This window comes from Flavobacterium sp. WC2509 (assembly GCF_052683105.1).
The window spans coordinates 3,171,930-3,229,600 of record NZ_JBQZFG010000001.1 but is presented as its reverse complement, the minus strand read 5'-3'; the positions used below and the strand labels follow the sequence as shown (position 1 = coordinate 3,229,600).

The 57,671-nt window shown below is 33.8% G+C and carries 48 protein-coding genes and 4 tRNA genes (2 of these 52 cut by a window edge); 12 read left to right on the top strand and 40 right to left on the bottom strand.

All coding sequences use genetic code 11. From position 1 onward, the window contains the following. The 3 genes in view from ACUN3A_RS13485 to scpA are tightly spaced (at most 32 nt apart) and all read left to right on the top strand, a layout consistent with a single transcriptional unit that may run on beyond the window. Nucleotides 1–68, top strand: the end of a protein-coding gene (locus tag ACUN3A_RS13485; protein ID WP_445551797.1) for a hypothetical protein. The gene continues 169 nt to the left of window position 1, outside the view; only the last 68 of its 237 coding nucleotides appear in the window; its start codon lies off the left edge, out of view; its stop codon occupies nt 66–68. Further along, nucleotides 58–354, top strand: coding sequence for a type II toxin-antitoxin system RelE/ParE family toxin (locus tag ACUN3A_RS13480; RefSeq protein ID WP_445551796.1), 297 nt, complete (start codon nt 58–60; stop codon nt 352–354). Before ACUN3A_RS13485 ends, ACUN3A_RS13480 begins: the two co-directional genes overlap by 11 nt. Before the next feature lie 32 nt (nt 355–386). Further along, nucleotides 387–2,513 (top strand): methylmalonyl-CoA mutase, encoded by a 2,127-nt coding sequence (gene scpA / locus ACUN3A_RS13475; RefSeq protein ID WP_445551795.1) that lies wholly within the window; start codon nt 387–389, stop codon nt 2,511–2,513. Nucleotides 2,514–2,606: 93 nt separating this feature from the next. Here the strand turns inward: scpA and ACUN3A_RS13470 are convergent, their stop codons facing one another. The 5 genes from ACUN3A_RS13470 to dapF form a co-directional block, all read right to left on the bottom strand. After that, entirely contained in the window at nt 2,607–3,242 is a 636-nt protein-coding gene (locus ACUN3A_RS13470) for a peptidoglycan-binding protein LysM (RefSeq protein WP_445551794.1), read from the bottom strand. 677 nt (nt 3,243–3,919) lie between these two features. Beyond that, a complete protein-coding gene (gene mltG / locus ACUN3A_RS13465; protein ID WP_445551793.1) occupies nt 3,920–4,960 on the bottom strand; it encodes an endolytic transglycosylase MltG in 1,041 nt (346 codons plus the stop codon). An 11-nt stretch (nt 4,961–4,971) separates the two neighbouring features. Further along, on the bottom strand, nt 4,972–5,532 hold the full coding sequence (locus tag ACUN3A_RS13460; RefSeq protein ID WP_445551792.1) for a GNAT family N-acetyltransferase: 561 nt from the start codon (nt 5,530–5,532) through the stop codon (nt 4,972–4,974). A 6-nt stretch (nt 5,533–5,538) separates the two neighbouring features. After that, nucleotides 5,539–6,063, bottom strand: coding sequence for an ORF6N domain-containing protein (locus ACUN3A_RS13455; RefSeq protein ID WP_445551791.1), 525 nt, complete (start codon nt 6,061–6,063; stop codon nt 5,539–5,541). Nucleotides 6,064–6,135: 72 nt separating this feature from the next. Continuing rightward, nucleotides 6,136–6,918, bottom strand: a complete 783-nt coding sequence (dapF, locus tag ACUN3A_RS13450; RefSeq protein WP_445551790.1) for a diaminopimelate epimerase — start codon at nt 6,916–6,918, stop codon at nt 6,136–6,138. Between the two features lie 260 nt (nt 6,919–7,178). Between dapF and ACUN3A_RS13445 the strand changes: the two genes are divergently transcribed. The 3 genes from ACUN3A_RS13445 (at nt 7,179) to ACUN3A_RS13435 (ending at nt 10,963) form a co-directional block, all read left to right on the top strand. Then, the gene (locus ACUN3A_RS13445; protein ID WP_445551789.1) at nt 7,179–8,579 is read left to right on the top strand and encodes a trypsin-like peptidase domain-containing protein; all 1,401 of its coding nucleotides are present in this window, start codon (nt 7,179–7,181) and stop codon (nt 8,577–8,579) included. 186 nt (nt 8,580–8,765) lie between these two features. Further along, nucleotides 8,766–10,214, top strand: a complete 1,449-nt coding sequence (locus ACUN3A_RS13440; RefSeq protein WP_445551788.1) for a glyceraldehyde-3-phosphate dehydrogenase — start codon at nt 8,766–8,768, stop codon at nt 10,212–10,214. Nucleotides 10,215–10,489: 275 nt separating this feature from the next. Continuing rightward, on the top strand, nt 10,490–10,963 hold the full coding sequence (locus ACUN3A_RS13435; protein WP_445551787.1) for a hypothetical protein: 474 nt from the start codon (nt 10,490–10,492) through the stop codon (nt 10,961–10,963). Nucleotides 10,964–11,074: 111 nt separating this feature from the next. On the opposite strand, the gene ACUN3A_RS13430 is transcribed toward ACUN3A_RS13435, so the two are convergent. Next, a complete protein-coding gene (locus ACUN3A_RS13430; protein ID WP_445551786.1) occupies nt 11,075–11,533 on the bottom strand; it encodes an Lrp/AsnC family transcriptional regulator in 459 nt (152 codons plus the stop codon). Between the two features lie 211 nt (nt 11,534–11,744). Between ACUN3A_RS13430 and ald the strand changes: the two genes are divergently transcribed. Further along, nucleotides 11,745–12,869: an alanine dehydrogenase gene (gene ald / locus ACUN3A_RS13425; RefSeq protein ID WP_445551785.1), complete on the top strand. Its 1,125-nt coding sequence runs from the start codon at nt 11,745–11,747 to the stop codon at nt 12,867–12,869. Nucleotides 12,870–12,996: 127 nt separating this feature from the next. Here ald and ACUN3A_RS13420 read toward each other — a convergent pair whose 3' ends face one another. Both ACUN3A_RS13420 and ACUN3A_RS13415 read right to left on the bottom strand, forming a co-directional pair. After that, complete coding sequence (locus tag ACUN3A_RS13420; protein WP_445551784.1) at nt 12,997–13,131, bottom strand: hypothetical protein; 135 nt, start codon at nt 13,129–13,131, stop codon at nt 12,997–12,999. A 117-nt stretch (nt 13,132–13,248) separates the two neighbouring features. Beyond that, complete coding sequence (locus tag ACUN3A_RS13415; RefSeq protein WP_445551783.1) at nt 13,249–14,655, bottom strand: APC family permease; 1,407 nt, start codon at nt 14,653–14,655, stop codon at nt 13,249–13,251. Between the two features lie 407 nt (nt 14,656–15,062). Between ACUN3A_RS13415 and ACUN3A_RS13410 the strand changes: the two genes are divergently transcribed. Further along, the gene (locus ACUN3A_RS13410; protein ID WP_445551782.1) at nt 15,063–16,487 is read left to right on the top strand and encodes a sensor histidine kinase; all 1,425 of its coding nucleotides are present in this window, start codon (nt 15,063–15,065) and stop codon (nt 16,485–16,487) included. Nucleotides 16,488–16,561: 74 nt separating this feature from the next. Here ACUN3A_RS13410 and ACUN3A_RS13405 read toward each other — a convergent pair whose 3' ends face one another. From ACUN3A_RS13405 to ACUN3A_RS13385, 5 genes are all read right to left on the bottom strand, one after another. Further along, nucleotides 16,562–18,034 carry a LysM peptidoglycan-binding domain-containing protein gene (locus ACUN3A_RS13405; RefSeq protein ID WP_445551781.1) on the bottom strand — a complete coding sequence of 491 codons (1,473 nt, stop codon included), beginning with the start codon at nt 18,032–18,034 and terminating at the stop codon, nt 16,562–16,564. Between the two features lie 502 nt (nt 18,035–18,536). Next, nucleotides 18,537–20,804, bottom strand: coding sequence for an aconitate hydratase (locus ACUN3A_RS13400; RefSeq protein WP_445551780.1), 2,268 nt, complete (start codon nt 20,802–20,804; stop codon nt 18,537–18,539). Between the two features lie 122 nt (nt 20,805–20,926). Beyond that, nucleotides 20,927–23,698 carry a bifunctional aconitate hydratase 2/2-methylisocitrate dehydratase gene (locus ACUN3A_RS13395; RefSeq protein WP_445551779.1) on the bottom strand — a complete coding sequence of 924 codons (2,772 nt, stop codon included), beginning with the start codon at nt 23,696–23,698 and terminating at the stop codon, nt 20,927–20,929. 333 nt (nt 23,699–24,031) lie between these two features. Then, nucleotides 24,032–24,985: an AAA family ATPase gene (locus tag ACUN3A_RS13390; protein ID WP_445551778.1), complete on the bottom strand. Its 954-nt coding sequence runs from the start codon at nt 24,983–24,985 to the stop codon at nt 24,032–24,034. A gap of 78 nt (nt 24,986–25,063) precedes the next feature. Continuing rightward, on the bottom strand, nt 25,064–26,494 hold the full coding sequence (locus tag ACUN3A_RS13385; protein ID WP_445551777.1) for a peptidylprolyl isomerase: 1,431 nt from the start codon (nt 26,492–26,494) through the stop codon (nt 25,064–25,066). Between the two features lie 546 nt (nt 26,495–27,040). On the opposite strand from ACUN3A_RS13385, the gene ACUN3A_RS13380 reads away from it, so the two are divergent. Then, nucleotides 27,041–28,630 (top strand): peptide chain release factor 3, encoded by a 1,590-nt coding sequence (locus ACUN3A_RS13380; RefSeq protein WP_445551776.1) that lies wholly within the window; start codon nt 27,041–27,043, stop codon nt 28,628–28,630. Nucleotides 28,631–28,718: 88 nt separating this feature from the next. On the opposite strand, the gene ACUN3A_RS13375 is transcribed toward ACUN3A_RS13380, so the two are convergent. From ACUN3A_RS13375 to ACUN3A_RS13280, 20 genes are all read right to left on the bottom strand, one after another. Continuing rightward, on the bottom strand, nt 28,719–29,081 hold the full coding sequence (locus ACUN3A_RS13375; protein WP_445551775.1) for a hypothetical protein: 363 nt from the start codon (nt 29,079–29,081) through the stop codon (nt 28,719–28,721). A 202-nt stretch (nt 29,082–29,283) separates the two neighbouring features. Beyond that, a complete protein-coding gene (locus tag ACUN3A_RS13370; protein WP_445551774.1) occupies nt 29,284–29,595 on the bottom strand; it encodes a DUF3467 domain-containing protein in 312 nt (103 codons plus the stop codon). 63 nt (nt 29,596–29,658) lie between these two features. After that, nucleotides 29,659–33,969 carry a DNA-directed RNA polymerase subunit beta' gene (gene rpoC, locus ACUN3A_RS13365; RefSeq protein ID WP_445551773.1) on the bottom strand — a complete coding sequence of 1,437 codons (4,311 nt, stop codon included), beginning with the start codon at nt 33,967–33,969 and terminating at the stop codon, nt 29,659–29,661. A 229-nt stretch (nt 33,970–34,198) separates the two neighbouring features. Beyond that, nucleotides 34,199–38,011 (bottom strand): DNA-directed RNA polymerase subunit beta, encoded by a 3,813-nt coding sequence (rpoB, locus tag ACUN3A_RS13360; RefSeq protein WP_445551772.1) that lies wholly within the window; start codon nt 38,009–38,011, stop codon nt 34,199–34,201. Nucleotides 38,012–38,267: 256 nt separating this feature from the next. Next, nucleotides 38,268–38,636 (bottom strand): 50S ribosomal protein L7/L12, encoded by a 369-nt coding sequence (rplL, locus tag ACUN3A_RS13355; RefSeq protein ID WP_445551771.1) that lies wholly within the window; start codon nt 38,634–38,636, stop codon nt 38,268–38,270. A 94-nt stretch (nt 38,637–38,730) separates the two neighbouring features. Beyond that, nucleotides 38,731–39,231, bottom strand: coding sequence for a 50S ribosomal protein L10 (gene rplJ / locus ACUN3A_RS13350; protein ID WP_445551770.1), 501 nt, complete (start codon nt 39,229–39,231; stop codon nt 38,731–38,733). A gap of 22 nt (nt 39,232–39,253) precedes the next feature. Continuing rightward, a complete protein-coding gene (gene rplA, locus ACUN3A_RS13345; RefSeq protein WP_007807440.1) occupies nt 39,254–39,943 on the bottom strand; it encodes a 50S ribosomal protein L1 in 690 nt (229 codons plus the stop codon). Nucleotides 39,944–39,956: 13 nt separating this feature from the next. Further along, nucleotides 39,957–40,394, bottom strand: coding sequence for a 50S ribosomal protein L11 (rplK, locus tag ACUN3A_RS13340; protein WP_035639405.1), 438 nt, complete (start codon nt 40,392–40,394; stop codon nt 39,957–39,959). 66 nt (nt 40,395–40,460) lie between these two features. Continuing rightward, entirely contained in the window at nt 40,461–41,012 is a 552-nt protein-coding gene (gene nusG, locus ACUN3A_RS13335) for a transcription termination/antitermination protein NusG (RefSeq protein WP_077370832.1), read from the bottom strand. A 9-nt stretch (nt 41,013–41,021) separates the two neighbouring features. Beyond that, a complete protein-coding gene (secE, locus tag ACUN3A_RS13330) occupies nt 41,022–41,219 on the bottom strand; it encodes a preprotein translocase subunit SecE (RefSeq protein ID WP_100431801.1) in 198 nt (65 codons plus the stop codon). 18 nt (nt 41,220–41,237) lie between these two features. After that, nucleotides 41,238–41,308, bottom strand: a tRNA-Trp gene (locus tag ACUN3A_RS13325). A gap of 55 nt (nt 41,309–41,363) precedes the next feature. Next, entirely contained in the window at nt 41,364–42,551 is a 1,188-nt protein-coding gene (gene tuf / locus ACUN3A_RS13320) for an elongation factor Tu (protein WP_445551769.1), read from the bottom strand. A gap of 54 nt (nt 42,552–42,605) precedes the next feature. Then, nucleotides 42,606–42,677, bottom strand: a tRNA-Thr gene (locus ACUN3A_RS13315). A gap of 61 nt (nt 42,678–42,738) precedes the next feature. Next, nucleotides 42,739–42,819: transfer RNA gene (locus ACUN3A_RS13310), tRNA-Tyr, on the bottom strand. A gap of 51 nt (nt 42,820–42,870) precedes the next feature. Then, a tRNA-Thr gene (locus tag ACUN3A_RS13305) sits at nt 42,871–42,944 on the bottom strand. Nucleotides 42,945–43,035: 91 nt separating this feature from the next. Next, on the bottom strand, nt 43,036–43,338 hold the full coding sequence (hpf, locus tag ACUN3A_RS13300) for a ribosome hibernation-promoting factor, HPF/YfiA family (RefSeq protein ID WP_445551768.1): 303 nt from the start codon (nt 43,336–43,338) through the stop codon (nt 43,036–43,038). Nucleotides 43,339–43,372: 34 nt separating this feature from the next. Then, on the bottom strand, nt 43,373–44,272 hold the full coding sequence (locus ACUN3A_RS13295; RefSeq protein WP_445551767.1) for a tyrosine-type recombinase/integrase: 900 nt from the start codon (nt 44,270–44,272) through the stop codon (nt 43,373–43,375). Nucleotides 44,273–44,346: 74 nt separating this feature from the next. Then, nucleotides 44,347–44,544, bottom strand: coding sequence for a 30S ribosomal protein S21 (rpsU, locus tag ACUN3A_RS13290; RefSeq protein WP_100431805.1), 198 nt, complete (start codon nt 44,542–44,544; stop codon nt 44,347–44,349). Nucleotides 44,545–44,799: 255 nt separating this feature from the next. Next, nucleotides 44,800–45,939: an acyl-CoA dehydrogenase family protein gene (locus ACUN3A_RS13285; protein ID WP_445551766.1), complete on the bottom strand. Its 1,140-nt coding sequence runs from the start codon at nt 45,937–45,939 to the stop codon at nt 44,800–44,802. Nucleotides 45,940–45,956: 17 nt separating this feature from the next. Continuing rightward, a complete protein-coding gene (locus ACUN3A_RS13280) occupies nt 45,957–46,703 on the bottom strand; it encodes a ComEA family DNA-binding protein (protein WP_445551765.1) in 747 nt (248 codons plus the stop codon). A 409-nt stretch (nt 46,704–47,112) separates the two neighbouring features. Between ACUN3A_RS13280 and ACUN3A_RS13275 the strand changes: the two genes are divergently transcribed. After that, a complete protein-coding gene (locus ACUN3A_RS13275) occupies nt 47,113–48,591 on the top strand; it encodes an amino acid permease (protein WP_445551764.1) in 1,479 nt (492 codons plus the stop codon). Nucleotides 48,592–48,665: 74 nt separating this feature from the next. Here ACUN3A_RS13275 and ACUN3A_RS13270 read toward each other — a convergent pair whose 3' ends face one another. The 4 genes from ACUN3A_RS13270 to ACUN3A_RS13255 form a co-directional block, all read right to left on the bottom strand. Beyond that, nucleotides 48,666–48,893, bottom strand: coding sequence for a PspC domain-containing protein (locus ACUN3A_RS13270; RefSeq protein ID WP_445551763.1), 228 nt, complete (start codon nt 48,891–48,893; stop codon nt 48,666–48,668). A gap of 51 nt (nt 48,894–48,944) precedes the next feature. Continuing rightward, nucleotides 48,945–50,216, bottom strand: coding sequence for a DUF2851 family protein (locus ACUN3A_RS13265; protein WP_445551762.1), 1,272 nt, complete (start codon nt 50,214–50,216; stop codon nt 48,945–48,947). 117 nt (nt 50,217–50,333) lie between these two features. After that, a complete protein-coding gene (locus tag ACUN3A_RS13260; RefSeq protein WP_445551761.1) occupies nt 50,334–50,816 on the bottom strand; it encodes a 3'-5' exonuclease in 483 nt (160 codons plus the stop codon). 66 nt (nt 50,817–50,882) lie between these two features. Beyond that, the gene (locus tag ACUN3A_RS13255; RefSeq protein ID WP_445551760.1) at nt 50,883–52,841 is read right to left on the bottom strand and encodes a putative porin; all 1,959 of its coding nucleotides are present in this window, start codon (nt 52,839–52,841) and stop codon (nt 50,883–50,885) included. 349 nt (nt 52,842–53,190) lie between these two features. On the opposite strand from ACUN3A_RS13255, the gene ACUN3A_RS13250 reads away from it, so the two are divergent. After that, complete coding sequence (locus tag ACUN3A_RS13250) at nt 53,191–53,850, top strand: ribonuclease HII (protein WP_445552840.1); 660 nt, start codon at nt 53,191–53,193, stop codon at nt 53,848–53,850. A 26-nt stretch (nt 53,851–53,876) separates the two neighbouring features. Here the strand turns inward: ACUN3A_RS13250 and lipB are convergent, their stop codons facing one another. Together lipB and ACUN3A_RS13240 are read right to left on the bottom strand one after the other, a co-directional pair. Then, entirely contained in the window at nt 53,877–54,578 is a 702-nt protein-coding gene (gene lipB / locus ACUN3A_RS13245; RefSeq protein WP_445552839.1) for a lipoyl(octanoyl) transferase LipB, read from the bottom strand. A 6-nt stretch (nt 54,579–54,584) separates the two neighbouring features. Beyond that, nucleotides 54,585–55,343, bottom strand: a complete 759-nt coding sequence (locus ACUN3A_RS13240) for a hypothetical protein (RefSeq protein ID WP_445551759.1) — start codon at nt 55,341–55,343, stop codon at nt 54,585–54,587. Between the two features lie 253 nt (nt 55,344–55,596). On the opposite strand from ACUN3A_RS13240, the gene lysS reads away from it, so the two are divergent. Then, a complete protein-coding gene (gene lysS / locus ACUN3A_RS13235) occupies nt 55,597–57,300 on the top strand; it encodes a lysine--tRNA ligase (RefSeq protein WP_445551758.1) in 1,704 nt (567 codons plus the stop codon). Nucleotides 57,301–57,352: 52 nt separating this feature from the next. Here lysS and ACUN3A_RS13230 read toward each other — a convergent pair whose 3' ends face one another. Next, nucleotides 57,353–57,671, bottom strand: the 3' portion of a protein-coding gene (locus ACUN3A_RS13230) for an RloB family protein (protein WP_445551757.1). Its footprint extends 287 nt past the window's final position; 319 of the gene's 606 nt are visible here — the last part of the coding sequence; the start codon falls outside the window, past its right edge — the gene reads right to left on this strand; its stop codon occupies nt 57,353–57,355.

The following is a 57,671-nucleotide window of genomic DNA, read 5'->3' as shown; positions in this document are numbered from 1 at the left end:
ATCTAAAAGACCCATCAATTGCACAAGACTTTTCTGAAGCCATGAAAGAAATTGAAGATGAATTATAATCTAAAAATTCTTGAAGCTTCTAAGCAAGACATAAAAGAAATTGCACTTTGGTATAAAAATAAACAAAGTGAATCTGGAAAAAAATTTACTAATGCTGTAAAAAAAGAGGTAAGTATTATACATAAAAATCCACTTTTATATCAAATTCGGTATGATGATGTTAGAATTGCATTTACAGAAAAATTTCCCTATTCAATCCATTTTTCAATTTATCAAACTACAATTGTTATAAAGGCAGTTTATCATACTTCCAGAAATTCTAAAATCTGGATTAATCGAGATTAATTCTAGTAATGAATTTCTATTACTTTAATAAAATGAAAAGAAAAGATTTACAGCATATAACACTTAAAAAAGATTTTCAGTCTGCAGTCTGCAGTCTGCAGTCTGAGAACTTTCTAACAGCCGAGGGAATTGAACTTCACAAAAAGTACACGGAAAAAGATATAGAAACGCTCGAGCATCTTGACTTTGCAGCTGGCTTTGCACCTAACTTACGTGGTCCTTATGCGACTATGTATGTACGCAAACCCTGGACAATTCGCCAATATGCAGGCTTCTCTACAGCTCAAGATAGCAATGCTTTTTACAAACGAAATCTTGCCGCAGGACAAAAAGGACTTTCCATTGCTTTTGATTTACCCACACACAGAGGTTATGATTCAGACCACGAACGTGTAGCTGGCGATGTTGGAAAAGCGGGAGTAGCCATCGATACTGTTGAAGACATGAAAGTATTATTCGACCAGATTCCACTCGATGAAATGTCGGTTTCTATGACTATGAATGGTGCTGTTTTACCAATTATGGCTTTTTATATTGTGGCTGCCGAAGAACAAGGTATCAAACCTGAACAACTTTCAGGAACCATTCAAAATGATATTTTGAAAGAATATATGGTACGTAACACCTATATCTACCCTCCTACTCCTTCTATGAAAATCATTGCTGATATATTTGAATATACGAGCAAAAAAATGCCAAAATTCAATTCTATTTCTATCTCTGGCTATCACATGCAAGAAGCTGGAGCAACTGCCGATATTGAATTAGCATACACACTTGCAGATGGATTAGAATACATTAGAACAGGATTGTCAACTGGTATGAAAATAGATGATTTTGCTCCTCACCTCTCTTTTTTCTGGGCAATTGGCATGAACCATTTTATGGAAATTGCAAAAATGAGGGCTGCCAGAATGATTTGGGCAAAACTGCTCAAACAATTCAATCCTAAAGATGAAAAAACATTAGCACTTAGGGCTCATTGTCAAACATCAGGCTGGAGTTTAACAGAACAAGACCCATTCAACAATGTAACTCGAACCTGCATAGAAGCTACTGCAGCCATTTTTGGAGGAACACAATCTTTACATACCAATGCACTCGACGAAGCAATTGCATTACCAACAGACTTCTCGGCACGAATTGCCCGAAATACGCAAATCTATTTACAAGAAGAAACCAAAATCACCAAAACAGTAGATCCTTGGGCGGGAAGTTATTATGTAGAAAGCCTGACTAATGAAATTGTAGAAAAAGCTTGGAAACTGATTGAAGAAGTGGAAGAATTAGGCGGAATGACCAAAGCGATTGAAACTGGTATTCCAAAAATCCGAATTGAAGAAGCTGCAGCCCGCAAACAAGCTCGAATAGATAGTGGACAAGATATTATTGTTGGCGTCAACAAATACCGATTAGAAAAAGAAGATCCATTACAAATTCTAGATGTAGATAACCAAATGGTTCGGCAACAACAGCTAGAACAATTAGATCATATAAAAGCAACCAGAAATTCAAGCAACGTCAAAGTATCTCTTCAAAAATTAACCAATTCTGCTCAAACGGGCGAAGGGAATTTATTAGAAATTGCTGTCGAAGCTGCTAGAAATCGTTGCACATTGGGAGAAATTAGCAATGCTTTAGAGCAAATTTTCGGAAGGTATAAAGCACAAATTAAATCTTTTAGCGGAGTTTATAGCAAAGAAATGAAAGATGACAAAAGCTTTGAAAAAGCAAAACAACTAGCAGACGACTTTGCCAAGCAAGAAGGCCGTCGTCCAAGAATAATGATTGCCAAAATGGGGCAAGATGGTCATGATCGTGGTGCCAAAGTAGTTGCCACAGGCTATGCCGATATCGGTTTTGATGTTGATATTGGATCCTTATTTCAAACTCCAGCCGAAGCGGCGAAACAAGCTGTGGAAAACGATGTGCATATCCTTGGTGTATCTTCACTTGCCGCTGGACACAAAACATTAGTTCCACAAGTAATCGAAGAGCTAAAAAAATACGGCAGAGAAGACATTATGGTAATCGTAGGCGGAGTAATACCCACACAAGATTATCAATTTTTATTTGATGCTGGTGCTGTAGCCATTTTTGGCCCTGGAACTAAAATTAGTGAAGCCGCCATCAAAATATTAGAAATTTTAATCGATTAAAATTTACTAACGGAAAATAGGTTTAATTAAAAAAAAGCGTCCATTTGAAATAATTTCAAATGGACGCTTTATAATTTAAAAGTTAAACATCGTTTAATCAACGCTTGCGGTACTATTGGCTTGAATAAAAGAAGTATCATAACCTCCAAATTTCACCAAATAACTCCCCAAAGAAGTACCATAAATATCCCTAAAAGAACGCTTCCCTTTGTATCTGAAATACTTTTTAACGGTACCAGGACCAGCTAAATGTGCCGCCGCCAAAATTCCAGATTCGGTGATTCGGATTCCGTTCAAAACGGTTCCTTCGTACTTTTGGATGATATGTCTCAGCATCCATTTGTTTTGAGATAAAAGAGCTATAAAAGCTTTTTCTTGCATTTTTGGACTATTTAGAAAAGCTAAACTATCATGAATACCGATAGTTTTTAAAGTTTCAACACCAAATTGGTATTTTCCTAAATAACCAAGAGAATTAATTTTTCTGTATTTACCTTGCGACTCAAGAAAGCCTATGGCTTCTTTATAACCAATAAAGAAAGTTCCAGTATAGGGAATTTCAGAATTGGTATAATCAGTCTCATTTAATGATGGTAGTAAGTAGGATGTATCATCTGTTTCGTGAATTAGAAACCATGGGGTTGATTCTAATTTTGATGGTTTAAAACCTGAGCTTAAAAAAGCTACTACTACAATTAAACTTGCGTAAAAATACCATTTTTTTATCATAAATAAGTTTTCTTCAAAACGCTGTCCCGTTAAGAAATTTCTATGCCCAAAGATACGACTTAAAAAATAAAGCTGAAAATCAAGGCTTTAAACTTATCAACTTTTTAAATAATACCTAGTTAAGGCACTAACTGCGTGGAAGTTCTCATTTTGAAATAAAAATAAAAAAAACGAAAAATCACTAAATTTTGAACCCAAAAAGATATACTTATTCTTATTAAAAAAAAGACAAAACGTCTCAAAAAAGCATAATTAGACCTAAATGATTACATTTTCTTCAATTTACTATAACGTTTGAGATGAAAAAATAGGAATTCTTAATCTATCTATTTAATTTTTGGGCATGACCACAAGGGTCGGGCTGTCCATTATATCTTTTCTTTTCCAAAAAAAGGAAAAGAAAAGGATGCCATTTCCATCCCTCATGCAAATCTGGTTTCATAATAGCTTTTTGTGTAAAAATTTAGATTAGTTTTTTACAATTTCAGTCTGCAATTCCGCTATTAAAGTCATTGCGAGGAACGAAGCAAACACACTAACAAATTTAACCCAAACAATTGATGCTGTAAATGAGATTGCTTCGTTCCTCACAATGACATACAAAACCAAAAAAAGCTTCAAAACTGTCCTAAAACACCCTTGAAGCTTTTTTTAAATTTCAACAACGACTCTATAAACTATCGCTGTACGCCTTGACTATTAATCCAATCCGAATATTTTTTAGCATTTACATTGTGTTCTGCCAAAGTCGCTGCAAATTCATGATATCCAAAACGATCTACACTGGCGCAGAAATAGATAAAATTATGCTTTTCAGGATTTAAAACAGCTTCAAGAGCCGTAATATCTGGCATTGCTATCGGACCTGGAGGAAGACCAATATTTACATACGTATTATAAGGGTGTTTCATAATCAAATCATTATAAAAAACTCTTTTTATCACTTGATTAAAATCATTAGACTTCTTTTTCATTGCAAAAATAACCGTTGGGTCAGCTTGCAAAGGCATTCCTAATCCCAATCGATTCAAATAAACACCTGCAATTCTTGGTCTTTCATCTTTTTTAACCGACTCTTTATGTACTATCGAAGCCAAAATAGTAGCTTGAATAGGTGTTAAACCTTGTGCTGCTGCTTTAGTTATTCTTTCTTTGTTCCAAAAATTATGGTATTCTTTAATCATTTTATCGCGAAACTTCACCGCCGAAGTATTCCAATAAATATCATACGTATTCGGAATAAACATTACCAACACATTTTCTTCAGTAAAACCATTTTCTTTCAAAAAAATAGAATCCTTAAATGTATTTAAAAGTTCCAAACTATCTGGCTCGATTTGAGAACCAACACGCCCTGCTAAATTCTCTATACGTTCTTGGTTATTAAAAGCTAAACTAACAGGATCATTGAACTTCATCGCTTTGACTAACTCATAACTGTTCATTCCACTTTTCAACAAAAAACGACCCGCTTTTACGTTTTCAGGATAACTTGTTTTTCCAGCAACCAATTCAAAGCGATCCATATTTTTTACATAAGGAGCAATTATTTGCTTTGCTTGCTCATAATTTGAGTTTGTAGGTACATAAACGTACACCTCTTTTTCTGTAAACTTGGTGTTACCACTAAAAATTTGATACATCAAAACAAACCCGTACACTATCAAAACTGATATTAATACAACAGATACTAATGATACTATTTTCTTTAGATTCAAAATATAAAAATTTAAAATTGCTGCGCCAGTTCGCTGTCGCTCGTGTGATTATTTATTAATTGAAAAACGGCTTCATCCTTGTAAACTCCATTGACCAAAGTCCAATCTTTTTTTACGCCGATTTTTTGAAAACCAAATTTAGTAAAAAGAGCAATACTAGCTTCATTTTCACAACCAATATTTGCATACAATTGATGCAAATTAAGATTATAAAAAGAATAATGAATCAATAACTCTAAAGCTTCTGAACCAATCTTCTGATTCCTATTCTCATCCTCCTGAATTACAATACCTACGCCTGCTCTATTGTTTTTTGGATCAAAATCAAATAGATCAATTAATCCCAAAGCTGGAAAATCCTGATCCTGACAAATCGCTAATCGCAATTGTTTAGCTTCGTAAATATCCTGATGGGCATTTTCTAAATATTGTTTTACTAAAAACCGACTATAAGGTGTTTGCGTATTACTCACTTCCCAAATACGCTGATCATTTTCGATAGCATAAATAAACTCCAAATCACTGGGTTCAAGTGCTCGAATGTATATGTTGTCGCCTTTTAATGTTTTCATTAAGAATTAATCATTTTTATATCCAATTTTTTTTCTTGGCTCATTATTTTCTTTTTTATCAATAAGCTCATCAAGATAATTGAAAACTAACTCAATGTTTTTAGAATGATTAGAGAGTTTCTTTTTAATCTCCTCTATTTCAAGCTTCATACTCAAACTATCAGTAAGCATTTCTCTTATTCTGGTAAAAACCCTAATAATTTGTATGTTCACTTTAATTGCCGTTGCACTATTAAGCACGCTTGACAACATTGCAACGCCTTGCTCAGTAAATGCCATTGGTAAATATCTTGTACCTCCCCAATTTGAGGTGCCAAATTGGCTCCTCAAATTATCAAACTCTTGTTGATTTAGTTCGAACATAAAATCTTCTGGAAATCGTTCCATATTTCTACGAACTTGCCTTTTTAGCTGTTTGGTTTCAACAGCATACAGTTCCGCTAAATCTTTATCAAACATTACTTTCTGATCTCTTATTAAGTAAATTTTACTGCTAATAATATCGTCAGGAATGGTAATTTCATTATTCATAACATCTATTTACGTGTAGAAATATTTTTTTTGCATCTTAAAAAAACCTAGGAACCTCTGCTTCATTTTTTCTTAAACCTCTATAGTTCCTTTAAATACAAATTCTGCAGGGCCTTTCAAGAAAACATTAGTAAAACCATTTTCATTTTTATCAAATGAAACCACTAATTTTCCTCCTTCAACATTAACATTAATAGCAGTTGCATTTGTTTCGCCAGTAGCATTCATAGCGATGGCAACCGCAGTAGCTCCAGTACCACAAGCCAAAGTTTCATCTTCTACTCCTCTTTCATAAGTACGAAGTGCAAAAGTAGTTTCATCTATTTTTTTCACAAAATTGATATTACTTCCTACTGCACCATATAATTCACCATAGCGAATTGCCGCACCATTCTCTTTCACATTGTAGTGCTCTAAATCTTCCACAATTTGTACATGATGTGGTGAACCTGTATTCAAGAACGAATAATCCTCCTTAATATCGATTGTAGGGACATCAATCATTTGCAACGAAACCAACCCATTATCTTCAAATGATGCGTGATGCAAACCATCTGTTGCGATAAAAGTTGTTGCATTTTCTATAACGTCTAAATCTTTGGCAAAAGCCACTAAACAACGACCTCCATTACCACACATTGAACTTTGATTCCCATCGGAGTTGTAATACACCATTTTAAAATCGGTATCCGTGTCGTTTTCTAACAAAATAAGTCCGTCTCCTCCTATTCCAAAACGTCTGTCACACAAATGAGCGATCAATTGTATATTGTCTTTTGGAAAAAAGCCTGAACGATTGTCAATCATAACAAAATCGTTCCCAGCACCTTGATATTTATAAAATTCTAATTGCATTTTTATTTCAATTTTAGCACTACAAAAGTACAAACTATTAATGAATTGTTAATCATTGTTAAAGAGCGTTAAACCATATTGTTCGAAAAAAAAAATCTACTAAATTCGTAATGAAATAACTAATAATATTGAGAAACTGAGTTTCTGAGTTGCTAAGACACTAAGCCTTTATTTTATAAAAGAAAGAACGAAATAGCTACTCATTTATTTTAAGTATTACCAACATTACTATTTACAACCAATTAAAAACAAAAAGCAAAATGAAACAAATTTCAAAATTATTCTTGGTATCCTTGTTAAGTGGCGCAACAACCCTTGGCGCATACAAATTATTATTTGACAACAATGGTTACTTTTCTTCAAACAAAAATGGAATTACAACACTTGCTCCTGAGTCTTACGCAAGGCAAACGAGTTTAGGTGCCGAAAATGTGGACTTTACAACTGCGGCAGACAAAACCATTCATACGGTTGTACACGTAAAAAACGTTTCGGTAAGAACAATTTCTAATCCTATAATGGAATATTTTTACGGTTATGGCGGACAGCAACAGCAAGAGCAAGTTGGAACTGGTTCGGGCGTTATTATTTCGGAAGATGGTTATATCGTTACGAACAATCACGTTGTGAAAGACGCATCGGATATTGAAATCACATTGAATAACAAAAAAACATACAAAGCAAAACTCATCGGGACCGATTCTAAAATGGATATTGCTTTGCTAAAAATTGATGCCGATGAAAAACTGCCGTATTCCACATTTGCCAATTCTGATTCGGTTAAAGTGGGAGAATGGGTATTGGCAGTTGGAAATCCGTACAATTTAACTTCAACAGTAACTGCAGGAATTGTTTCGGCAAAAGCCAGAAATCTGGATACGCGAGGCATACAATCTTTCATACAAACAGATGCAGCCGTAAATCCAGGAAATAGCGGAGGCGCATTGGTAAATACTCGTGGAGAATTAATCGGAATCAATACTATGATTTCGTCAATGACAGGCTCATATGTAGGATACTCTTTTGCAATACCTTCAAATAACGCCCGAAAAATAATTGAGGACATCATGGAGTTTGGCAATGTACAAAGAGGAATTCTAGGAGTTGAAGGTGGTGAACTAAACGGAACTGCATCCAAAGAATTGGGCATTATGCAAACTCAAGGTTTTTACATTAACAAAGTAGCTAAAAACTCTGGTGCCGAAAGAGCAAAACTGCAAAAAGGTGACATTATCATCAAATTAGACAATCAGGATATTGCTACTTTTGCGGATCTTTCAGGTTATGTAAACACAAAAAGACCAAATGACAAGATACAAGTAACCATTATTAGAGAAGGCAAAAATATTATTGTACCAGTTATATTGAGTAAAAACGAATCTTTCGCTACAGAATTTAAAGGAATCGAACTGGAAAATATTGATGTTGCCGACAAAAAGAAATTCAAATTGGATTATGGCGTTAAAATTAAATCTATTACCAACGAAAACTTAGCGCAATACACCAATGAATTAGTTGGAAATATCATTTTGAGTATTGATAATGTGAAAGCTACCAATATTGAAACCATTTCTAAAATTTTGAATAATAAAGATGAAAAACAAAGTATCCGTATTGAAATGATTAATAAAAACGGAGAAGTGATGCGAATCATTATCTAAAAAGTTAAAACACTAAATCTAAAGCCAGTTTACAAAATGTAAGCTGGCTTTTTTTATTTCAAAAAAAAGTTAAAAAAAGTTACGAAATCGATTGAAATAAGTAATTTTGCGTTGATTTTTAAAAATACGTAACAAATATTGTATTTTTTGTTATTAAAAATTTTACCTAACATTACAAATTTCAGCATGACGAAAATGGATTTATACGAAAAAGAGGTTTCGTTACAAGCCGACAGAAGACGCTCAGGTGTCGAATTAATAAAAATAATTAGCGATTTATGGTATGACAAATCCATCGAATTGGTTTTGTTCCGAAATCAATTAATAGATCGAAATGTAAGCGAGGTCATCAACTTACATGAATACGCAGCAAAATTTGTTGAAAAACCCATTTCAGTTTCTGATTCTGTAGAAATTGCCAATGTTATTCTTACTTTAGATTTGCCACCATCCAAATTAGACATTGGTAAACTAACGTATGAATACCGCTTGGAAGATGAAAAACACCCAGATGTAAGGCATTTTGTTTTAGAGAAATTAAAAAAAGCCAAATCATCGAAAGAAATTAAACCAAAAGATGTTGTTCTTTATGGGTTCGGCCGAATCGGACGTTTATTGGCAAGAGAGCTAATGTCTAAAACTGGCAAAGGAGATCAAATGCGATTGAGAGCCATTGTCACAAGAGACAAAAATGATGCAGTAAGTTTAGAGAAAAGAGCTTCTTTACTGCGCTACGATTCCATTCACGGAGATTTTCAAGGATCAGTTGTTGCCGATGTTGACAACAATGCATTAATCATCAATGGCACTACTGTTCATATCATTACTGCCAATACTCCTGAAGAAATTGATTATACTAACTTCGGGATAAACAAAGCCCTCGTAATTGATAACACAGGTGCTTTTACCACCAAAGAAGCTTTGAGCCGTCATTTAGTTTCAAAAGGTGTTGCTAAAGTTTTGCTTACTGCTCCAGGAAAAGGAGTTCCAAATATCGTTCATGGAGTGAACCAAAACGAATACAATCCAGACGAAACCGACATTTTCTCCGCTGCTTCTTGCACCACCAATGCTATTACTCCAATCCTAAAAGCGATTGAAGATACTTTGGGCGTTGTAAAAGGACATTTAGAAACTATTCATGCGTATACTAATGACCAAAATTTGGTCGATAACATGCACAAAAAATACCGTCGTGGCAGAGCAGCAGCTCTCAACATGGTCATCACCGAAACGGGTGCCGGAACAGCAGTAGCCAAAGCATTACCCTCATTGGAAGGAAAATTAACTTCAAATGCTATCCGTGTTCCTGTTCCAAATGGTTCATTAGTTGTACTGAATCTTGAAGTAAAAACGGAAACTTCGGTAGAAGCTATCAACGACATCATTAAAAAATACGCTTTGGAAGGCGAATTAGTAGAGCAAATTAAATATTCATTAAATAACGAACTGGTTTCATCTGATATAGTTGGAACCTCAGCACCTTCTATATATGACAGCAACGCGACTATCGTTTCTAAAGACGGGAAAAATATTGTATTATATATTTGGTACGACAACGAATATGGCTACAGTCACCAAGTCATTCGACTTGCAAAATACATTGCCAAAGTAAGGCGCTTTACATATTACTAGCCAAATCTTTTACAGGTTGGAAAATATTTTTTTAGTTTTAATTTTAGTTTTAGTTATTTAGAAATAAAATTCCCTCCAGCCTGTATGTATTAAAACCGACTCGTTCTTGTGAACTTGTCGGTTTTTTCGATTTAAGAAACATCTTTAAATTATTCATTTCCAATGTTAAGTTTTTAGTTTCGTTAAAAACTTAACATTGCTCTACTGTTTTAATACTTTACATTTGCTTAACATTCAGTTAATGTTAAAAACAACTAATCAATCACAATTTTAAAATGGAAGAAAATAAACAACCCGATTCTATTATTTTAGAAAACGAACCAACAACCACTGATGTATCAAAACCAGTTATAAAAAAAGCTCCTACCGTACGAAAACCTAAAATTGTGACCGAAATAGTTCCTGCTATTATTACTGCTGACACAAAAGGAGTAGAAAGCGAAATACCGAGTACTACCGAAACAAATACAGTAGAAGTTACACTTGATACTACAGAAAACTCATCTGAAGAGAAAACAAAAAAGTTAGATAAAAAGAACATTAAAAAATTAAAGAAAATGAGCGAAAAAATCAAAGAGAAAGAAAAAGCGAAAAAAGCAAAAGACAAGCAAAAAGAGAAAGAAAAAAAAGCTAGAAAAAAGAAAAAAGAGAAAGCTAAAAAAGAAAAAGCCAAAAAGAAACTAAAAGAAAAAAAGGCTAAGAAAAAAGCTGTTGCTGCTGCTAAAAAGAAGAAATCAAAGAAAAAATAATTTCTATAAAATCGGAACTAATAATTCCGATTTTTTTTTGCTATAATTTTAACTACAGAGGAAAAACCACACCTTAGAAGATTTGCATAAATCTTTTTTCAATTTACTTTTTTAAATCGGCAAAACCGTTGTACTCTTCACTTCCGAGATAATAAAAAAACTATTAATCAAAGATACTTCGGGCAAAACCGATAATTTCTTTTGATGAAAATGATGATAACTTTCCATATCCTGAAGTACGATTTTAAGCATGTAATCAAAGTTTCCCGATACAAAATTACATTCTACAACTTCGGGCAAATTCAAAATAGCTTGATTAAAACTATCTGAAATATCAAAAGTTTGCTTCACTAAAGTCACCTGACAATAAACTGTAAGGTTCTTACCAAGCTTTTTCTTATTCAAAATAGAAACATACCGCTCAATAATACCTTCTTTTTCAAGACGTTTTACCCGATCATGAACAGGGGTTAGCGAGAGATTGATACTATTCGAAATATCTTTTAAAGTCAAATGAGCATCTTCTTGCAGAAGGCGTAATATTTTCTTGTCAATTTCATCTAAAATCATAACAAAAATGGAGTTAAAACAATTAAAAAATAACAAAACAATCCGATTAATTTTCTTTTTGGAAACAAAAACCAAACCAAATAAAGAATAATTTTATACTAAATTACTAATTAAAAATAAAATTTTCTTATTTTAATTTACAATGAATGAAAATTTTCTTTATCTGTTAAATTTGTATCAGATATTATATCAACCTTTAAATACTATAGTTATGATAATCGGTATACCAAAAGAAATCAAGAATAACGAAAATCGTGTTGCTCTAACTCCAGCAGGTGTTGCTGAAATGAAAAATAACGGTCATACTATTTATGTACAGAAAACCGCCGGCGAAGGAAGTGGTTTTCCTGATGCAGAATATACTGAAGCAGGTGCTATAATCTTAGCAACTATTGAAGAAGTATATAGTATTGCAGATATGATTATCAAAGTAAAAGAGCCAATCGCTTCAGAATATCCTCTTATCAAAAAAGATCAATTACTTTTCACATACTTTCACTTTGCATCATCAGAACCATTAACTCATGCTATGATTGAGCGTCAAGCAGTATGTTTGGCATACGAAACTGTTGAAAAAACAGACCGTAGCTTACCATTATTAGTTCCAATGTCTGAAGTAGCAGGTCGTATGTCAATTCAAGAAGGTGCTAAATATTTAGAAAAACCATTAAAAGGAAGAGGAATTCTTCTAGGTGGTGTTCCAGGTGTTCCTCCTGCAAAAGTAGTAGTACTTGGCGGTGGAATCGTAGGTACTCAAGCTGCAAAAATGGCTGCAGGTTTAGGAGCTCAGGTAACTATCATGGATGTGAGTTTACCACGTTTACGTCAATTGGATGATATTATGCCAGCCAATGTAAACACTATCATGTCTAACAATTACAACATCAAAAAAGCAATAGTAGATGCTGATTTGGTAGTTGGCGCAGTATTAATCCCAGGAGCAAAAGCACCTCACTTAATTACTCGTGATATGCTAAAATTAATGCGTCCTGGTTCAGTACTTGTTGACGTAGCAGTTGACCAAGGAGGCTGTATCGAAACTTGTACCCCAACCACTCACGAAAACCCAACTTTCATCATAGATGACATTGTACATTACTGTGTGGCTAATATGCCAGGAGCAGTTCCATATACATCAACACTAGCACTTACCAATGCAACTTTACCTTATGCAGTACAATTAGCTAACAAAGGATGGAAAAAGGCTTGTGCTGAAAACCAAGAATTAAATAAAGGATTAAATATTGCTAACGGAAAAATCCTTTACAAGGGTGTAGCCGAAGCTTGGAATCTACCCTTTAATGAAGACCTAATATTAGAAAACACTGTTTCCTAATATTATATAAGTGCTTACTACACTAGAAAAACCCGTTTTGTTCTCAAAACGGGTTTTCTGTTTTAAAAATGATAGGAGAACCTATCAAAAGAATACGAGCTCCTATTAAAATCATAAGAGAACCTACCTAAACTATAGGAGCTCCTATTAAAGTCATAGGACCTCCTACCAAAATCATAGGAGATCCTATCAAAAACATATGACCTCCTACCAAAACCATAGGAGATCCTATCAAAACAATACGAGCTCCTATCAAAACCATAGGAGCTCGTATCTATATCATAGGAATTCTTTCTACAAAAAAATCCGCCTCGTGAATCGAGACGGATTTTTACTTAATTCTTTTACAACTGCTCACTAAAAACTGAACACTGAGAACTTACTCTTTTGGTTTCGTCAAATAATAAATCGGAATTCCAATCAACATTATAAAAACACCCCAGCCACAAGTACTTGGTTTTGTGTATAAAAGAGCAACACCAATAGCAATGGCAATAAGAATATAAAGTGCTGGCAAAAAAGGATAACCAAAAGCCTTATACGGTCTTTCGGCATCTGGCATTTTCTTACGAAGAATAAAAATTCCGTAAATAGTAAGGATATAAAATATCAAAACTATAATTACAACAAAATCTAACAAATCACCATATTTTCCAGTCAAACATAAAGCCGAGGTCCAAAAACACTGAGCCCACAATGCCCAAGCCGGTACACTTGCCTTATTCAAATGAGAAGCTTTTTTAAAGAACAAACCATCTTGTGCCATCGTATAATAAACCCTTGCCCCAGACATAATCAAACCATTATTGCAGGCAAAAGTAGAAATCATAATCATCAAGGCGATAATTACTGTTCCAATATTTCCAAAAATATTTTGTGATGCCACAACAGCCACTCTATCCGATTCTGCTGTAGCAATATCCTGCAAAGGAACTACCGCCAAATACATCACATTGGTCAAAATATAAATACAACTTACAATCAAAGTTCCCAAAAACAAACTCAATCCTACATTACGTTTTGGATTTTTGATTTCGCCAGCAATAAAAGTTACACCTTCCCAAGCTACGCTCGAAAACAACGAACCCACCAATGCCGCAGACATTGCCGAAATTAAAGCTACTCCACTAATCGGTAGCCAAGAACCCGTTTCAACATTCAATGATTGAGAAGTCCAAGCATTTGCCCAGTTGGCATCCCAAACATCAGATTTGGCAGCCACGAACCCGAAAACAATCAATCCAAAAATCGACGCAATTTTAATAACCGTCAAGACCGTTTGTAAAATCTTGCTATTCTTTACACCACGACTATTAATATAACTCAATAAAATAATGGTGATTATCGAAACTATTTGGGCTGCACTAACTTTAAAATCGCCCAGTTCATAAATAATATTTTTTTCGCTCACAACGGGATATAAATAGGCCGCAAATTTAGAGAAAGCTACACCCACCGCAGCAATTGTACCAGTTTGTATTACGGCAAAAAAGCTCCAACCGTATAAAAAACCAATCAATTTTCCGTAAGCTTCTTTTATGTAAACATATTGTCCGCCTGCTTTAGGAAACATCGAGCTCAACTCACCATAACTCACGGCGGCAATCACAGTAATAAATCCGGTAAGTACCCACATCGCAATCAACCAGCCGGCAGAACCCAATTGGCGCACCATATCCGAGCTTACAATAAATATTCCAGAACCAATCATAGATCCCACTACAAGCATGGTTCCGTCTAGTAATCCGAGTTCTCTTTTAAATTCTCCTGGGTTGTTATTTTCCATTATTTTGAGGTTATTTTTTTGGTTGGCTAAAGGTATACTTTTTTTTTAAAATTCGACAAAATACACAATTGCATTAATGATTTCTTATAAAATTTCCCAATTGTTTATTTATTTATAGAAATTCAACAACCTTAACACCATACCGATTTATAACAAATTAACAGAAAATCAAACACTTATATTTCTATCAAATGAAATTGCTTAGAAATCATTTACATTTTATAAAACTCTGCCTTTTTTTTATAAATTTGAATAGTGCTTTTTAAAAGACATTTAAATTATAGGTCCCCATTAACAATCGATTATTTTGTAAAAAGCAATCAATCCTAAATTTGTTACAGTACCAATAATGATGACAAATGCTTATTAAACAAAGGAGTCAAATCATTAACCTACAAATTAAATAAATGTCGAAGATCAAAAATTTAAAAAATTTACATTTTTCCAATGTATTTATTTTACTGCTAATTGTATTAGTTTCTTGTGCCTTACTAATTTGTATCAATATTTTTACCCTCAAAATTTCATCTGCAAATAGATCGTATGTAAATGGTGAATCACATTATTCAAAAGGTCAAAAAGATGCAACCCGACATCTTATGACTTATTTATATACTAAAAATCCAACGCAATGGAGATTGTATGAAGAAGAAATAAAAGTCCCACAAGCAGATGCTACAGTTAGAAAAATGCTTTTAAAAGCAGAGGTCAATGAAATTCTTCGCAAAGCATTTATTACAGGCAGAAATCATAAGGAAGATGTGGATGATATGATTTGGTTATTTCTTAATTTCAAAAACGTCTCTTATTTTGCAAAAGCTATACACGAATGGGGAGTAGGTGATACATTAGTTTCTAAGCTATCCCTAATAGGAAAACAAATAAATTTTAAAATAAAAAACAACCAATTAACGTTAGCGAATCAGCGACAATTTCTTCAGGAAATTAGTATTATCAGCGACAAACTTACTCTTAACGAACGTAACTTTTCGACTACATTGGGCGAAGGAACTCGCAAAATAAAAGGCACACTTGTCATTATTAATATCTTTTTAATTATGATTATTGTCTTAAGTGTCTGCCTTTATTATTCTATAATGGTTAAAAGATTAATTGCTTCTAAAAAAGAAATTGAAATTAAAAACGAAGATTTATTATTAGCAAACCACGAACTTGACCGTTTTGTTTATAGTGCATCGCATGATTTAAGATCCCCGATAACTTCATTAAGAGGTCTTATTGAAATCACTCAATCAGAAAATGATGTAACTCAAATTAGAGAATATTTAGCCTTAATGAGCCAAAGTCTTGTTAGACAGGATCAATTTCTTAGAGATATTATAGATTATTCTAAAAATAAAAGAAAAGAAATAATCATAGATCCCGTAAGTCTCAAAGAATTATTTGACGAAGCAATATCCCAATTAAAGCATCTGGAAAACGCCAACCGAATCACAATCACAAAAGAAATTTTAGTCGATGAAATTCAAAGTGATGGTTTGCGCCTAAAAATTATTATTTCTAATTTATTATCTAATGCAATAAAGTATGCCGATCCTAGCAAAGAAGAAATGTTTATTTCTATTAAAACATATAGTACAGATGGCTTTTATAAAATTGAAATATCCGATAATGGAATTGGAATTAAAGATGAATTCATAGAGCATATTTTTGAAATGTACTTTGGAACTAACAAAAATAAAGGATCAGGATTAGGGCTGTATATTGTAAAAGAAGCAGTCGAAAACATTAATGGCACTATTGAGGTTTCTTCAAAAAACAATATTGGAAGTACGTTTACTTTAAAATTCCCAAACTCAAATAGTATTTAAACTTCTATTAACTAATGACAGCGATACAGATTTGTATATAGATTGAGAAATTTCAAAACAATTCTATTATCGAATTATTTCAAAACACGATTAACTTGTGCAAAGTTGCGATGATAATACGCCTCTTTTGTAGATGAAATAATCACTCCGGAATGTGTTGATGAATGAATAAATTTTATTTCATCCTCTCCTACTTCGATAACCATTCCTACATGATTGATTCGGCTTCTGCCATTTGTTCTAAAAAAAATCAAATCACCTTTTTGAGCATTTTCATTATCAATTTTTTCTCCTATTGAAGATTGTTCAATTGATGACCTTGGTAATTTTATATCAAATGCACCAAAAGTAGAATACATTAAACCTGAACAATCAAACCCAGCAGTTGTAATTCCTCCGGATCTATATCTAGTTCCAATTTTATCTGAAGCTTCACGGATCAATCTATCAATCAAATCTTGGCTCGCAATTGGAAACTGTGTTGTTATACTATCTTGCTTTTTTTCAGCTTCGGCTACTACAACTTCTTCTTTCTTTACCGGATTTTCAGTAGAGGTATTAGAAGTACCCGGAACTTGAATAATCAATTTTGTACCAACCTCTAATTTGTTTTGAATAGAAGGGTTTAGTTTTTCTAAAAAAGCTACAGTGATGCCATATTTTTTGGCAATTCCATATTTTGTTTCTTTAGGTAAAACCAAATGGGTAATTTCGGAAGTTTGATTTTCAGAATCTGCTTTAATTTCTTTTGTTGAATTTTCAGTAACAACTGGAACAACCGATTTGTTTTCAGCAACTGGAGTTTCCTTCTTTTTCAAAACTTCTTCATTAACTACTGATTTAGTTTCAGCAGCTGTAACTGTATTTGCATTTGAATTTGAATTTTCGCTACCTGCAACAGCTTCACTGACTATTAATTTTCCATTACTAGGAATTGTGATTAGCTGTCCAACACTCAAGCCTTTTTTTCCAATATTTGGATTCGCATTTTGCAATTCTTTTAAAGTAACCCCATATAGTTTGGCAATAGCATACAAAGATTCTTTAGCCTTTACTTCATGCGTTACTTGTTTGGGTGCTTCTACAGTTTCTTGTGGCTTAGCATTTGATAAAGTGGCGATTTCCTTTTTGGTTAATCCTGATGGAATAATAATCGTTTGACCTATTTTCAAGCCTTCTGATTCCAGTTTTGGATTCGCTTTATAAAGTAACTCTGTAGTAGTTTTGAATTGTTTTGTAATTCCGTACAGCGTTTCCTTAGGTGACACTTCGTGATTAACTTCGATTGTTTGTTCTGACACTAAACTTTCGGAAATATTTTCTTTTTTTGATTCAGAATTAGGAATTAATAAAACCTGATTGAGATGTAAAGTTTTTTTAGCATTAGGATTCAGCTTATAAATAGCCTCTATCGAAACATTGTATTTTTGAGCAATACTAGAAATTGTTTCTCCTTTTACTATACTGTGTTTGGTTGTATTATCTTGCGAAAAAACACTAATACTACACAATAAAAATGTCAAAACAATAACTCTAAAATATCTCATTCTTTTTTTATTTTCATCCTAATATTAACAATACTAACGTATTAATGGATGAATTATTATTTTTATTATATTTTTTCTTCAAAAAACCATATTTTTTTCAAGAATTACAAATATAAGTTTTTAAGTAAATTCGAAAGTTAAAGCATTACTAAATTTTCAAAAAAAGTTATAATTACATTTTCATTAAAAGTAATATTATTGTTTTTCAGGTTTTTAACAATAACAGCATACTCACTTTCCAACAACATTAATTCAAATATGATTTCATGAATACTGAATATCCTAGCCCTGATGGGAATAAAAAGCCTTGTAAAGTAGACTTGTATTTTTTCTTGATATAAAAGAGCGACCAACGGAAGCTCCTTTTATATGTTAGAAAAAAACAAGGATACGAACAAGCTTGAAATGACAGCAGGATTAGCTCCCGATTATTATGGCAAATATGTCTAAACAAAAAACTCCCAAGTTACCTTGAGAGTTTGATATATAAATTTTTAAAAGCTTATGCATTAGCTTCAGCTGCAATCAAGTTCAATGCAGAACCAGCAACGAACCAACCAATTTGACTCGCATTATAAGTATGGTTGGCCAAGATGATATCTTTGCTTCCATCAGCGTGAACGAATTCTATACTTAATGGTTTTCCTGGAGCAAAATCAACTAAATCTGTAAAGTTGATAGTGTCATCTTCTTGGATTTTGTCATAATCAACTTCATTGGCAAATGTCAATCCTAACAATCCTTGTTTTTTAAGATTTGTTTCGTGGATACGGGCAAATGATTTAACTAACACTGCTTTTACACCTAAGAAGCGCGGCTCCATAGCGGCATGCTCGCGAGAAGATCCTTCACCATAATTGTGATCTCCAATAACTACTGAAGGTATACCAGCCGCTTTGTAGGCACGCGCTACACCAGGAACTGCATCAAACTCGCCTGTCAATTGGTTTTTAACAGAATTTGCTTTTTGATTGAATGCATTGATTGCACCAATCAACATATTATTTGAAATATTATCCAAATGTCCACGGTAGCGTAGCCAAGGTCCAGCCATAGAGATGTGGTCTGTAGTACATTTTCCGAAAGCTTTAATCAATAATTTAGCCCCCGTAATATTTTTTCCATCCCAAGGTTCGAAAGGCGCTAACAACTGCAAACGGTCTGAAGTTTCGCTTACTACAATCTTAACGTTTGATCCGTCTTCGGCCGGCGCTTGAAAACCTGCGTCTTCAACAGCAAAACCTCTTTTTGGCAATTCGTCACCAAATGGAGTAGTTAATTTTACCGCTTCACCATTATCATTAATTAAAGTATCAGTCAATGGATTAAAATCCAATCTTCCTGAAATAGCCAATGCGGCCACCATTTCCGGAGAAGTTACGAAAGCGTGCGTATTTGGGTTCCCGTCTGCTCGCTTAGAGAAGTTACGGTTGAAAGAATGTACGATAGTGTTTTTCTCTTCTTTATCTGCACCTGCTCTATCCCATTGCCCAATACATGGTCCGCAGGCATTGGTAAACACTTTAGTTCCCATTTTTTCAAAAGTAGCGATGATTCCATCTCTTTCGATAGTGTAACGGATTTGTTCCGATCCTGGATTGATTCCGAATTCTGCTTTTGGGGTAATTCCGTGTTCTACTGCTTGGTTTACAATTGAAGCGGCACGCGCCATATCTTCATAAGAAGAGTTAGTGCAAGAACCGATTAATCCCCATTCTATTTTAATTGGCCATCCATTTGCGGCAGCTTCTGCTTTCATTTTTGAAACCGGAGTTCCGCGGTCTGGCGTGAAAGGCCCGTTGATATGCGGCTCTAATTCTGATAAGTTGATTTCGATGAGCTGGTCAAAATATTTTTCTGGATCTGCATATACTTCTGGATCTGCAGTCAAGTAAGAAGCTACTTTATCGGCGGCATCCACTACATCCTGACGATCTGTAGCCGTTAAATACCTGCGCATAGAATCATCATAACCAAATGTAGATGTTGTAGCGCCAATTTCGGCACCCATATTACAGATAGTTCCTTTTCCTGTGCAAGACATTGAAGTAGCACCTTCGCCGAAATATTCTACAATAGCGCCAGTTCCGCCTTTTACGGTAAGTATATCGGCTACTTTTAGGATAACATCTTTTGGAGCAGTCCAACCCGATAATTTTCCAGTCAGTTTTACTCCTATTAATTTAGGGAATTTCAATTCCCAAGACATTCCAGACATTACGTCCACAGCATCAGCACCACCAACACCGATAGCTAACATTCCCAACCCGCCTGCATTTACAGTATGTGAATCGGTACCGATCATCATTCCACCGGGGAAAGCATAGTTCTCTAAAACGATTTGGTGAATAATTCCTGATCCCGGTTTCCAGAAACCAATTCCATATTTATCAGATACAGAAGAAAGGAAATCAAAAACTTCTTTTGACTGTTTATTAGCAACTGCTAAATCTGATTCAGCACCGTTTTTAGCTAAAATTAGGTGATCACAATGAACGGTAGTTGGAACCGCAACTGTTTTCTTTCCAGCATGCATAAATTGCAACAAAGCCATTTGAGCCGTTGCATCTTGGCAAGCAACTCTGTCCGGAGCAAAATCAACATAATCAACTCCTCTTCCGTAAGCTTGCTTAGCAGTTCCATCCCAAAGATGGCTGTATAAAATTTTCTCCGTTAAAGTAAGCGGACGACCAACTATTTCACGTGCTGCATCAACACGAGTTTTCATGTTGTCATACACTTTTTTAATCATTTCAATATCAAAAGCCATAATGTTTTAGGTTTTTTGTCATTAATAATTTAAACACTACAAGATACAAAAAAATAGAGTATAAAAAAAAGCCTGAATCATAAGACTCAGGCTTTTAAACTATAATTAACTAATTATGTGAATTATTTAACTAATAACTTATGAGAAGGCGCAAACTTAGTTAAGTTGATTCCTTCTACTGCAGTTTTATATTCTTCTATTGTTGGAGTTCTACCAAGGATTGTAGATAATACCACAACTGGTGTAGAAGAAAGTAATGATTCTCCTTTTTTACCATCAGTATCTTCAACAACTCTTCCTTGGAAAAGACGAGTAGATGTTGCCATTACTGTATCTCCTTTGGCAGCTTTTTCTTGGTTACCCATACAAAGATTACAACCTGGACGCTCTAAATACAACATGTTTTCATATGAAGTACGTGCTGCAGCTTTAGGAACGTTATCATCAAATTCGAAACCAGAGTATTTTTGTAAAATTTCCCAGTCACCTTCTGCTTTTAATTCATCAACAATATTATAAGTAGGAGGAGCAACAACTAGTGGTGCTTTAAACTCTACTTTACCTTCTTGCTCATCAATATTCTTAAGCATGTGAGCTAGAATTTTCATATCTCCCTTGTGAACCATACAAGATCCGATAAATCCAAGATCTACTTGTTTAACCCCACCATAGAAAGATAAAGGTCTGATTGTATCGTGAGTATATCTTTTAGAAACATCAGCATTATTAACATCTGGATCTGCAATCATTGGCTCAGCAATCACATCAAGATCTACAACAACTTCTGCATAATACTTAGCGTTTGCATCTGGTCTTAAAGCTGGTTTTTCACCTGAAATAATCTCAGCGATTCTCTTATCAGCAATAGCAATCAATCCTTTAAGAACTTCATTTTTGTTATCCATTCCTTTGTCGATCATGATCTGAATTCTACCTTTCGCCATCTCAAGAGATTCGATCAAAGTATAATCTTCAGAAATACAGATAGAAGCTTTTGCTTTCATTTCTGCAGTCCAGTCCGTAAACGTAAACGCTTGATCCGCATTAAGAGTTCCTAAATGAACCTCAATAATTCTTCCTTGGAATACATTCTCTCCACCAAATGTTTTAAGCATTTGAGCTTGTGTAGCATGAACCACATCACGGAAATCCATATATCCTTTCATGTCTCCTTTGAAAGTTACTTTCACAGATTCCGGGATTGGCATTGAAGCTTCACCAGTAGCTAATGCAAGAGCAACAGTTCCTGAGTCAGCACCAAAAGCAACACCTTTAGACATTCTTGTATGAGAGTCACCACCGATGATGATAGCCCACTCATTTACAGTAATATCATTAAGTACTTTGTGAATTACATCCGTCATTGAATGATAAACGCCTTTCGGGTCACGAGCTGTGATCAATCCGAAGTCGTTCATAAATTTCATCAATCTCGGAATATTTGCTTTAGACTTATTATCCCAAACTGAAGCAGTGTGACAACCTGATTGGTAAGCACCATCAACAATTGGAGAAATCACAGTAGCAGCCATAGACTCTAATTCCTGAGAAGTCATCAAACCAGTTGTATCTTGCGAACCAACAATATTTACGGTAACACGAACATCTGATCCAGCGTGTAAAATTTTACCTGGAGTTGTTCCAACTGCGTTTTTATTAAATATTTTTTCTACAGCTGTAAGACCTTGTCCTTCAATAGAAACCTCTTTTGACGGAGCATATACAGGTACAATAGCAATACCAAGTGTCTTTGAAGCAAATGTTTGTAATTTTTTTCCAAACACAATAGCGTAAGATCCACCAGCTTTTATAAATTCAATTTTCTGAGGTGTAAATGCCTTAGAAATATCAATTAATTCTTTATCCCCGTTGTAAAGTTTTTTTGTTTTTGTGTTGATTGTAAGAACAGTTCCAGTAGCAACAGAATAAACTTCTTCTAGAATAGGATCACCACTTTCATTACGAACAGGGTTACCATCTGCATCTAATTTTTTTACCCAGTTTTTAAGGTCTAAACCAATACCACCAGTAACATCAACAGTTGTCAAGAAAATTGGAGAAATCCCATTTGTTCCTGCAACGATTGGAGCAATATTAATAAATGGAACATATGGACTTGCTTGTTTACCACTCCAAAGCGCCACGTTGTTTACACCTGACATTCTTGAAGAACCAACACCCATAGTACCTTTTTCAGCGATTAACATCACGCTCTTATCAGGATTCGCTGTAGCTAATGCTTTGATTTCAGCTTGTGCTTCAGGAGAAATTAAACATTTTCCATGCAATTCACGATCTGAACGAGAGTGCGCTTGGTTTCCTGGAGAAAGTAAATCAGTTGAAATATCTCCTTCACCAGCAATAAAAGTAACTACCTTAATTTCTTCTGCTATTTCAGGTAATTTAGTAAAGAACTCAGCCTTAGCATAGCTCTCTAAGATATCCTTAGCAATTTCATTACCGTTTTTGAAAGCCTCAGCTAAACGATCTGTATCTGCCTCATAAAGATAAACTTGTGTTTTCAAAACTTCAGCAGCTTGCTTAGCAATAGCAGCCTCATTTCCTAAAGCTAAATCAAGTAATACTTTTATAGAAGTCCCACCTTTCATGTGTGACAATAATTCTAAAGCAAAAGCAGGCGTAATTTCAGCAACTACTGATTGACCTAGAACGATTTCTTTTAAAAAATTAGCTTTAACATTAGCGGCAGGAGTAGTTCCTGGTACAACATTATAAATAAAGAATTTAAGAGAATCTTCTCGATATGCGTTATCTAAATCTTTAATTTGTGCGATGATTTCGCTTAACAATTCAGCGCCATCAATAGGTTTAGGATGAAGCCCCTGACCTTTACGTTCTTCGATTTCCTTAAGATAATCATTATAAATGTTCATAATAGATTTTTTTCAGCGTTAAAGGCAGATTTTCTTGATTATTTCAAAATCAAATGCCATAATAAGTTAGTGATTTTTTTTGTCCTGCAAATTTAATAATTAAAGATGAGAATTTAAAGAAATTTAATAGAAGTACAATTTCTAAAAAATATTATTGCAAAATAAAAGATTTCACTACGTTAAAATAAGAAATAAACATAATTGATCTAATAAATTTAGAAATTTCGCAATTTGATTTTTTGTTTTAACAAAAATAAAAACTATTGTTAAAACAAAAAGTGTTAGATTCCTATTAGAATATAACACTTTTCAATAATTTCTTATTTTTTTCTTTTAAACAAGCTTTCCAATTATCATTTCCTCAGAAATTCCTTCAGCATCCGCCTTGTAGTTTTTAATGATTCTATGACGTAATATTCCAACTGCAACCGCTTTTACATCTTCTATATCTGGGGAAAATTTCCCGTAAAATGCAGCATGTGCTTTTGCAGCCAAAATTAAATTCTGTGAAGCTCTAGGTCCTGCCCCCCAATCCAGATAGTTTTTTACAAATTCATTAGAAAGCGCATTATCAGGACGTGTTTTACTTACCAATGTTACTGCATATTCAACAACATTGTCAGCAACCGGAATACGGCGAATTAAATGTTGAAAATCGATAATTTCCTGAGCTGTAAATAATGCGTTTATAGTCACATTTGAATCAGCGGTTGTTTGTTTCACAACCTGAACTTCTTCTTCAAATGAAGGATACTCCAATTTTATAGCAAACATAAATCGATCTAATTGCGCTTCAGGCAAAGGATAAGTTCCTTCTTGCTCAATAGGATTCTGCGTAGCTAATACAAAATAAGGTAAGCTCAATTTATGATTTACTCCAGCAATTGTAACCGAACGTTCCTGCATCGCTTCTAATAATGCCGCTTGTGTTTTTGGAGGAGTTCTATTGATTTCATCAGCTAAGATAATATTCGAAAAAATAGGCCCTTTTATAAATTTGAATTGCCTGTTCTCATCTAATATTTCACTCCCTAATATATCCGAAGGCATCAAATCAGGCGTAAATTGAATTCTTTTAAAATCCAACCCTAAAGCTTGTGCCAAAGTATTTACCAATAAAGTCTTTGCAAGCCCAGGAACTCCCACCAATAAAGCATGGCCTCCTGAAAAAATACAAAGTAAAATCTGATCGACAACAGCTTCTTGACCTACAATAATTTTAGATATTTCTTTCTTTAATTCATTACGTTTTTGAACTAAATTTTGAATAGCTGTTACATCCGACATTTTAATATTTTTTTTAATTAAAAAAGAGTTAGTAATATGAAAACATAAAACTAACTCTTTTTATTTATTTAATGAAAATTATTTTTTAATCCAGTTATTAGCAAAAGGACAATCTTTATATTCATCAACAATCTTTATATAAGTATCCTTTATCTTAACATCAAACCACTTTGCAATCGCTTTGATTTGTTTTTCTTTCAAAGCCAAATCTTTAATTTTAATATAATCCTTAGCATAATCCGCAGTATGCGAATCGATTCTATTTGTCACTACCATTATTTTATAATCTTTCTTACCCTCCTTATCTTCAAGAGACGGCAAAGAAATCTCATTATCTTTCAAATTAGAAACTATTGAATAGATAGAAGGATCCATATTCGTTAGTTCAAAATGTGTATCCTGAGTTTTGGGATTCACCAAAGCACCACCATTAGCCCTTGTTTCTTTTTCATCCGACATTGTTCTAGCTGCCTCAGCAAAAGTAATTTCCTTATCTAGTATCTTTTTTCTAATTAAAGTAATTTTTTCTTTAGCTTCTTTTAATGATTCCTGAGTAACTGCTGGCGAAATTAATATATGTCTCAATTCAATTTCCTGTCCTTTTATTTTCTCTACATAAATAATATGAAAACCAAAAGTAGTTTCAAAAGGTTCTGAAATCTCACCTTCAGCAAGACTAAAAGCTACATCTTTAAACTCTTTTACGAAAGGCGTTTTTCGAGTCATTTTATAATAACCTCCATTTTTACTCGAACCAGGATCTTCAGAATACAAAACGGCCTTAGTCGCAAAACTCGAACCCGCCAAACACTCTGTTCTAAAACCATTCAATTTATCAATGACTTTTTGCTTATCTGCATCGGTAACTTTTGGTTTTATAACGATTTGAGCCACTTCTAATTCGGCACCAAAAACAGGTAAATCTGCAGCAGGTATTTTTTTAAAGAAATCACGAACTTCTTCTGGTGTAATTTCGACTTTCTCAACAATCTTTTTAGTCATTTCACCTGTAAGTTTCTGCTCTTTTAACACATCAAAGAAATAGGTTCTAAATTCTTCTTCTGAATCTTTTTGATAATATTTCACCAATTTATCCATTGTCCCAATTTGTTGCAACATATAATTCAGCCTTTCATCCATCATCCCTTTTACTTCGGCATCACTAACTATAATACTATCTTGCACCGCTTGGTGAGCATATAATTTATCCTCCAATAATTTCCCCAAAACCTGACATCTTGTTACATCTTTCGCAGATCCTCCTTGACTTGTAATTTCTAAAAATCCTTTATCAATATCTGAATCCAATATGATATAATCTCCAACGGTTGCAACAACACCATCAACTTTGAGCTTTTTAGTAGAAGAAACTGGTTCCTTCGCAACTGTAACAACACTATCTTTTATAATTTCTTGAGCATTTACAAAAGTTAACGAAAAAAGCAAAAGAAAAAAAGGCAACATAACTTTATTAGTCATGAATTTTATTTGTGCAATTTTTAAAGGCATTTTTTATTTTTTATATTATTATTATTTCAAAAAGTCTGTTTCAAAAAACGCATCCTATTTAAAAACAAGCTTTTAAAACAAATAAACTATCGAATTAAAACTCCAAAGAATTAAAACGCAATAAATCAGCAAAATACTTACATTTAACTGAACTTATAACCAACAAAAATAACAATTCGAATGCATTAAACAAGTTTCCCAAGTACTATTAACAAAAAATTATTAAGTTGTACTAACAATAATTAGTTAACATTATAAAGAACTATAAATTACCCACAAAAAAACATTAAAAGTCTTATAGAACTATTCATCCACACTACAATTTTAGTCCAATTATCCATTTTTTAAGCAGATAGAAGCCTTGTTTATTACTTCATCATTACTTTTATAAAAACAAAGACAAAAAACAGGACTTCAATTAAAGCTAAAAGCAAAAATAACACTCCAATTTTATCATCTACAATTGCAATTGAACTCAGGTTATGAGCATATTTTTTTTTAATCGCATTTATAAATAGTACTTTTGCAAACTATTGAAATAAAAATATGAGTTTTTTAGAAGAAATACAGAGAAGACGTACGTTTGGGATTATCTCACATCCTGATGCTGGAAAAACAACACTAACAGAAAAATTACTTCTTTTTGGAGGAGCAATTCAAGAAGCTGGTGCTGTAAAAAGTAATAAAATAAAAAAAGGAGCCACGAGTGATTTCATGGAAATCGAGCGTCAGAGAGGGATTTCAGTATCCACATCTGTTTTAGCTTTTAATTATGAAGGGAAAAAGATAAACATTCTCGACACTCCGGGACATAAGGATTTTGCTGAAGACACTTTTAGAACTTTAACTGCTGTTGATAGTGTAATTGTTGTAATTGACGTTGCTAAAGGAGTCGAAGAGCAAACTGAAAAATTAGTTTCAGTATGTAGAATGCGTAAAATCCCAATCATTGTTTTTATCAACAAATTAGATAGAGAAGGTAAAGATGCTTTTGACTTGATGGATGAAGTGGAACAAAAACTGGGATTAACAGTTACTCCCCTTAGTTTTCCTATCGGAATGGGATATGATTTTCAAGGAATTTACAATCTTTGGGAACAAAACATCAACTTATTCAGTGGTGATAGTCGCAAAAATATTGAAGAAACAATCGCTTTCTCTGATGTTCAAAATCCTGAATTAGAAAAAATAATCGGTCAAAAACCTGCAGATCGTCTACGCGAAGAATTAGAATTAATAGACGAAGTGTATCCTAAATTTGATCGTCAAGATTATTTGGACGGTAAATTGCAACCTGTATTTTTCGGATCCGCTTTAAATAATTTTGGAGTTAGAGAATTATTAGATTGCTTTGTAAGCATTGCACCATCTCCAAGACCAAAGGATTCAGAAACCAGATTAGTTGATCCAAAAGAAGAAAAAATGTCTGGATTTGTGTTTAAAATTCACGCTAATATGGATCCAAAACACAGAGATAGATTGGCTTTTATAAAAATCGTTTCTGGTACATTTGAAAGAAACAAACCCTATTACCATGTTCGCCAGAAAAAGAACTTGAAATTCTCAAGTCCAAATGCCTTTTTTGCCGAAAAGAAAGAGATTGTCGACATTTCATATCCTGGTGATATCGTTGGATTGCATGATACTGGAAATTTCAAAATTGGTGATACTTTAACTGAAGGAGAAATCATGAGTTTCAAAGGAATACCAAGTTTCTCTCCAGAACACTTTAGATATATCAATAATGCAGATCCAATGAAAGCCAAACAGCTAGACAAAGGTGTAGATCAGTTGATGGATGAAGGTGTTGCCCAATTATTTACCTTAGAAATGAATAATCGAAAAGTAATTGGAACAGTTGGAGCACTACAATACGAAGTTATTCAATACCGATTGGAACATGAATATGGTGCAAAATGTACTTATGAAAATTTCCCTGTACATAAAGCTTGTTGGGTAAAACCTGATGATGCTAAAAACGAAGAATTCAAAGAATTTAAGCGTATTAAACAGAAATTTTTAGCACATGACAAGTACGGTCAATTAGTATTCCTTGCTGATTCTGATTTTACAATTCAAATGACTCAAAATAAATATCAAAGTGTAAAATTATTTTTCACCTCTGAGTTTGATTAAAGGTTAAAAAACTAAAACAAAAAAAACGCCAATTTAAAAAAATTGGCGTTTTTTATATATACAAATTAAATTCAACCTTAAATACTTGCTAGCAAGATTTAATATTTAGTGCTTTTTTCAAAAGCGTTTTTACCATCAAATGATTTGGTTCTCTGCCCGAAGTCATGAAACTTTTCTTAGAATACATACCGTCATTAGAAAAGCTTTGTCCCACATCTTCTTTCGTTCCCATAAACCACAATATAAAATTCACATTTGAATTTATAACAGAACTGGATACTTTTACCGGATTTTCAATCACAATATTATTATGATTTGTTAATACCTCCTCAGTTGAAATTTGTAAACTTTCCTTTTGTCCAAAAACTGTAGTACTCGAAAAAAAAGTAATCAAAACCACAATAAATAAAAAACTTCTATTATTTTGAAACGCATTAAAAATTTTGCTCATCCGAATTATTTTCCAATATGTTATGTTACATATTCAGGGCGCGAAAGTAAATGAATAGTTAAGTGAGAAAAAAAATAGTCGTTTAAGTACATATAAAGTCGTTTAAGTACACAAACCAATATGACGCGTAACAAAATAATAACATTAGAGAAAAAAAACAGCAAAAAAAAAGACTCCATTTCTGGAGTCTTTAAATATAAAATTATGCTTGCCCTGCGGGACCAAAATTTAATGGAATTGGAGGTTGTTCACCCTCTTTTATTTCACCATGCGCTAATTCAAAACGATGAACATTTTCACCAATTGCTTTGAGTAATCTTTTAGCGTGTTGTGGTGTTAAAACAATCCTTGATTTTACTTTAGCCTTAGGAACACCAGGCATAATACAAACAAAATCTAATACAAATTCAGATGAAGAATGATTAATTATAGCCAAATTGGAATAAATTCCTTCAGCTATTTTTTCATCCAATTCAATATTAATCTGTTCTTGTTGTTGGTTAGAATTGCTCATAAAATTTAAATTTTTTCAATACTCTCTCTCTACTTTCGCAGAGAGAGAACATTGAGGAAAGAATTAATAAATATACTCTTCTTTATTTGCCATCATATCATTATAGTCTTCTCTAGATCCTACAATTGCATTATCATATTCTCTCATACCAGTACCAGCAGGGATTCTATGACCAACAATTACATTTTCTTTTAATCCTTCTAAGAAATCAACTTTACCTGCAACAGCAGCTTCGTTTAATACTTTTGTTGTTTCTTGGAAAGAAGCAGCAGAAATAAATGATTTAGTTTGAAGAGAAGCTCTAGTAATACCTTGTAAAACTGGAGTTGCAGTAGCCGTAATTACATCACGTGCAGCAACAAGATTTTTATCAGTACGTTTCAATAATGAATTTTCATCACGCAATTGACGTGGTGTAATGATTTGACCAGCTTTCAACACACTTGAATCTCCAGCATCTTCAACCACTTTCATTCCGTATAACTTATCGTTTTCAACAATAAAGTCTTTAGTATGAATCAATTGATCTTCTAAGAACAAAGTATCTCCTGGATCTTGAACTCTAACTTTACGCATCATTTGACGTATCACTACCTCAAAGTGCTTATCGTTAATTTTCACCCCTTGAAGACGGTATACCTCTTGAATTTCATTAACCAAGTACTGTTGAACAGCAGCAGGGCCTTGAATTCTCAAAATATCATCTGGAGTAATAGCTCCATCTGACAATGGTACACCAGCTCTTACGAAGTCATTTTCTTGAACTAAAATTTGACTTGATAATTTAACCAAGTATTTTCTAACATCACCAAATTTAGACTCAATAACGATTTCACGGTTACCTCTTTTGATTTTTCCAAAAGAAACTACACCATCAATCTCAGAAACTACAGCTGGGTTCGAAGGATTACGAGCCTCTAACAACTCAGTAATTCTAGGAAGACCTCCTGTAATATCCCCAGATTTAGAAGAACGACGAGGAATTTTAACTAAAACTTTACCAGCTTTAATTTTCTCTCCGTTTTCTACCATCAAGTGAGCTCCAACTGGTAAGTTGTAAGAACGGATCAATTCACCTTCTTTACCGTAAACCAATAAAGTTGGAATTAATTTTTTGTTTCTTGATTCAGAAATTACTTTTTCTTGGAAACCAGTTTGCTCATCAATTTCAACCATGAACGATTGTCCTTGCTCTAAATCTTCATAAGCAATTTTACCAGTAAACTCAGAAACGATAACTCCATTATATGGATCCCATTTACAAATCACAGTTCCTTTAGCTACAGAATCACCATCATTTACAAAGATGCTAGAACCGTAAGGAATGTTGTTTGTACTTAATAGAATTCCTGTTTTTTCGTCAATCAATTTCAATTCAGTAGAACGAGAAACTACAATATCAACTGCATTTCCTTCTCCATCTTCTCCTTTTACAGTTTTTAAATCTTCAATTTCTAATTTACCTGCAAAACGAGTTACAATACTAGATTCTTCAGAAATACCTCCTGCAACCCCTCCAACGTGGAAAGTACGTAATGTCAACTGTGTACCTGGCTCCCCAATAGACTGTGCTGCAATTACACCAACTGCCTCACCTCTTTGAGTCATTTTACCAGTAGCTAAGTTTCTACCGTAACATTTAGCACAAATACCTTTAGTCGCCTCACAAACAAGTGGTGAACGTACTTCAACTTTCTCCACTGGAGAAGCTTCAATACCTTTAACTAATGCTTCAGTGATTTGAGTACCAGCATGAACTAAAATCTCACTTGTTAAAGGATTAATTACATCTTGCAATGCAACACGTCCTAAAATTCTTTCACCTAATGATTCAACAATTTCCTCATTTTTCTTCAAAGCAGAAACTTCAATACCTCTAAGAGTACCACAATCCTCGATATTAACAATAACATCTTGAGAAACATCATGTAATCTTCTAGTTAAGTATCCAGCATCAGCTGTTTTCAAAGCCGTATCCGCAAGACCTTTACGAGCACCGTGAGTAGAGATAAAGTACTCAAGGATCGAAAGACCTTCCTTAAAGTTAGAAAGAATTGGGTTTTCAATAATTTCACCACCACCAGCAGTAGATTTTTTAGGCTTAGCCATCAAACCACGCATACCAGTTAACTGACGAATTTGTTCTTTGGAACCCCTCGCTCCAGAATCAAGCATCATATACACAGAGTTGAAACCTTGCTGGTCTTCTCTAATGTTTTTCATTGCTAACTCTGTTAATTGAGCATTTGCTGAAGTCCATACGTCAATAACTTGGTTGTAACGTTCGTTATTGGTAATAAGACCCATGTTATAGTTTGCAGAAATACCTTCAACTTGCTCTCTAGCATCTGCAATTAATTTTGGTTTTTGTTCTGGGATTCTAATATCACCAAGAGAGAATGATAATCCTCCTTTAAATGCGAATTTATACCCCATATCTTTCATATTGTCCAAGAAAGCCGCAGTTTCAGGAACACTAGTAGAACTCAATACGTGCCCAATAATGTCTCTAAGGTTTTTCTTAGTCAATACGTCATTGATATATCCAGCTGCTTCAGGTACTACTTCATTAAATAATACACGTCCAGCAGTAGTTTGAATAATTTTATAAACTAACTGACCTTCTTCATTAAAATCTTTTGCTCTAATTTTCACTTGAGCATTCAATTCTAATCTTCCTTCATTTAAAGCGATATTAACCTCTTCAGCAGAATAGAAAGTAATTCCTTGCCCTAAAATAGTTTTCTCAGGTGTAGACAAACGCTCTTTGGTCATATAATAAAGACCAAGTACCATGTCTTGAGAAGGTACAGTAATCGGAGCACCATTTGCAGGATTCAAGATATTATGAGAAGCCAACATTAACAATTGTGCTTCCAAAATAGCCTCTGGTCCTAATGGTAAGTGAACCGCCATTTGATCCCCATCAAAATCCGCATTAAATGCAGTACAAACTAAAGGGTGCAATTGGATTGCTTTTCCTTCAATTAATTTTGGTTGGAATGCTTGAATACCTAATCTGTGCAAAGTAGGAGCACGGTTTAGTAATACTGGGTGTCCTTTAATTACATTTTCAAGGATATCCCAAACTACTGGCTCTTTTTTGTCAATTATTTTCTTAGCAGATTTTACTGTTTTTACAATTCCTCTTTCTATCAATTTACGGATAACAAAAGGTTTGTATAATTCAGCTGCCATATCTTTTGGCAAACCACATTCAAACAATTTCAATTCTGGTCCAACAACAATTACCGAACGAGCAGAATAATCCACACGTTTTCCAAGTAAGTTTTGACGGAAACGTCCTTGTTTACCTTTTAACGAATCAGATAATGATTTCAAAGGTCTGTTTGATTCTGTTTTTACTGCAGATGCTTTACGAGTATTATCGAAAAGTGAATCTACAGATTCTTGCAACATACGTTTTTCGTTACGAAGGATTACTTCAGGAGCTTTAATCTCGATTAATCTTTTCAAACGGTTGTTACGGATGATTACACGACGGTATAAATCATTCAAATCCGAAGTTGCGAAACGACCTCCATCAAGAGGCACAAGAGGACGCAATTCTGGTGGAATTACCGGAATCACTTTCATAATCATCCATTCAGGACGATTTTCTCTGTTCAAAGTAGACTCACGGAAAGATTCTACAACTTGTAGTCTCTTTAACGCTTCAGTTTTTCTTTGTTTTGATGTTTCGTTATTAGCTTTATGTCTTAAGTCATATGATAATTCGTCAAGATCAATACGTGCCAATAAATCCATAATACACTCTGCTCCCATTTTGGCAACAAATTTATTAGGATCAAAATCATCTAAATATTGATTGTCTGCAGGAAGAGTATCTAAAATATTCAAATATTCTTCTTCAGTTAAGAAATCTAATCTTTGGATAGATTCACCATCCGCATTTTTAGCAATACCTGCCTGAATAACTACGTATCTCTCGTAGTAGATAATCATATCTAATTTCTTAGATGGCAAACCAAGGATATAACCAATTTTATTAGGAAGAGAACGGAAGTACCAAATGTGAGCAATTGGCACAACAAGGTTGATATGCCCTACTCTATCTCTACGTACTTTTTTCTCAGTAACTTCTACACCACAACGGTCACAGATGATTCCTTTGTAACGTATTCTTTTGTATTTACCACAAGCACATTCAAAATCTTTAACTGGTCCAAAAATTCTTTCGCAGAAAAGACCATCACGCTCTGGTTTGTGAGTTCTGTAGTTGATAGTTTCTGGCTTTAACACCTCACCTCTTGACTCTTTCAATATTGATTCTGGCGAAGCCAATCCAATTGAAATTTTGTCAAACCTTTTTACAGGATTCTTATCTTTATTATTATTTCTATTATTCATCATAGTTTTTACTATTGATTTATTTGCAATTAAAAATTGATTTTAAACGTTGCATTACAACATTTCTACCTCGGATTACTTCTCTAAACTTCAAACAAATTTTTGAAGTGCTAATTATAGGCCATAGCGTATAAAAAATCGGAACGGGTTACGGGTCTAAATCCTAAAAACTCTTTTAAATGCCAAAATAGAGACGTTGCAGTGCAACATCTCTACTGTGACAAAATTTTATTTATTCTTCTAAACGAAGATCAAGTCCAAGACCTTTCAATTCATGCATTAATACATTGAATGATTCTGGTAATCCTGGTTCTGGCATAGACTCACCTTTTACGATTGCCTCGTAAGTTTTGGCTCTACCTATAACATCATCAGACTTAACAGTTAAGATTTCACGAAGTGTACTTGATGCTCCATAAGCTTCAAGTGCCCAAACCTCCATCTCTCCAAAACGCTGACCTCCAAATTGAGCTTTACCTCCAAGTGGTTGTTGTGTAATCAACGAGTATGGACCGATAGAACGTGCGTGCATCTTATCATCAACCATGTGTCCTAATTTCAACATATAAATAACTCCAACAGTTGCTGCTTGGTGGAAACGTTCTCCAGTACCTCCATCATAAAGATGTGTATGTCCAAAACGTGGTACTCCAGCTTCGTCAGTCAATTCGTTGATTTGATCAAGAGAAGCTCCGTCAAAAATTGGAGTAGCAAATTTTCTACCCAAATTCATACCAGCCCAACCTAAAACTGTTTCATAGATTTGTCCAATGTTCATACGCGAAGGTACCCCAAGTGGGTTCAACACAATATCAACTGGTGTTCCATCTTCAAGGAAAGGCATATCTTCATGACGAACGATACGAGCAACAATACCTTTGTTACCGTGACGTCCTGCCATTTTATCCCCAACTTTCAGTTTACGTTTTTTAGCAATATATACTTTAGCTAATTTCAAGATTCCAGATGGCAACTCATCACCAACCGTAATTGTGAATTTCTCTCTACGTAAAGAACCTTGTAAGTCGTTCAATTTAATTTTATAGTTATGAATTAAATCATTAACCATTTTATTAGTTACATCATCAGCAACCCATTGACCTTTACTTAAGTGAGCGAAATCTTCAACAGCATAAAGCATTTTTTGAGTATATTTTTTACCTTTTGGTAAAACTTCTTCACCCAAATCATTCATTACACCTTGAGAAGTTTTTCCATTTACGATATTGAAAAGTTTCTCAATCAATCTATCTTTAAGCTCAACAAACTTCACTTCAAACTCCATTTCAAGTGCTCCTAAAGCATCTTTATCTTGAGTACGTTTACGTTTGTCTTTTACTGCTCTTGCAAATAATTTTTTATCTAAAACTACACCATGTAAAGAAGGAGAAGCTTTCAATGAAGCGTCTTTTACGTCACCTGCTTTATCCCCGAAGATTGCGCGAAGCAATTTTTCTTCCGGAGTAGGATCTGATTCTCCTTTTGGAGTGATTTTTCCGATAAGAATATCACCAGGTTTAACCTCGGCACCAATTCTAATCATACCATTTTCATCTAAATCTTTAGTAGCTTCTTCAGAAACGTTTGGTATATCATTCGTTAACTCTTCATTACCTAATTTAGTATCTCTTACCTCTAATGAGTAATCGTCTACGTGGATTGAAGTAAAGATATCGTCACGAACCACTTTTTCAGAAATTACAATCGCATCCTCGAAGTTGTATCCTTTCCATGGCATAAATGCAACTTTAAGGTTTCTACCTAAAGCTAATTCTCCATTTTGAGTAGCATATCCTTCAGACAATACTTGACCAGGAATCACTCTATCCCCTTTTCTTACGATAGGTTTAAGGTTGATACTTGTTCCTTGATTGGTTTTTCTAAATTTAATTAAGTTGTATGTTTTATCATCAGATTCAAAACTTACCATTCTTTCTTCCTCAGAACGATCGTATTTGATAGTGATGATATTTGCATCAACGTATTCTACAACTCCATTTCCTTCTGCGTTAATTAAAACTCTAGAATCTGAAGCCACTTGACGCTCTAAACCAGTTCCAACGATTGGAGCTTCAGGACGAATTAATGGTACGGCCTGACGCATCATATTAGATCCCATCAAGGCTCTATTCGCATCATCATGTTCCAAGAAAGGAATCAAAGATGCAGAAATCGAAGCAATTTGATTTGGAGCAACGTCTGTATAATGTACTTGAGAAGGGTCAATTACTGGGAAGTCACCTTCTTGACGCGCAATTACGTTTTCGGCAGTGATTTTACCTGTATCATCCATTTTAATGTTTGCTTGCGCAATTAACATTCCTTCTTCTTCTTCAGCACTTAAATATATAGGAGTAGATTCTAAATCAACAACTCCATTAGTTACTTTACGGTAAGGTGTTTCGATGAAACCCATTCCGTTAACTTTAGCATAAACTCCAAGAGAAGAAATCAAACCAATGTTTGGTCCCTCAGGAGTTTCAATTGGACATAAACGTCCGTAGTGCGTATAGTGAACGTCACGAACCTCAAATCCAGCTCTTTCTCTCGAAAGTCCACCTGGTCCAAGTGCAGATAATCTTCTTTTGTGCGTAATCTCAGCCAATGGATTCGTTTGATCCATAAATTGAGATAACTGGTTTGTTCCAAAGAAAGAGTTGATAACAGATGATAATGTTTTAGCATTAATCAAATCTATTGGTGTAAACACCTCGTTATCTCTAACGTTCATACGCTCTCTAATGGTTCTAGCCATACGTGCTAAACCAACACCGAATTGTTGAGACAATTGTTCTCCAACTGTTCTAACACGACGGTTTGATAAGTGATCAATATCATCAATCTCCGCTTTAGAGTTGATCAATTCAATCAAATACTTAACAATAGTAATGATATCTTCTTTGGTAAGCACTTGCTTTTCCATTGGAGTATCAAGACCAAGTTTTTTGTTTATTCTATAACGACCTACTTCACCTAAGTTGTAACGTTGGTCAGAGAAGAACAATTTATCGATAATACCACGAGCAGTTTCTTCATCAGGCGGTTCTGCGTTACGCAATTGTCTGTAGATATGCTCAACAGCTTCTTTTTCAGAGTTTGTTGGATCTTTTTGTAATGTATTATGAATGATAGAATAATCAACAAGATTATTATCTTCTTTATGCAACAAAATAGATTTAACGTTTGAATCGATGATTTCTTCAACATTATCTTTGTCGATAATAGTATCTCTATCAAGGATTATTTCGTTACGTTCGATAGAAACAACTTCGCCAGTATCTTCATCAACGAAATCTTCATGCCATGTATTTAAAACACGAGCAGCTAATTTTCTACCAATATATTTTTTAAGTCCTGTTTTAGAAACTTTAATTTCCTCAGCTAGGTCGAAAATCTCTAGGATATCCTTATCTCTTTCGAACCCAATTGCACGGAATAAAGTAGTTACAGGTAATTTTTTCTTTCTGTCGATATAAGCATACATTACGCTATTGATATCTGTAGAAAATTCTATCCAAGATCCTTTAAAAGGAATTACTCTCGCAGAATATAATTTTGTTCCATTGGCATGGAAAGATTGTCCAAAGAAAACCCCAGGAGAACGGTGCAATTGAGAAACAACAACACGTTCAGCACCATTGATTACAAAAGTACCACTAGGAGTCATGTAAGGAATTGTTCCAAGATAAACATCCTGAACAATAGTTTCAAAATCTTCGTGTTCTGGATCTGTACAATATAGTTTTAACCTTGCTTTTAATGGCACACTATATGTAAGACCTCTTTCGATACATTCTTGAATGGTGTAACGTGGCGGATCTACAAAATAATCCAGGAATTCCAATACAAAGTTATTTCTTGTATCTGTAATTGGGAAGTTTTCCATGAAGGTGTTGTATAACCCTTCGTCGCCTCTTTCGTCAGATTTGGTTTCCAATTGGAAGAAATCTTTAAACGATTTTACCTGAACATCCAAAAAGTCTGGATATTGAGGTATGTTTTTTGTTGAGGCAAAATTCAATCTTTCAGTTTGATTTGATATCATCAATTGACAAAATTTTGATTAAAAAAAAGTAATTTTTTGTGTGAATACACTCTGTAATGTATACTTTCTTTTATGATCAATACATCTTAAAAATAAACCAGTATCTGTAAATTTTTTTCTTCGTATTGACTAAAAGCTATTTCGTATTTAAAACTCTTTAAGATAACTTTTAGAGTACAATTTAATTATACGAAAAATGGTTTAGGTCTTTGGACATACATCCAAGACCTAAACCTATTCTCTAAAGCGAGTTGAATTATTTTAACTCAACAACAGCTCCAGCTTCTTCTAAAGATTTTTTAAGACCTTCAGCCTCTTCTTTAGTTACACCTTCTTTAACGTTACTTGGAGCACCGTCAACTACATCTTTAGCTTCTTTCAAACCTAAACCTGTAAGTTCTTTAACTAATTTTACTACAGCTAATTTAGAAGCACCAGCTTCTTTCAATACTACAGTAAATTCAGTTTGAACATCTTCAGCAGCAGCTTCTCCACCACCTGAAACTACTACAGCTGCAGCAGCTGGTTCGATTCCGTATTCATCTTTTAATATTGTTGCTAATTCGTTAACTTCTTTTACAGTTAAATTAACTAATTGTTCTGCGAATTGTTTCAAATCTGCCATTTTTTCTATCGTTTTAAAATGATTTGTAAAAATATAATTTATTTATTGTGCGCTATTTTAAGCAACAAGGAAACCAAATTCCCTGTTTTGAGTATTAAGCTTCAGCCTCTTCGCTGTTAGCGAATTGGTTTTGTAAAGCAGAAATAACTCTTTGAGCTGGTGATTGTAATAATCCAATGATTTCACCGATAAGCTCTTCTTTAGATTTAATAGTTGCTAATGCATCTAATTGATCATCACCAAGGTAAATTTCAGAATTGATATAAGCTCCTTTTAATACAGGTTTTGCTGATTTTTTTCTAAAATCTTTGATAATTTTTCCAGGTGCGTTTGCAACATCTGAAATAAATATAGCACTATTACCTGTCAATACAGAAGGTAAATCTCCATAATCATTATCTGAAGCTTCCATTGCTTTTACAAGCAAAGTGTTTTTTACCACCTCTAATTTAATACCTGCTTTAAAACAAGCTCTTCTCAAGTTTGAAGTTGTTTCTGCGTCTAACCCAGAAATATCAGATACATAAATTATGTTTGTACCAGCTAACTGTGCAGTTAAATCTTCAATCGCGATTGATTTTTCTTCTCTAGTCATACTAAAAATTATTAACTACCAATTATACTGCTTTAGGGTCCAATGCAATTGCAGGACTCATAGTGCTTGTAAGGTGAATACCTTTAATGTAGGTACCTTTAGCAGCAGTTGGTTTAAGTTTGATTAATGTTTGAATAATTTCGTGTGCATTGTCATAAATTTGCTCAGCTCCAAAAGAAACTTTACCAATTCCTGCATGTACGATACCAGTTTTATCAACTTTAAAGTCAATTTTACCAGCTTTTACCTCTGCAACAGCTTTAGCAACATCCATAGTTACTGTACCAGTTTTAGGGTTAGGCATTAAACCTCTAGGTCCTAAAATACGACCTAATGGACCTAATTTACCCATTACAGCAGGCATAGTGATGATAACATCAACATCTGTCCAACCGTCTTTAATTTTTTGTAAATAATCGTCAAGACCTACATAGTCTGCTCCAGCTTCTTTAGCTTCCGCTTCTTTATCTGGAGTAACTAATGCTAATACTTTAACATCTTTACCAGTACCGTGAGGCAATGTTACTACACCTCTTACCATTTGATTCGCTTTTCTTGGATCTACACCCAAACGAACTGCGATATCAACAGACTCATCAAATTTTGCAGAAGCAATAACTTTAATCAATGCAGCTGCATCTTTCAAAGAGTATAATTTGTTCTTTTCAATTTTTGAAGCAGCCTCTTTTTGCTTTTTTGTCAATTTTGCCATGTCTTTCTCTTAATTAAAAAGGAGAATCTCCTGATACAGTTATACCCATAGATCTAGCTGTTCCAGCAATCATGCTCATAGCAGATTCGATTGTGAATGCATTTAAATCTACCATTTTATCTTCAGCAATTGCTTTGATAACATCCCAAGTAACGCTAGCTACTTTTTTACGATTTGGTTCACCTGATCCGGACTTTAGCTTTGCAGCTTCCAATAACTGGACAGCCGCTGGAGGAGTCTTTACAACAAAATCAAATGATTTGTCTTTATACACAGTAATTTGTACTGGGCATATTTTGCCGGGTTTATCTTGAGTTCTAGCATTAAATTGCTTACAGAATTCCATGATGTTTACCCCAGCAGCTCCTAAAGCAGGTCCAACCGGTGGCGACGGGTTCGCAGCACCTCCCTTAACTTGTAGTTTAACTACCTTACTAATTTCTTTAGCCATTTTTAAAAAATTTAACACGACAATCATTGGAAGCGATTGCAGTGGTTATTATAGATGTAACAAAAATTATACTTTCTCAACTTGCATAAAACTCAATTCTAAAGGTGTTTTTCTTCCGAAAATTTTCACCATTACTTCAAGTTTACGCTTTTCTTCATTTATTTTTTCAACTGTACCATTAAAGCCATTAAAAGGACCATCGATCACTTTAATAGTTTCACCTAAGTTGAAAGGAATTGAACGAGTATCTGTATTTACAGCTAACTCATCAACTTTACCTAACATTCTATTTACTTCTGACATTCTTAACGGAACTGGCTCTCCACCTTTTGTTTCGCCTAAGAAACCAATAACACTTGTGATAGACTTGATAATATGAGGAATTTCTCCAACCAAATTGGCTTCCAACATAACATATCCAGGAAAATATACTTTATCTTTTGATAATTTTTTACCTTCTTTTACAGTAACTACTTTTTCAGTAGGCACAAGAACTTGCGAAACATAGTCACTCATTCCCAAACGAGCTATTTCTGTTTCAATATAAGCTTTCACTTTATTTTCTTGTCCGCTTACCGCACGAACGACATACCACTTTTTTATATTATTATCAGCCATTACAAAAAATTATGCTTTTATCCAGTTAAAAAATACAGCTAATGTTTTTGCACATACTTCATCTACTCCCCATGTTGCTAAAGCAAATACCACTGAAAATACAGCAACAACAATCGTAAGACGTTGCACTTCAGCCCATTCCGGCCAAGTTACATTTGATTTTAATTCCTCAAATGATTCTGATATGTAATTAACAACTTTTGTCATAGTGATTAGTTTATTTTGCACGGGCGGAGGGATTCGAACCCCCATCAACGGTTTTGGAGACCGCTATTCTACCCTTGAACTACGCCCGTAGTTAATAAAAACCAGTGTCATCAAAACGACACTGGTTTTGGTATTTATATAGTATTAAGCTACAATTTCAGTTACCTGACCTGCACCTACAGTTCTACCACCTTCACGGATAGCGAAACGTAAACCTACGCTCATTGCGATTGGGCTTAACAAAGAAACATTAATAGTTAAGTTGTCTCCTGGCATTACCATCTCTACTCCTTCTGGTAAAGTAATAACTCCTGTTACGTCAGTTGTACGTACATAGAACTGTGGACGGTAGTTATTATGGAATGGAGTATGACGCCCACCTTCTTCTTTTTTCAAGATATAAACCTCAGCTTTGAAAGTAGCGTGTGGTTTTACTGATCCTGGCTTAATGATAACCATTCCTCTTTTGATAGATTCTTTATCAATACCTCTTAACAATAAACCTACGTTATCTCCAGCTTCACCTCTATCAAGGATTTTACGGAACATCTCAACTCCTGTAATAGTAGAAGTCAATTTTTCAGCTCCCATACCAATGATTTCAACAGCATCTCCTGTATTAGCAATACCAGTTTCGATACGACCTGTAGCAACAGTTCCACGACCTGTAATTGTAAATACATCTTCAACTGGCATCAAGAATGGTTTTTCAGTATCACGGATTGGCTCTTCGATCCAGTTGTCAACAGCTTCCATTAATTCAAGAATTTTAGGAACCCATGCAGCATCATTATTCAATCCTCCTAAAGCAGAACCTTGGATAACTGGACAGTTGTCACCATCATATTCGTAGAAAGACAATAAGTCTCTGATTTCCATTTCAACTAATTCCAATAACTCAGCATCATCAACCATATCCACTTTATTCATGAAAACTACCATTCTAGGAATACCTACTTGGCGACCTAAAAGGATGTGCTCACGTGTTTGTGGCATTGGTCCGTCAGTTGCAGCTACAACAAGGATAGCACCGTCCATTTGAGCAGCACCAGTAACCATGTTTTTTACGTAATCCGCGTGACCTGGACAGTCAACGTGTGCGTAGTGACGGTTAGCAGTTTCGTACTCAACGTGTGATGTATTAATAGTAATACCTCTTTCTTTTTCTTCAGGAGCATTATCAATTTGATCAAATGATTTTGCTTGACAGTAACCAGCATCAGATAACACTTTTGTGATTGCTGCTGTTAAAGTAGTTTTACCGTGATCTACGTGTCCGATCGTACCAATATTTAAGTGTGGTTTCGAACGGTTAAAGGTTTCTTTTGCCATTTTACTTAATTTTTAATCTAGTTTATATATTTATTTCAATTTCCTACTTACTTGAGCCAACTACGGGAATTGAACCCGTGACCTCTTCCTTACCAAGGAAGCACTCTACCCCTGAGCTAAGTCGGCAGAATCCTTGTTAAGGATTTAAGATTTTCAATTCAGCATTCTAAATCTCAAATCTATTTTGTGGGGAGAGCAGGATTCGAACCTGCGAAGTTCACACAGCAGATTTACAGTCTGCCCTCGTTGGCCGCTTGAGTATCTCCCCTTTTTTTTATCAATAAAACCATGAACTATTCCAAATCGCGTTGGAAAAAAGAGCCGGCGGAGGGACTCGAACCCACGACCTGCTGATTACAAATCAGCTGCTCTAGCCAACTGAGCTACGCTGGCGAAATCAATAAAAAAAGTCCGCTATTTCTAACGGACTGCAAATGTAGAGATTTTATCTTTTAATCAAAACATTTTTTGAAAAAAAATTTAATTAAATATGAGTTCTTAACTTTTCTTTACGTTTTACCAGTAATCGCTCCAGAGATTCCGCTGCTTGTTCTACTGCTTCTTCAAAGGATTTACATTGTTTTTCAACCAAAAAATCATCTCCAGGCACATTAATCTTTATTTCAACATTTTTATTCTCCTTCTCACTTGTCTTTTCCACCTTTAAAAAAACATCCGAAGAAACAACTTTGTCATAATATTTTTCCAACTTATCCATTCTTTCTTGAACGAAATCTACTAGCTTTTTGTCAACTGCAAAGTTAACCGCATGAACATTTACCTTCATAATCAATATTTTTAATTGTTAAACCCATTCAAAATCATTTTTTATTCCTAGGATGCGCCTCTTGATACACTTTTTTTAGTTCAAACAAACTACTATGTGTGTATACCTGAGTAGAAGCAAGACTAGAGTGCCCCAATAACTCTTTAACTGAGTTTAAATCAGCACCATTATTCAATAAGTGAGTAGCAAACGTATGCCTTAATATATGAGGACTTTTTTTCACTTTCTCAGAAACAGTACTAAAGTAAGAATTTATTAATCGATACACAAAAGAATCATTCAATTTTAACCCTTTTTTTGTTAGAAAAAAATAGTCTCCATCCACCATCGTTTCCAACAAGGAACGCTCTCCAACATACAACTGCAACTGCTTCAATACTATAGGCAAAACTGGCAAAATACGCTCTTTATTCCTTTTTCCCAACACCTTTAAAGTACCATTTCCTATATTGATATTAGAATATTTTAATTGAATAAGCTCCGCCCTTCGTATTCCAGAAGTATAAAACAACTCAACTATAAGTTTATCTCTTACCTCCTCAAAACCTTCAGGAATTGAATTCCGAGACAAGGCTTCAACCAATTCTTTTTCTGAAAAAGGAATCTGAAGTTTTTTTTCCGTTTTCAAAGCTTTATGCTTCAACAACGGATTAACCTGAATTTGTTTGATTTTTAAAAGAAATTTATAAAACGCTTTTAAGGAAGCTATTTTTCTATTAACAGTAGTATTTGAAACACCATCATCAACAAGTGTAACAATCCAACTCCTAATTTGACTGTAATTAACCCGCTCAACAGTATCTTGCTCAAAACACTCCTTATTAAACACCTCAAAATACGAGATATCATTTAAGTAAGCATTTACAGTATGTGGAGAATATTTTTTTTCGAGTTGCAGATAATTTCTAAATGCCTCTTTATTATTTGTAGTCATAAAAAAACCGTTAGCATCAAAGTTAAGAAACTTTAATTACTAACGGTAATTTATTTTAAAATGCAATGACAGTATTAGATGTTCTCGATACTATCTCTCATATTTTGAATATAAGCTGCTTTTTGGAATTTCATTCTATTGATAACTGATGGCTTAATAAAAGCAGTACGCGCTCTTAATTGTCTTACAGTTCCAGTTTTATCGAATTTTCTTTTGTAGCGCTTAAGTGCTCTATCGATATTTTCTCCGTCTTTAATTGGTATAATTAACATAATTTTATCACCCCCTTTCGTTAAGTCGGCAAAATTAAACATTATTTTGAATTCTGAGCAATTAATTTTTATTTTTTTCGAATTTATTTTACAAAACCAAAAAAAACAGAATTAAATTTGAAAAGCCTTGACCCGCGTGAAGGGTAGAAGCTAGCTACCGAAGTAGCGCGGATGACCTGACAGCTTACTAATAAAGGGGCGAATAAGCGCAAACAAAATTTGCCCCTTTATTAGTATGGTGGCACGCCCAACTATTTACTTTAATAAATTCCTTGAAATTACAAGTTTCTGAATTTCGGTAGTACCCTCGCCTATGGTGCATAATTTTGAATCTCTATAGAATTTTTCTACTGGATAATCTTTGGTATATCCATAACCCCCATGTATTTGAACAGCATCATTGGCAACTTTTACACAAACTTCAGAAGAATACATTTTTGCCATTGCTCCTAATGTAGTTACAGGCCTGTGTTTTTCTTTAAGAAAAGCTGCTTTATGCAACAACAATTCCGATGCTTCAATTTCGGTAGCCATATCGGCTAGTTTAAACGAAATTGCTTGAAAATCTGATATAGGTTTCCCAAATTGATGTCTTTCTTTAGAATATTTCAAAGCTGCTTCATAAGCTCCCTTGGCAATTCCCAAAGACAAAGCTCCAATTGAAATTCGGCCTCCATCCAAGATTTTCATAGCCTGAACAAATCCTTGCCCAACTTCACCCAATCTATTAGCATCTGGAACACGGCAATTATCAAAAATTAATTCAGCTGTTTCGCTGGCACGCATTCCTAATTTATTTTCTTTTTTTCCTGAAGTAAATCCTGGCATTCCTTTTTCAAAGACAAATGCAGTCATTCCTTTTGAATCTCCTTTTTTGCCAGTACGAACAATTACTACCGCGATATCTCCAGAAATAGCGTGAGTAATAAAGTTTTTAGCGCCATTTACAACCCAAAAATCTCCATCACGAACAGCTGTTGTATTCATTCCACCAGCATCAGAACCTGTGTTATGTTCGGTTAAACCCCATGCGCCTATATGCTCGGCTGTAGCTAATTTTGGAATCCATTTTTTCTTTTGTTCTTCGTTTCCAAAAGTTAAAATATGATTGGTACATAAAGAATTGTGAGCTGCAACTGATAATCCAATAGAAGGATCTACTTTTGAAATTTCCTCTACAACAGTAATATATTCATGATAACCTAATCCAGATCCACCTAATTCAGTTGGAACTAAAACTCCCATAAAACCCATTTCCCCTAATTTTTTAAATAATTCAGTTGGAAAAATTTGGGCCTCATCCCATTCCATTATATAAGGTCTTATGTTTTTCTCTGCAAAATCCTTTATAGATTGCGCTATTAAAGATTGTGTTTCGTTATAATCAAAATTCATCGTAGCTATCATTAACATTAAAAGCTCAAATATAAGGTAATAAAACTTGCTTTATCAACAGGAAAACCGTTAATCTTTATCAAATCATCAATGTTTTTAAAATCACCATTCATACTTCTATATTTTACAATCTGTCTAGCAAGATCATATTTAAAATAAAAAAACTGAGAAAGTTCTTTTAAAGAAGCATTATTAATATCGATTTTGCTTAAATTAGGGAGTTTGGCAACAACAAAGTGCTTGTTTAAATTTAGAATTACTTCTGGAGATACTCCCCAAACGTCTTTCAATTGTTCCATCGATACAAATCCACCCAATTTATCTTTTTGGGTTAAAATCCTAAGCGATATTATCTCTCCTATTCCATTAACCTTAATTAAATCTTGTTGAGTAGCTTGGTTAATATCCATCACAGCTATCTTTTCCTTTTTAGCGAAAGCCGATTTTGAAAAATCTTTATAGTGATTATTCTCCTTTTTATGATTCACCCAATCTGGAAATTTAAAAAAGGGAGCAATAGCATTCAAAAGTGAATCTGAAACTTTGGTTACGTTTTGAAACTCTTTAGCGGAATTAACATATTTATTCTCTTTCCTAAAAGCCAGAAGCCGGTCAATTTCTTCAACAGTCATTCCTAATTTATATCCTTTATAGTCAGAAATAAAATTTGGATTAAATGGATACCTCTTAGGTCTTTCATTAGATTTTTCTATTTTTAACGAATCAACTTCAGCCTGCAAAGACAACCACTGTTGCTTATCCAAATTATTTTCTCGAATTGGATTGAAATCAATAAAAAAATAAACCAATTGCAAAACAATAATAATTCCAAAAAACAAGAAGAGTCCTGTTCTTTGCTGATTAGTAAATTTAAAATATCTTGTTTGCACTCTAAAATTCATTTTTAAAACATTTATTATTCTCATCCAGAATCTAAATTAAGCTAAAAAAAATCATTTTATTAAGAAAATTATCAAATATCTACCCTCATTGATAATTATTTATTTTATCTTTAAAAACAATTTATTATAACGAATTTCTTGGCATACAGCGCAATTTGCACCATTATCTTTAAAGTTTTGAAGATTTTATAACTTAAAAGGAGATAATTGTTTTTATTATTTACAAAAAACGATACATTTGAAGCTTAATAACAATTAACCTAAATATAATATGTCTATTTGGAAAAGAAAACCGCTGGCACAACTATTAGCTGAAGCCGCAGATTCTGAAAAAGGATTAAAAAGAACATTAACTGCTTGGTCCTTAATTGCATTAGGTATAGGTGCTATTATCGGTGCTGGACTATTTGTAAGAACGGCTACAGCTGCAGCACAAAATGCAGGTCCATCTGTAACTATAGCTTTTATTGTTGCTGCCGTTGGTTGCGCTTTAGCTGGATTATGCTATGCTGAACTATCTTCTTCTATTCCAATCTCCGGAAGTGCATATACCTACACTTATGCCACTATGGGTGAATTTTTAGCATGGATTATTGGTTGGGATTTAATACTTGAATATGCAGTTGGTGCTGCTACGGTAGGAATCGCTTGGAGTGAATATCTGAATAATTTACTGGTCAATGTTTTACATGTGAGTCCAATTCCATTTGAATACTCACATTCGCCGTTTCAAACTTCAGCAGAAGGAGTGAGTGGAATAATCAATTTACCTGCTTTATTTATAGTTGGTATTATTAGCTTACTTTTAATAAAAGGAATTCAAGAATCAGCTTTTGTTAATGGGATAATCGTAGTTGTTAAAGTAATTATTGTAATCTTAATTATAGTTATCGGTTGGAATTTTGTTAATCCTGCAAATCATACACCTTATATTCCACAACCTTCAATCTTTACAGATGAGCATGGAGTTGGTCATAGTTATGGAGGAATTATGGGAATCTTAGGAGCAGCTGGAACTGTTTTCTTTGCCTTTATTGGTTTTGATGCTGTAAGTACAGCAGCTCAGGAAACAAAAAACCCAAAGAAAAATATGCCAATTGGAATATTAGGATCACTAGCCGTATGTACCGTTTTATATATTCTTTTTGCTCATGTTTTAACTGGTCTTGAACCGGTAGAATTTTTCAGAACAGAAGGAAAAGAAGCTTCAGTAGCATTAGCTATTAAAAATGCAATGGGAGCTAATTACGAATGGTTAGGTCAATTTGTAACTGTAGCAATTCTTGCAGGATTTTCTTCTGTTATATTAGTAATGTTATTGGGACAATCAAGAGTTTTTTACTCAATGGGTAAAGATGGTTTACTTCCTAAATCATTTAGTACATTACACTCAAAATATAAAACACCTTATAAAGCTAACATAGCGATATTGATAATCGTAGGTTCATTTGCCGCATTCATTCCTGGAGACATCGTGGGTGACATGACCAGTATAGGAACTTTATTTGCCTTTGTATTAGTTTGTATTTCGGTAATTATTTTAAGAAAAAAAGAACCTAATATGATTCGCGAATTCAAAACTCCATGGGTTCCTTTTGTTCCATTATTAGGCGTTGCAGTATGTTTTGCGATGATGTATGGCTTAGGCTGGACAAACTGGTTAAGACTTTTTGCCTGGATGGCACTTGGAGTAATATTCTATTTTTCTTATGGTAAGAAACACAGTGTACTAAACAATCCAGAAAAATAATTTTTCCCTATAAATCAAAAAAGGATTATAGAGTAACAATACTTTATAATCCTTTTTTTTATTCTAATAATTTTTTACAAATCAAAAACAGAAGTTCGTTTGGCTCTTACTAAATCTTTCAACTTAATCCAAAAAGCCAAAGTCAGATAAACTCCAAATCCTAAACCAGCAGTTACAAAAGAAATATAAATAAAAAACAAGCGAACGTTTGTCACGCGCATTCCCATTTTATCTGCCAATCGGGATGACACATGAAAGCCGTACTTTTCTAAAAAGAACTTCAATCGTATTACTGCACGCATAATTTTGAGCTATTTATTTAAACAAAACTACAAAATTTATAATTTAACAAATCAATAATTTTTTAATAACTCCATTCCGATAGCGCAATCTAAGCACTTACTCTTATTACAATACTCGTTTTTGAGTTCTAATAATGATTGTGTTTCAAATGCATTTTTGGCTTTTATTCCAAATGAACTGAATTTTTCAACTATCGAATTGTTTTCGGGTTCTACATCATTTAAAACAGTTATTAAATCTTCTGAGGCCTCTTTACCCATACTTTTTGCATAGGCAAATTGAAGCGGAATAATAGTATTCAAAATCAACAAATCGATAAAAGACTTAGATAATTGTTTCTTTTTCTTAGGACTTTCTTTATCGAATTGATAATGGGTTTCCCAATACGGTGTAACCGAAACATTAAAAATTTCATAAATGCTATCAACTACATTTAAGCCGTTTATTTTCGAAAATAGATTTTGCTGTTTATGAAATAAGTTAGCCAATTGTGAAAGCCGAATCGTTGGAAAATTATCAGGTCTATGCTTAAAAAACTGTACCGGTTCTATAAAGTTTTTTTCAATTTGATATTTATGAAGCAAATAAAAATACCTAAATTTCAAATCTTTAAAATAAGTATCCTCTTTCTCAGCATCCAATAATCCAGCTGCTCCAAATAATAAAGCTTCGAGATTTTCGACTTCAAAACATTCTTTTCGAATTACTGAAAACGGTATAGATTTAGCAATTTTAAGAAACGTTTCACCATTAGTATTCAATCCGAAATTTTTAGCTAGATGACAAAACAAAACGGTTTCCCAATCGTTGTTTGTACTCTCTAATAATTCTAATATTGGTTTTGATTTTCTTTCTAGGCGCTCAAAAAACAATCGCTCTTTCCAATTATTTAAAGTGAATTCTGGAATCTCTTTTAATTGCTTTTCGCAAAAAATCCAAGATTTAGGAGTAACTAGTTTTTGATAGTTATTTAGGGTCGTCGAACTAATATAATTTTTTAGTTCCAAAACAGGAATCTCTGAATTATCACTTCTAAAAATTTCTGAATCATGTTCCCAAACGACATGTAGAATTACATTTTCATAACCAGCATCTTTCTCATGATGATGTACATACCAATCAGATGACTTTAGGTGAATTTCGACATTTCCTGCCCATTTTTGATTTCCAATTGTAATTTGTGCATTGAAAAAATCGGGACCAGCCAATTCTAAATACTGTCCTACATTACTGATCGTGATTTCCTCTTGATTGCATGTTTTTAGATGTAAAGTATCAAACTTTTTGAACTTCCAGAGATAATGGAGAAAATCTTCTTTCATGTTTTTCTGTCTTTAGAATTATTAGACGCCTGTCTAACAATCTAAAGTAATAAAAAAAAGAAAAATTAACCTACAAAAATTAAAAAAGAATACAATTACTACAAATAAAACAAAATACTATCTAAGTAAATACAATTTTGCACAAGCAATCGCATCCGATAAAGCTTCATGATGATTGAGTTCGATCTTCATTGCTTTACAGCAGTCGCTTAAAGTTGTTGGTTTCAAACCTTTGGATTTGTATATTTTTACGGTGCATTCCCAACGAGAACCAATATTCAAATCCTCGTAATTCAGCCCGTAAAGCGCCATAGATTTAGATAAAACATTTCTATCGAAACTTTCATTATGCGCAACTACAACTCTGTTTTGAAGTCTTTTTTTAATTTCAGGAAAAACTTCTAAAAAGGTTTTAGCATTTGCAGTATCTCTCGGATAAATGCCATGCACCCGAATAGTATAAGGATTGTATACATTGTTTGGAGGCTTGATTAAAGTAACAAACTTATCTACAATCACACCATTTTCTACAGTTACAATTCCAACCGAACAAGGATGGTAAGCAGTTGCAGTTTCAAAATCTATAGCGGTAAAAGTCATAGCTGTCTTTAAATTTGCAAATTAAAATTTGAGGTTTAAAACTTTATAATTTGCGTTGTAATCAAATTAATTAAAGAAATTCCAAACTAATCCAAAACGAATTAAGAAATCACGATATGGATTATTGGCATCTGAAAAATAATTGTTTTTTGAAAACAAAGAGTTAAAATGTTCAGCCTTTAAATAAAGTCTGGTGCGCTGAATTTTGACATTTACAAAATAATCAAGAAGAGGAGCATTACCAATTTTGACCCTATCCTGAACAAAAAACTCTCCAATAACAGGGTTGTAATTATTGGTAAAATAACTTGTGAAATAATTCAATTCAATACCTGTTTGAAAAAACAATTTCTTGCTAAACATAGAATCAGTATAATACAATGTATTTCTAGTTACAAATTCGGGAACATTTAAAATTGCATCCGACTGATCCACTTTTTGAAACAATAAAGTATTATCCAAAGCAAATTTACCAACTACAAATTCTCTAGCAATCTTTAGCGAAGCATAATTAATTGCTTTATTATATTGCCTAGGCGCTACAATTTGCATACTATCTTTTCTCTCTGCAGCAGTAGTAATATCGGCAAAATATAAATGGTCATTTAATGAATTCAGCTGCACAGATAACGCAACCCATTTGGTATCAGCATTAACACTAATCGAATTTATTTTTTCATTCACAAAGTCATTTGACCAGTTGTATCTTTTATAACTACTTTGCAACAAATTGTAGTTGTTATTAGGCAGCTTGTTCATTGTTTGATAACGAAATGAAATTTGATTTTCATCATCCCAGTCATATACTGCAGATGCGTCTAAATTAAATAAATTCTGATCTGTAACCGATTTTGAATATAGAATTTTACCATTCCATTTGTCTTTACGATAATTGTATTGCCCGCCAACCGTATTAATTTTTTGTTTTAACAAATTACCAATCGTATTTCCATTATCCAAATACAAAACATTATTATAAAAATAATTGGAGTGTACATCATCAACAAAGAAAGTAAAAGAACCCAAAGTCATATTTTCATACACTAATCCAACCTTGTTGTACATCTTATTGTATTGCGTAAGGTCATTAAGATCATTAGTTACAAAAGAATCTCCAAAACGATTTACCAACAGCCCACCCACAGCAGAACCAATGGTTTGTTGCTTGTAATTATAAAACATTTCTTCATAGCTAAACTGCTGTGAAACATATAAATTATTCGCTCCTTTTACGGGATTAATTCTAAAAGTCTGATCTAAAAAAACACGACCTCCTTTAAATACTGAACTCGCATCTTCAAAATAAACACTTAATCGTTCCCTATTATCAAATAAAGGATCTCCACTTTTAAAATCATTAATATTACTAACCCCACCATTTTCTTCACTATCAAGCTTCTGCGATGTATAGTGCATATTAGCAATATAGCGTTCATCTTTAGAATTATAACTCGTTGTAAATCTAAAATTCCCTGCTTTAACCTGTTGATTGATGTATCTTCCCTCCGAGCGCAATGCCTTATAAGCAATAGAAAAATTAAGTCTTGGAGTAACATTTAATGAAAAATAAGAATCAGCAGATTGTCCTCTTCGAATCGTTGATTTAAAATACAATTCAGTAACTGGAGTAGCCACATTAGCGTATCTAATATCTTCGGCTTTTGCATAATTAAATTGCTTAGCCGTAAAACCAAATCCAGGATAAGGCGAAAAACCGTTTAATCCATATTGCAAAGTATTGTAGGCTTGTCCGATATTAGGAAACTCTAAAAGTCCAAAATTATCTTTCCTCAAATAATTATGACTATACGCTTTTCTAATAGACTGTGTAGTATCAATATAAGTTGTATCACGGCTTAGCGTAATAATTTGATACATATCATAAGTTGCTTCAGGCGCTTTTTTCTTCTTTATGGAATCCGAAGAATTATATTTACTGTTATAATCAATTTCTTTAGCACTATTTACTTGAGAAAATAGCAGAATTGGAAAAGCCAAAAAAATTAAAGAAAAGAAAATCCTCATTTTAAACGATTATAATTAGGCAAATATTTTATAGATATATCCAGCAAAGGTAAAGGATAAAAACGTATAAATAAAAAAACACTTTAATTTATAAACCACAACTTCCAATTTCAAAATAATCTGGGCGAGCCACCATCCTAATAAATGGGCCAATCCACTTTGCGCATATACGCCCATTCATCAGGATGCTGTCAGGCTATACGCACTACTTCGGTAGTTTGCTGCTATCCTTCTCGCGGTCACAACAACCAAAAGCAGCATGACCATACCGCTAATTTCTCCAAAAACCATTCACTTCACAAAAAATCAAGAAAAAATCACAATATTTGCCAACAGAAAAGATTTAATTATGCTTCAAAAGAATTTCTCCACTTTCCTGCTCGAAACCGGCACCGACGAAGCCGGACGCGGCTGTCTCGCAGGTCCAGTAACTGCTGCAGCTGTCATTTTACCAACAGATTTTGAAAACAGCATTCTAAACGACAGCAAGCAACTATCCGAAAAAATTAGAGAAAAACTAAAACCTATTATTGAAGCTCAAGCGCTCACGTATGCAGTAACGCATTTGCATCCGAATGAAATTGACGAAATCAATATCCTCAACGCATCGATGAAAGGAATGCAGGAATGCATATTGAAATTAAACACAATTCCCGAATATATAATCGTTGATGGCAATAGAGCATTGAATGCCAAATTAGGTTTGAAACATCAATTTGGAAAAAAATTTACAATAAAAGAAATTGAATTACTGAAATCGATTCCCAATCAAAGTATCATAAAAGGAGATTCAAAATATTTAAGTATTGCCGCAGCTTCTGTTTTGGCAAAAACCTATCGTGATGAATATATGGATAAAATTCACGAAGAATTCCCGATGTACAATTGGAAAAAAAACAAAGGTTACCCAACAAAAGAACATCGCGAAGCCATTAAAAAATATGGTCCTACCAAATACCACCGAATGAGTTTCAGACTTTTACCTGAACAGCTAAAATTGGATTTATAGACTTTTGGATTGTTAGATTTTCCGAGTTATCCAATAATCGAACATTCAAATAAATCAGATAAATGTTTTACTATTTTGGCTTTCACTTCAGCTTCATCTACTTTTTCTACTCCTAGTTCAACATGTAGCGAAGTAACCGCTTTACCACGAATTCCACACGGAATGATGTTATCAAAATAACCCAGATCAACATTGACGTTTAAAGCAAATCCGTGCATGGTTACCCAACGTGATGCGCGAACACCCATGGCACAAATTTTTCGGGCAAACGGAGTTCCGGCACCAAGCCACACTCCAGTTTCACCATCACTTCGTCCAGATTCAACACCATATTCTGCTAAAGTTAAGATGATAGCTTCTTCTAAAAAACGCAAATATTTGTGTATATCCGAAAAGAAATTCTCCAAATCCAGAATAGGATATCCTACAATTTGTCCAGGTCCATGATAGGTTATATCCCCTCCACGATTGATTTTATAGAAAGTAGCTCCTTTTGCTTCGAGTTGTTTTTCGGACAATAACAGATTTTCAAAATCTCCGCTTTTCCCTAGCGTATATACATGCGGATGCTCAACGAAAAGAAAATAATTAGGCGTTGGAATCTGAGTTTCTTCTCTCCTATTTTGGATTTTTAAATCAACAATACCTTTGAATAATTCTTCTTGGTATTCCCAAGTTTCTTTATAGTCTTTGTTTCCTAAATCTTGAAGTTGTATTTTTTTATTCATCATCGTTTATTCAAAAACTACATTAAGATTTAATTTCTCTGGATTTTCAGAATAATCCATAAAAGGATATTCCACTGTAATCGTTTTTCTGTCGGCACTAAACATGGCATCAGGATTAGAAACCGATTTAACAACCTTAGGAAAATGATATTTCAAAGTATATTTAGATGAAGCAAAAAACATTTTTGCCATCCCAAGCGAATCTGCTGTTATTTTTTTAATCTGATCTTTTGGCATAATCACTATTCTACTAAATTTTTTACCATTATAATTAAAACTTAGTTTCGCATTACTGTTACTCATACCACTAATCATAGCAACAGGATTGTCTTTCTTATCTGATTTCCCTTTTAAATTTTTTAAAGAACTCATATTTTCCATCAAACCATCTAATTCATTTACGCTTTTAAATGGCAGATTCATAGAAAGCAACAATTGCTTGGTTTCTGAATTCATTTTTATATTTATCAAAACGTTTTCCAACTTTTTTAGAGCAGTTTGCTGCTCTACAGATAACTTAGCTATACTGTCCTTATTTTTTTCAAAAATTTGTTTGAACGAAAAAGTAGAATCGATACTCTTCGTATCTTTCTTTGCATTCATTCCTTGTAAAGCCTGATCTCCTGCCATAGCCATAAAACCTGACCCATCAATTTCCAATGAGAACTTTCCAGTTCCATCAGCTTGAACATCGATATTCTCAGTAAAATTACAACTCACCAATAGAAATAAGAAGGTAAAAAGCAATAAAAATTTTGATTTCATTATGCTGTAGATTTTTTTCAAAGATACAAAGTCTGGTTTAATTCTATTCTTCCTAATTTGGAAAGAAAAATTTCTCGCCTAGCCCTGATGGAAACGGCATCCTTTTATGGCGGGGTTCGCCATAAAAGATATAGTGGACAGCAGGTGGAGTGGTGATGAAAAGACCAAAATTCCTGCTCCAAAAAATCTAAAAACTGCATTCTGAAATCTGCAATCTATTTGTTATCTTTGCGCACTTAAAAAACAGTATATAATGGCCTTATCAGAACAAGAAATCATCCGAAGAGAAAAACTTCAATCTTTACGTAATTTAGGAATCAATCCTTATCCTGCTAATCTTTTTCCTGTAAATCATACTTCGAAGCAAATAAAGGAGTCTTTTGAAGAAGGTAAAAAGGTGATTGTTGCCGGGCGTTTGATGAGTGTGAGAGATCAAGGAAAAGCTTGTTTTGCTGAATTACAAGATAGCGAAGGCCGTATTCAATTGTACGTGAATCGCGATGTTTTGTGTGAAGGCGATGATAAAACTCTGTACAATCAGGTATTCAAAAAATTGACCGATTTAGGTGATTTTATTGGTATTGAAGGTGAATTGTTTACGACACAAGTTGGTGCGAAATGTATTCGTGTGAGTGGCTTTACTTTCTTGAGTAAAACGTTGCGTCCGTTACCATTACCAAAAGTGGATGAAGACGGAAAAGTTCACGATGCTTTTAACGATGCTGAATTGCGTTACAGAATGCGTTATGTGGATTTGACAGTGAACCAAAACGTAAAAGAGACTTTTATCAAGCGTACCAAATTATTCAATGCAATGCGTGGTTTCTTTAATGAAGCGGGATATCTAGAAGTAGAAACTCCTGTTTTACAATCGATTCCTGGTGGAGCTGCGGCTCGTCCGTTTATTACACACCATAACTCATTGGACATTCCGTTGTACATGCGTATTGCGAATGAATTGTATTTAAAAAGATTGATTGTTGGTGGTTTTGATGGGGTTTATGAGTTTTCGAAAAACTTCCGTAACGAAGGAATGGACAGAACACACAACCCAGAATTTACCGCTATGGAAATATATGTAGCCTACAAAGACTACAACTGGATGATGGAATTTACGGAGCGTTTGCTAGAGCATTGTGCTATTGGTGTAAACGGAACGAGTGAGGCTACTTTTGGGGAGCATAAAATCAACTTCAAAGCGCCTTATGCTCGTGTTACAATGACAGATTCTATCAAACATTTTACTGGTTTTGATATTTCTGGCAAAAGTGAAGCGGAACTTTTTGAAGCTGCCAAAGGTATGGGAATTGACGTGGACAATACAATGGGTAAAGGAAAATTGATTGATGAGATTTTTGGAGCGAAATGCGAAGGGAATTATATTCAGCCAACATTCATTACTGATTATCCAAAAGAAATGTCTCCGCTTTGTAAAGAACACCGTGACAATCCAGAATTGACAGAACGTTTCGAATTGATGGTTTGTGGTAAAGAGGTTGCAAATGCTTACTCTGAATTGAATGACCCAATTGACCAAAGAGCCCGTTTTGAAGACCAAATGCGTTTGGCTGAAAAAGGTGATGATGAAGCGAACGGAACAATTGATGAGGATTTCTTGAGAGCTTTGGAATACGGTATGCCTCCAACTTCTGGTTTAGGAATTGGAATGGATCGTTTGATGATGTTCTTGACTAATAATGCTTCTATTCAGGAAGTGTTGTTTTTCCCTCAGATGAGACCTGAAACCAAAAAATCTCAAATTGAATTGACTGATGAAGAGAAATTTATCGTAGATTTATTAAAAGGTAATGAAAATAAAATGGATCTTCAACAATTAAAAATTACTGCGAATTTAAGCGGTAAAAAATGGGATGCTGCTATGAAAGGCTTGTCTAAAAATGGCTTGACTAAAGTGGCTGTTGAAGGGGAATATAAAATTGTAGAATTAATAGAGTAATTTTCTATTCTATCTAATATTTTAAAGGAGCTTCAAATTTGAAGCTCCTTTTTTATGTTCTTTGATTTTCTAAAAATAGTACCAATTCATCAACATTAGTATATGGATTTAAATTAAAAATTTCAACACCATAATTATTTGCAATAACAGACAATCTAATATTTTCAGTATTTGATTTAGCAATGCTCAACTTATCTTTTAATATTGAATAATGTTTAAAGTCATTCTTCTCATAATTTTCCATTCCTGAACATTTCTTTAACTCTTTTTCCAAAACTTCTTCTGAAGAAAATGCCTTAGTCGAATTTTTGAAATGATACAAATACCAAGACTCAAAACAAATACTTGAAAAAATTACTTTTATATTTTTA

Coding starts and splice junctions, on each gene's coding strand:
- rpsU (WP_100431805.1), bottom strand. CDS start 44,544: ATGTTAATTATACCAATTAAAGACGGAGAAAATATCGATAGAGCACTT.
- ACUN3A_RS13395 (WP_445551779.1), bottom strand. CDS start 23,698: ATGAACATTTATAATGATTATCTTAAGGAAATCGAAGAACGTAAAGGT.
- ACUN3A_RS13420 (WP_445551784.1), bottom strand. CDS start 13,131: ATGGTTTTGATAGGAGCTCGTATTGTTTTGATAGGATCTCCTATGGTT.
- ACUN3A_RS13470 (WP_445551794.1), bottom strand. CDS start 3,242: ATGATAAAAAAATGGTATTTTTACGCAAGTTTAATTGTAGTAGTAGCT.
- lipB (WP_445552839.1), bottom strand. CDS start 54,578: ATGAATAAAAAAATACAACTTCAAGATTTAGGAAACAAAGACTATAAA.
- ACUN3A_RS13295 (WP_445551767.1), bottom strand. CDS start 44,272: ATGACTACAAATAATAAAGAGGCATTTAGAAATTATCTGCAACTCGAA.
- ACUN3A_RS13385 (WP_445551777.1), bottom strand. CDS start 26,494: ATGCCTTTAAAAATTGCACAAATAAAATTCATGACTAATAAAGTTATG.
- ACUN3A_RS13380 (WP_445551776.1), top strand. CDS start 27,041: ATGAGTTTTTTAGAAGAAATACAGAGAAGACGTACGTTTGGGATTATC.
- ACUN3A_RS13435 (WP_445551787.1), top strand. CDS start 10,490: ATGGAAGAAAATAAACAACCCGATTCTATTATTTTAGAAAACGAACCA.
- ACUN3A_RS13430 (WP_445551786.1), bottom strand. CDS start 11,533: ATGATTTTAGATGAAATTGACAAGAAAATATTACGCCTTCTGCAAGAA.
- ACUN3A_RS13285 (WP_445551766.1), bottom strand. CDS start 45,939: ATGAATTTTGATTATAACGAAACACAATCTTTAATAGCGCAATCTATA.
- ACUN3A_RS13455 (WP_445551791.1), bottom strand. CDS start 6,063: ATGAATAATGAAATTACCATTCCTGACGATATTATTAGCAGTAAAATT.
- ACUN3A_RS13255 (WP_445551760.1), bottom strand. CDS start 52,841: ATGAGGATTTTCTTTTCTTTAATTTTTTTGGCTTTTCCAATTCTGCTA.
- rplJ (WP_445551770.1), bottom strand. CDS start 39,231: ATGACTAGAGAAGAAAAATCAATCGCGATTGAAGATTTAACTGCACAG.
- ACUN3A_RS13415 (WP_445551783.1), bottom strand. CDS start 14,655: ATGGAAAATAACAACCCAGGAGAATTTAAAAGAGAACTCGGATTACTA.
- ACUN3A_RS13240 (WP_445551759.1), bottom strand. CDS start 55,343: ATGAAATCAAAATTTTTATTGCTTTTTACCTTCTTATTTCTATTGGTG.
- ACUN3A_RS13375 (WP_445551775.1), bottom strand. CDS start 29,081: ATGAGCAAAATTTTTAATGCGTTTCAAAATAATAGAAGTTTTTTATTT.
- tuf (WP_445551769.1), bottom strand. CDS start 42,551: ATGGCAAAAGAAACCTTTAACCGTTCGAAACCACACTTAAATATTGGT.
- ACUN3A_RS13250 (WP_445552840.1), top strand. CDS start 53,191: ATGCTTCAAAAGAATTTCTCCACTTTCCTGCTCGAAACCGGCACCGAC.
- hpf (WP_445551768.1), bottom strand. CDS start 43,338: ATGAAGGTAAATGTTCATGCGGTTAACTTTGCAGTTGACAAAAAGCTA.
- ACUN3A_RS13270 (WP_445551763.1), bottom strand. CDS start 48,893: ATGCGTGCAGTAATACGATTGAAGTTCTTTTTAGAAAAGTACGGCTTT.
- rplK (WP_035639405.1), bottom strand. CDS start 40,394: ATGGCTAAAGAAATTAGTAAGGTAGTTAAACTACAAGTTAAGGGAGGT.
- rpoC (WP_445551773.1), bottom strand. CDS start 33,969: ATGATGAATAATAGAAATAATAATAAAGATAAGAATCCTGTAAAAAGG.
- ACUN3A_RS13460 (WP_445551792.1), bottom strand. CDS start 5,532: ATGAAAACATTAAAAGGCGACAACATATACATTCGAGCACTTGAACCC.
- secE (WP_100431801.1), bottom strand. CDS start 41,219: ATGACAAAAGTTGTTAATTACATATCAGAATCATTTGAGGAATTAAAA.
- ACUN3A_RS13480 (WP_445551796.1), top strand. CDS start 58: ATGAATTATAATCTAAAAATTCTTGAAGCTTCTAAGCAAGACATAAAA.
- ACUN3A_RS13370 (WP_445551774.1), bottom strand. CDS start 29,595: ATGAGCAATTCTAACCAACAACAAGAACAGATTAATATTGAATTGGAT.
- ACUN3A_RS13440 (WP_445551788.1), top strand. CDS start 8,766: ATGACGAAAATGGATTTATACGAAAAAGAGGTTTCGTTACAAGCCGAC.
- ACUN3A_RS13275 (WP_445551764.1), top strand. CDS start 47,113: ATGTCTATTTGGAAAAGAAAACCGCTGGCACAACTATTAGCTGAAGCC.
- rplA (WP_007807440.1), bottom strand. CDS start 39,943: ATGGCAAAATTGACAAAAAAGCAAAAAGAGGCTGCTTCAAAAATTGAA.
- rplL (WP_445551771.1), bottom strand. CDS start 38,636: ATGGCAGATTTGAAACAATTCGCAGAACAATTAGTTAATTTAACTGTA.
- ACUN3A_RS13400 (WP_445551780.1), bottom strand. CDS start 20,804: ATGGCTTTTGATATTGAAATGATTAAAAAAGTGTATGACAACATGAAA.
- ACUN3A_RS13260 (WP_445551761.1), bottom strand. CDS start 50,816: ATGACTTTTACCGCTATAGATTTTGAAACTGCAACTGCTTACCATCCT.
- ACUN3A_RS13265 (WP_445551762.1), bottom strand. CDS start 50,216: ATGAAAGAAGATTTTCTCCATTATCTCTGGAAGTTCAAAAAGTTTGAT.
- ACUN3A_RS13405 (WP_445551781.1), bottom strand. CDS start 18,034: ATGAGATATTTTAGAGTTATTGTTTTGACATTTTTATTGTGTAGTATT.
- ACUN3A_RS13390 (WP_445551778.1), bottom strand. CDS start 24,985: ATGTCGGATGTAACAGCTATTCAAAATTTAGTTCAAAAACGTAATGAA.
- lysS (WP_445551758.1), top strand. CDS start 55,597: ATGGCCTTATCAGAACAAGAAATCATCCGAAGAGAAAAACTTCAATCT.
- nusG (WP_077370832.1), bottom strand. CDS start 41,012: ATGGCTGATAATAATATAAAAAAGTGGTATGTCGTTCGTGCGGTAAGC.
- rpoB (WP_445551772.1), bottom strand. CDS start 38,011: ATGATATCAAATCAAACTGAAAGATTGAATTTTGCCTCAACAAAAAAC.
- dapF (WP_445551790.1), bottom strand. CDS start 6,918: ATGCAATTAGAATTTTATAAATATCAAGGTGCTGGGAACGATTTTGTT.
- ACUN3A_RS13445 (WP_445551789.1), top strand. CDS start 7,179: ATGAAACAAATTTCAAAATTATTCTTGGTATCCTTGTTAAGTGGCGCA.
- ACUN3A_RS13410 (WP_445551782.1), top strand. CDS start 15,063: ATGTCGAAGATCAAAAATTTAAAAAATTTACATTTTTCCAATGTATTT.
- ald (WP_445551785.1), top strand. CDS start 11,745: ATGATAATCGGTATACCAAAAGAAATCAAGAATAACGAAAATCGTGTT.
- scpA (WP_445551795.1), top strand. CDS start 387: ATGAAAAGAAAAGATTTACAGCATATAACACTTAAAAAAGATTTTCAG.